A 57,671-nucleotide genomic window follows, 5' to 3' on the forward strand; every position below is an offset into this window, starting at 1 on the left:
GCGCGCGGCGCGCAAAGCCCAAAGCCGCGGCTGCCACGCTGGCACGAAACACATCCAAGACAGACATTGCGATTTTGAAGCCTTGCCCCGGATTCCCAATCATGCTGCTTGCGGGGACACGGCATTCCGTAAACCGCAAGGTCGCCAAAGGATGTGGCGCGATGGTATCAAGACGCTCTGCAACATCAAAACCCGGCAAGTCTGGCGTGACGATAAAGGCCGACATGCCCTTGGCACCCGGCGCTTCACCCGTGTTCGCAAAGACCGTGTAGACATCAGCAATCCCGCCATTCGAGATCCAGGTTTTCTCGCCGTTAAGGATGAAATGATCGCCATCGCGCGTCGCAGTCATGGTGTTGGCCGCAACATCTGAACCCGATCCGGGCTCGGTAAGGGCGAAGGCGGAAATCGCTTGCCCTGCGCGCGTCTTGGGAAGCCAGGCGGCTTTCTGTTCGGGCGTTCCAAACAGCGTGATCGCTCCAGTCCCCAGCCCCTGCATGGCAAAGGCGAAATCGGCCAACCCGTCATGGCGTGCCAGAATTTCACGCGACAGGCACAGCTTCCGGACGTCGAACACGCCGTCGTCATTGGACGTCGGCGCAAGAACGCCTGCCTTTCCAAGCTCCGCAACCAGCGCCCGGCAGGCCGCGTCCGTATCGCCGTGATCTATATTCAGCCCTTGCGCAAACCCTTCCACATAGGCCGCCCAGTCGCGGTGTTCGGCATCAAAGAAAGGCCAGTGGAGAAAGGTTTGATCCGCCATCAATCGCCCCCGAACACTGGTTTTTCTTTGGCAATAAAGGCTTCATAGGCACGCGTAAAATCCTGGCCCTGCATACAGATGGCCTGTGCCTGTGCCTCGGCCTCGATCGCCTGATCCAGGCTCATATTCCATTCCTGCGCAAGCATCGTCTTGGTCATGGCATTGGCAAAGGTCGGCCCGGTGGCAATCCGTTCGGCAAGGGCAATCGCCGCCGCCGCAAGCTCTTCAGCGGAGGTTACAGAGTTGAAAAACCCCCAGCGTTCGCCCTCTTCTGCGCGCATGGTGCGCCCGGTATAAAGCAATTCCGCAGCGCGCCCCTGCCCGATGATCCGAGGCAGCATCGCGCAAGCCCCCATATCGCAGCCTGCAAGCCCGACCTTGTTGAACAGAAACGCAACTTTTGTGTCCGGTCCGGAAATGCGCAGATCAGACGCCATGGCCATAATCGCGCCTGCACCCGCGCAGACCCCATCAACGGCCGCAATGATCGGCTTGCCGCAATGGATCATCGCCTTGACCAAATCTCCGGTCATGCGCGTGAAGGCCAGAAGCTCTTTCATGGTCATCCGGGTGAGCGGCCCGATGATGTCATGCACGTCTCCGCCCGAACTGAAATTGCCACCGTTTGGCAAGATCACAACCGCGTGGACCTCGTCCGAATAGGCAAGGGCACGGAACCAATCGCGCATTTCAGCATAGCTGTCGAATGTAAAAGGATTTTTTCGATCTGGTCGATCATGGGCAATACGGGCAATACCGTCGACAATTTTGCAGCGAAAGTGCTTTGGCTGGGGCAGGTTCATCACGTGTTCCGATCATCCAGGGCTTTGTTCAAAAGACGGGTCAGGGTTTTTGCGTCCTCACGCGTCAGGTTGCCCAACATATCGTCTATCCATTCTTCATGGTGCTCCGCCAAATCCGCGAATGCTTTGGTGCCTTTGGGTGTTAAGCGCGCGATCATGGCACGCCGGTCTCCGGGCACCGCAACACGAAGCGCAATGCCTTCTTCCGCCAGGCGGTCGATAATTCCAGTAATGTTACCGTTGGAGACTTTCAGATAGTCGGAAAGCTCGCTCATTTTTAACCCGTCAGGATAGCGCGATAGGGCTGCCATCACATCAAATCGCGGAAGCGTCGTATCATGATTATCTCGGAGCCTACGGCGCAGATCTGCCTGGACCGAAGACGAAAGCTTCAAAATCCTGAGCCAAAGGCGCAGCCGTTCCTTTGACAGCGGTTCCTGGTCGGGTTGCGGTTGTGGATTCATATCTCACCTCCCGACATTGACAATGCGTGACCGTTGATCGCGGCGGCTTGCTTAGACGCCAAAAACAACGCGGTTGCGGCCACTTCGCTCGGGTCAATGAGTCGTGCCTGGGGATTGCCCGACGCGACCATTGTCGTCGCCTCACCTCGGTTCATATCAAACCGTTTCATAAGCCCGGATATGGCCTCATCTGCGAGCGCAGTATCCGTAAAGCCGGGACAAATCGCGTTACACGTGATCCCCGACTTCGCAACATCCAAAGCGATGGATCGAACCAGCCCGACGACACCATGTTTGGCGGCAGAATAAGCGGGAACCGATGCATTCCCTTTCAAGGCAGCAGTCGACGCAATTGCAATCAGGCGCCCGCCAGCGCCCATCGTGTTCAAGGCCGCACGAAAGGTCAGAAATGTGCCTGTCAAATTGACCGACAGAGTCTTTTCCCAGGACGCAAGCGACGTCTTTGAAACCTTACCAGAGGAACCGCCCCCGGCATTTGCAATCACCACGTGGTAGGGCGCGTCAAAAAGCGCTTCGACCTCTGGTTCTTTTGTGACGTCAGCGGTCTGCCAAGTGATTGAACGCCCAGCGCTGGCGTCTTCAAGAATATCGCTTCTTCGGCCTGTAATCGTGACAGCATCGCCCGCGTCAGCAAAGGCATGGGCTATCGCACGCCCGATACCTGTACCTCCACCCGTGACTAAGACCCGTCTCATACTTTAAGCATCTCCGCTTCGCGATCTGCCAAACGCCACGCCTGATCCCGCCCTGCCAGATAGGGAAGTGGCCAATCAGGAGCCGCCCTGTCGCCGATGCGTGCGGCCTCGTGCAAGGTCCAGTATGGGTCCGCCAGATGTGGACGTCCGACCGCAACAAGATCAGCGCGCCCAGCCATGAGGATCGAATTCGCGTGATCAGCTTCATAGATGTTGCCGACTGCCATCGTGGGTATACCCGCGTCGTTGCGAATACGGTCACTAAATGGCGTCTGGAACATGCGGCCATAGACCGGCTGAGCTTCAATTGTGGTCTGCCCCGCCGACACGTCAATCAAATCCGCTCCCGCCGAATGGAAGGCTTTGGCGATCAACACGGCTTCCTCAGGTGTTACACCCGCGTCTCCAACCCAGTCATTCGCCGAGATTCGAACCGATATCGGCTTGGCCTCTGGCCAGGCTGCACGCATGGCGGCAAATACCTCCAACGGCCATCGCAGGCGGTTTTCGAGTGCGCCACCGTATTCATCTGTGCGGGCGTTCGATATGGGCGAGATAAAGGACGAAACAAGATACCCGTGCGCCGCGTGCAACTCGATCATGTCGAATTTGGCCCGATCTGCCATGCGTACGCTTTCAACAAACTGGTCCTTGATCTCGTTCATCTCCGCTCGGGTGATTTCGCGGGGTGTTGCGTTGTTTGGCGACCAAGGAAGGGCCGAAGCACTGACCAGGTCCCAATTCCCTTCCGCAAGCGGCGCGTCCATGACTTCCCAACCCAACTGGGTCGAACCCTTGCACCCTGAATGCCCGATCTGACAGCAAATCCTTGCGTCGGTGTGTTCGTGCACAAATCCAGTCAGCCGCCGCCAGGCGGCCTCGTGTTCCGGTGCGTAAAGTCCCGGACAGCCGGGTGTGATCCGACCCTCTGCGCTGACGCAAGTCATTTCAGTATAGACCAGCCCGGCCCCGCCTTTGGCCCGCTCTCCATAATGCGCCAAATGCCAATCCGTCGGCGCGCCGTCCACAGCCTTATACTGGGCCATGGGCGACACAACGATCCGGTTCTTGAGTGTCATCTCTCGCAGCTTAAACGGCGTGAACATCGGAGCGCGCAGGGGTGCGTCCTCTGGCATACCTGAACTCGTCATGAACCAACGCTCGGCGCTTTCCAGCCAATCCTTGTCGCGTTCGCGCAGGTTTTCGTGGCTGATCCGCTGGCTCCGGGTCAACATGGAATAGTTGAGCTGTACCGGCTCCAGATCGAAGTAGCGCTCCACAGTTTCAAACCACTCCAGCGAGTTGCGCGCCGCTGATTGCAAACGCAACACTTCAAGCCTGCGATCCTCTTGATAGCGCGCAAGGGCAACGCCTGTGTCCACCTCGCTATGCAGCAAGTCGGCCAGGGCGATCGCCGACTCCAACGCCAGCTTCGTGCCAGAGCCGATCGAAAAATGCGCCGAGGCTGCGGCATCGCCCATCAATACGATATTCTCATGATGCCATTGTTCGCAAAGCACACGCGGAAACCGTAGCCAGGCAGAACCACGGATATGATTGGCATTCGTCATCAAAGCATGCCCGCCCAGGTGATCTTTGAAGATGTGCTCACAAACGGCGATGCTCTCGTCTTGGCTCATCTCGCCAAAGCGATACGCGTCGAAAGTGGATTGCGAACATTCGACAATGAATGTCGCAGTCTCATCATCGAATTGATAGGCATGGGCCCAGACCCACCCTTTGTCGGTTTCCTCGAAAATGAAGGTAAAAGCGTCATCAAAACGCTGATGCGTGCCCAGCCAAACGAACTGACAAAGCCGTTCGTCGATCTCGGGTTTGAATACATCTGCATAATGCGCGCGCGTTTTTGAATTCAGCCCATCGCTGGCCACGACAAGATCGAACTCGGCAGCATAAGTTTCGACGCTTTCGATCTCGGTTTCAAAACGCAATTCGACGCCCAGTTCTCGCGCGCGGTCCTGAAGTAAAAGAAGCAGTGTCTTGCGTCCGATACCGCAGAACCCATGGCCCGAAGATACCAGTCGCTCACCTTTGAAGTGCAAAGCCACGTCATCCCAATAGGCAAAGTTTGCACGGATTGCCGCGGCGCTTATGCTGTCATTTGACGCGAGGTTGTCGAGCGTTTCATCAGAAAGCACGACGCCCCAACCAAAGGTGTCGTCCCTCTTGTTTCGCTCCACAACGACAACCTCATGGGTCGGGTCGCGCAGCTTCATCGAGATCGCGCAATAAAGCCCTGCCGGGCCGCCACCAAGACAGGCGATACGCATACAATCCCTCTCCTTGCCCCGATTCTTGAACTAAGTCTGCGGGCAACTCATTTCTATTTCAAGCTTGAAATTTTAAATAAGAACAGTTTGACTCCGAAAGAATGGCTCGGTTGCGAGGGAAAAGAGGACCCTCATTCCGCCGCGAGCGCAACAACTGGATTGTTGGGGTCAGAGGGTTGTTGGTTGGCTACCCGCCGATTTTTGAATTTACCACGATACACCAGCGCGAACACAGGCGGGGTGAAGTAGAACGACACTACGGTCGACAACAGAACACCACCGGCGATCGCCACCGCAAACGGAGGCCAAAAAGCCCCTCCTCCTAAGATAAGGGGCAGGAAACCACCGAAAGTCGTGATTGTTGTCGAGATGATGTGTCGGCTGGAACCAGTAACAACGCGCGCCATCGCCGCCCGATCACCCTGGCTGGCCTGATCGTCTTGTTGCAACCCGGTTAGAATTATGATCGCCGCGTTGATCGAAACCCCAATTGAACCGATGACTCCGATAATTGCAGTTATGCCAAACGGGAATTGCATGACGGCCAGTGACAGCATTGAAAGGCCCGCAGACAACACGCACACGACCAAGGTCACAAGAGTCAGCCGGAACGAGTTGAAGGTCAAAACAATGGTCGCGATGGAGAGCGTGACAATCAACCCGACAGAGGCAAGTAAATTGCCCACGGTGTTGGATCGGGCATCACTGTCGCCGCCCAAGGACATCGAATAGCCTTGCGGCAACTCAAACCCGGACTCATCAAGCGCTTCTAGAACGTCCTGCAAAGCCTCTTCGGGCAAAACACCGGGCACGATAAACGCCTGTATGGTGTTCTCGCGTACGCCATCCGTTCGGGTTATGACGCTCTCTGCAGGTTCGATAACCGGTCTGGCGAGTTCCGACAAAGGTACAGCCGGGAACACTCCGGTCGCGGATATGGCGGCAGCGTTCGGCAGCAGAATGGGCATACTGACAATAGCGCTTAGGTCTGATCGCACCTCGTCACCCAGACGAACACGCACCGGCAACTGTTCAGTCCCTTCGATCAGTGATCCACCGGTTATGCCAACAAGCGCCGTGTCCAGCTGACCCGCTATATCTGCCACGTCCAATCCCAGCAGACGGGCTTTGACCTCATCAATCTCGAACCGGATTTGAGGGTTGCCGCCGTTCACGCTGGCGCGTGCCTGCGTCACCAAATCGAGATTGGCCATTACTGACCTCACCTCGTCGCCCAGATTACGCAGAACCGTGATGTCCTGCCCCTGAATTTTAACCTCAACCGGTGCAGCGACCGGAGGTCCCTGCACAAGATTGCGAACGATGATCTGCGCGTCAGGAAAGTCGGTATCCAGACGACCCTGCAGAGCTCCGACAAGGCGGGCCGCATCATCGGCCGTGTCAGTTGTGATCATGGCTTGTGCAAATCCGGGCTCGCGTGAACGGTTGCCAACGATGTTGTAGTAGAATGCGGGGCCGGATTCTCCGACCGTCCAGTAGACACTTTTGACGCCTTCATCAGCCAGTAACATTTCATCGATCTGGCGCGCAGTTGCTTCGGTGGTGGCAATTGATGTTCCACCCGGCATGTCGACCTCGATATAGAATTGGTTGCGGTCGACGCCCGGGAAGAATTGCGCAGTCAGCGTTGGAAAGGCTGCAAAGCCAAGCACGGGCAAGACCAACGCCAACGCGATGGATCGCACTGGGTTGGCAACGGACAATCGGATTGAGGCCTCGAACATACGGGCAAGCGGCGGTATGCTGACACCGCGGCTCAACATTCCTGCATCCGGGCGATCGGACAGCAACCAGCCAGCAATCGCCGGAGTCACCGTCAAGGCCACGACCAGGGACCAGACAAGCATAAGCACCACAGCGATCGCGATGGCACCGACAAAGTCGCCTGCGGGCCCCGGCAGCAAGATCATCGGCGTGAAGGCGAGCGCCGTTGTGACAGTCGATGCCAGTAACGGCGCGGCCAACCGGCGAACAGCGTCTCGCACGGCTGCAAGTCGCTCCATCCCATCCTGCAGACGGCGTCGAATTTCATCGGTCATCACGATGGCTGCGTCAACAAGCAGACCGAGGGCAACAATCAGACCCGTCACGGACATCTGATGAATGGGCAATCCAATCATGTTCATCGTCGCCAAAGTGGCCAATGAGACGACAGGCAGAACCAAGGCCACAATCGCGGCAGCCCGAACCCCCAAGGTGATAAACAAAACAGCCACCACCAGCGCCACGCCAATGGCCATATTGATCCCAACCTCTGTCAAACGATCCGTCGTATACTGGCTTTGATCAAACAGCAGAATCTCCTGCATGCCCAGAGGCACCAGTTCGGCGCCTGCCGCAAGCTCATCCCGAAGAAAACCAGTCCAGCGGTCGATCTGCACGCCATCCTGCGCCAGAACCCCGACCAGAACCGAAGGTTTTCCGTTGGCAAACGCGATTGAGGGCTGCGGTTCGCGCCCACCCCGGTCTACGCTGGCAATATCTCCGAGCTGAACCACGGCACCGTCTGCGTTTTCACGCAGGACGATGCTTCGAATGCGGTCCAAAGTCTCAATCTCCCCGCTAATGCCGATGGTCAGGTCGACATCGGACTGCAACCGCCCAGACTGAACCTTACCATCTGCTTCGGCGATCCGCTGGGATATCTCGGCCGCGCTAAGCCCAAGCGCAGCAGCCTTGTCCATGTCGACGCTTACAAGCACCTCTTCATCCGGCTGACCGAAATAGTCCACTGCTCGTGTCGCAGGTATCGCGCGCAGTCTGTCACCCAATGCTTCGGCATGACGTGACAACAAAGTGAGCGGGAAGTCGGGGGCCTCGGCTGCAACTGCAATGACAGCGGAATAGGCAGCAATACCCTCGGCATCAAACTCTGGCGGCAAAACTCCTGCCGGGAAGTTCTGGCGCGCATCTTCAACGGCATCGCGCGCTTCGGCCCAAACCTGCTCAATGGTGGCTTCATCCAGCGTTTCCAACAACTCGACTGAAACCACCGATACGCCCGAGCGTGAGACAGAACTGATCTCATCTACTTCGGAGATTTTCCGCAGTTCTTCTTCGATTTCTGCGGTAACCAGCGCTTCGACCCGCTCCGGATCTGCGCCCGGGAACTGCGTGGTTACAGTTGCGAAGAGGTTGGTAATCGTAGGATCTTCCTGCCGGCCCAACGATAAGAACGAAGACAGGCCTGCAGACACAAGCACCAAAATGATAAGAGCAACCAGTCGGGGGTGGCGAAAAGTAAGGGTTTCCATCAAATCGCTCCGTTACTCGCCCGTGTTGAAGGCGACGCGCTGGCCAACGGTAACGCGCTGTGGCCCTTGGTCGATCAGAACAGTGCCTTCTGGAAACGCGCCACGTACGAAAACGCGGTCATCTTCAGCGTGCAGAACTTCGACCGTTGCCAGGCGCACAATCTTCTGCGCGTCAGCAACCAGAAGTGTCCATTGCCCACGTGTACCTTCCTTCAACGATGTCGTGGGCACCCAGGTCCCCGAACTCTGGACGGGATCCAGTACATGCACACGTGCGGTTTGTCCGAAAGCAATGTCGGGTCCGTTCTTCAGATCGAACAGCGCGGTGCGGGTTCGGGTCACCGGGTCAATGTCGGGCCGCAAAGTTGCAAGCTCGGCGCGATAGCTTTGACCTGCTATTTCGATCTCAACATCAGTCAGCAGCGCCGGATCAACATCGAGAGGGATACCGATCCGAACCTGCGGGGACACGACCTCGACCATACCCAGAACCAGCTCACCCGATCGCAGAGTTTCCCCGCCATCCACGTGTCGCGCGGTTATTTGACCGGCAAATGGGGCCTCGATACTGGATTTCTCGATCCGAACGGTCACATCACGCATGGCCGCATCCAGTTCGCCAATTCTCGACAACAATTCATCTTGCTGAGAAATGGCCTCGTCCAAACGGGCTTGGCTGGTGAATCCCTGTTCGATGAGTTTGGCGTTTCGCTCAACTGTTTTCTTGGCAAATGCGAGCTGGGCTGAGATGGCATCGCGTGATGCGGTCAGACGCTCACGTTCGACCTCCAACAGAGCAGTGTCCAGCGTCGCCAGAAGTTGACCCTTGGCAACCTCGTCGCCCTCATCCACCAGAATCTGATCAAGCGTCCCATTCAGTTCGAATGAAATATCTGCCGAACGCTGTGGTTCGACCTGACCGATGAACACACGGTCGACTGTATAGGCGCTCTCCGACGTGATTGGCGTTGCCGAGACCGGCGTTACTGCCGCAGCGTCCGGTGAAGGAACAGCATCTGCCCGGCGTGTGAGCTCGGACGCACCGAAGTAAACGGCGGCCGCTGCAACGGCTATAAAACTGACGGTCACTCCCAAACGCACAGTGCCGCGGAACACACGTGCAAATAGGCTCGGTTTGGTCGCTTCAGTAGATGAATTCGCAGGATTCGGCATTTGGGGACCTCATCAAGTTAGCATCTCTAACATATGTTAGAAGCTCTCACTTTGACAAGAGATACGTGATCTGGCACATGTTGGATCATGAGCAGCACAGAAAAAATTCACCCTTCAATCGACCTGGCGACCGGTCATGCTGTTAGCAAGAAAGCCTATCATCACGGCGATCTACGCGCTGCATTGATCGAGGCAACCCGACAGCTGGTTGAAGAAAAAGGTCCAGATAGATTTTCCGTTTCTGAGGCGTGCAGACGGGCGGGCGTTTCGACGGCGGCCCCTTACAAGCACTTCAAAGACAAGACAGAAATGCTCGTTGCGACTGTTCTTGAAGGCATGGAGCGTCACCGAAGTAAAATGCTTGCCGCACTGGAGGGCGTTCCTGAAGGATCGACCGAGCGCATCACCGCAATTGGGATGGAGTATGTTGCTTTCGCCCTCAACGAGCCGGGAATTTTCAGGCTGAAATTTGGTGGCTTTACGGATCGCATCGCAGATCCCCGACTTGAAGAAAGCGGTCAACAAAGCTTTGGGATTCTTTTGACTGAGGTTGCAAAATGTCTCGGAGAACCGGGAATCACTGACGAGGTACGTAGACGGGGGTTCTTATTGTGGAGTTTTGTGCACGGGCTATCCTTCATTCTGCATGACAAAGGGCTTGCTGAGAAAGGCGGAGATTTCGAGCTGTATGCCCTACTCGAAGATATCTCTGAAAGAATGCTGCGTTGATCTCTCAACATAGCTGTGACTTTTATAAGGGTTATCGGGATCGCAGGTTCTGTTGCAATCTTTGCCCCACCCGTTAGATCGAAAGCAGTTCTGGTAACGCGCACTAAACGTGACAAGAACAGGCCACGACGATCTCATTCAGAGGTGCCCATTTTCCAAAGAACGTGATCTTGCACGCGGTTTTCTTCTACCTACGCTACCGTGTTTCATAGCGGGATCGAGAAGAAATCATGGTGGAACGTCTTATTCCGTTGTGAGCCGATGCAGGATCCAAGTTGGCTAAGCCGAAACACTCTCGCGTGCGGCTTTTGCCGCCGCAAGGTGATCAAAAATACGCACTGGATACCGCTGCCCGATCACATGATTTGATGCCACAAATGTCCAAGGTTCAACGACGTGTATCGGTAAAGTTGGCCCAAGCTGAGCGGCTCGTGCAAGTCCCGTTTGAACCATACGACCTGCACTTGCCATGCCCTCGCGCACTGATTGTGCGATGAGGATGAATTTAGCCCACGCTACATACCTGGCCACATGAACAGGTTTTGTCTTCCTTAAAGCAGTCAGTCGTTGGGTTTGGGACGCACTCTGCTAGTGTTCAATTCAAAATCGCGATCGATAGGTTCAATGCCGTGGCGAAGGCTACCCAGGCCAGATACGGAAGAAAAGCCAACATTGCGATCCGGTCCGATCTGCGTACCTGTTGAATGAAGACGGCAATCACAATCAACAGCGACAGAATGATCACGAACGCGAACCAAGGCATATGCAACACAAAGAACACGGGCGACCACAAAAAGTTCAGACCCATTTGCGCCCACCAGAGCTTCATCCCAACAGAGCTTTTTTGCGCTTCGAACTGACGCCAGCCCACCCAGGCAATCAGCACATAGAGCACTGACCAGACCGGAGCAAAGATCCAGTTGGGTGGATTGAACACGGGTTTGGATAGGTTCGCGTACCACGCACCCGGTGCCGTCAGCATTCCTATCAGGATACCACCACCCAGCACGAGTGCCAAAAAGCCAATCCGTATCAACAGTTTTGTCATCTTTCGAACCTCATTCGTATGACTTAGTCACACGAAGGGCCATCAGCAATTGGGGATCGCCAACGAAGTTCGAGCGTCAGCAGAGAAAACTGCGGTGCTGCTTTTACCTTCTTTCGCAAATGTCACTGTGGCGCCGGCAATCTCGGCTCCGCTGACCGTGATTTCGCGCTGACCGATGGTATCATCGACGTCGATGGTAAAGGCAATATTGGACCCGGCCTTGAGGGACGCAATCTGAAGTTCAATGAAATCCTGCCCGTCCACAACCGAAGGCACATCCAGCAAAGCTTCTGCCCCATTTGTAAATTCAAGAGGCTGGAACACCTCCACCCCTGCTCCGGCCTCAGACACATCAAAAATCAGACGGCCAGAAGAAGGCGAAAGGTCTAGGCTCAAAGTCGAGGCGCTCAGATCGCAATGTCCTACATTGTTTACAATGAATTGATCTTTTGGCGCCCCTTCGACAAAACGCACCTCAAGGCCAGCGTGAAGCGGGCCGGTCGAAAGAAAGCCTATTGCTATTGCAAGTAAGTATGAACGAACCATCGTGACCTCTAAGTTGTCTTTGTACTTACATCTAGGGTCAGGATTCATAACCAGTATATGACGGTTGCCGCGAGTGCGATGGCTGATAGGAAGACCTTGGGGCACGGTCGTAGCGTGTTGCCACGCGCCTCCAATCCTTGAGCCTGCCAAACATGATCTCTATGCGGTTTCGCCGCTTGTATCGGCGTTTGTCGTATTTGACGGGCGTCTTGCGCTGCATTCGGCCGGGGACGCAGGCGCGTATCCCTTTGTCTTTCAACGCATCTCGGAACCAATCGGCGTCATAGCCACGATCACCGAGCAGCCAGTCCACGTTTGGTATGCTGCTGAGCAGAGCCCGAGCACCGATGTAGTCACTAACCTAGCCAGCGGTGACAAAGAGGTTCAATGGCCGCCCTTTGCTGTCACAGATTGCGTGCAACTTGGTATTCATACCGCCTTTGGTTCTGCCAATTAGGCGACCACGCCCCTCTTTTTGACGCCCAAACTGGACGCCGAGCGATGGGCTTTTAGATATGTGGCATCGATCATGACCGTCTTCTTTTCACCGTGCTCGGCGGACAGACCAGCCATCATTCGTGCGAAGATGCCTTTTTCGCTCCAACGCTTCCACCGGCTGTAAAGCGTATTGTGTGGCCCGTATTCCTTGGGGGCGTCCCGCCAGCGCAACCCATTGCGATTGATGAAGATAATCCCGCTAAACACCAGTTTATCATCAACCCGTGGCTTGCCATGCGACTTCGGGAAGAAAGGGGAAAGCTTGGCCATCTGCTCATCTGTAAGCCAATAAAGGTCGCTCATTTCATCGCTCCGTTTTCGGAGCTGTGAAACTCGCAGCGCAGCGAAAATCAATGCATCCTCACCCTAGGTCCAGCATGCATATTGTCCGTAGTTTCCACCTTACGTTTCTGAGTTTGCTTGCAGTGATATTGCCGATTGCACCCGGCGCGATCGCAGATGATGCCGACAAGGGGCAGATCGCGTTTCCCGGTGCCGTCGGATACGAAAAATACGCCAACGGATGGCGTGGCGGCAGCGTGTACTACGTAACCACTCTGGCCGATTCAGGGCGTGGCAGCCTGCGGGAATGTGTGCAGCATCCGGGTGTCGGGCGGGTCTGTGTGTTTGCCGTATCTGGTACCATCGTTGTGGACAAGCAGCTCCGTGTTTCGCCCAATACCTATATTGCCGGGCAAACCGCGCCGGGGCAGGGGATACAGCTGCGGGTCGGGAATGTGAAGTCATCACCGCTGATGGTCTACGATTCACATAATGCCCTGCTACGCTTCATGAAATTCCGCCCGGGTCCGAGTAAGAAACCTTCGCCGAGTGTTGATGGTCTGGGCATTGAAAGCAGCACGGATATCTATGTCGACCATGTCTCGGTTGCGTTTGGCGTTGATGAAAACCTTGGAATTGGCAGCGAACGCTACGCCAGCCATGACATCACCATAGCCAACACGATCCTTGCCTATGGTCTGGACAAATCATCTCATACAGAGAGGCGTCATTCCAAGGGTGCTTTGATTTGTTCCAAGGACGGGGCGGTCTCGGACTGCGGACGGATCACCCTGATGGGGAACCTGTTTGCCCATAACCGCGACCGCAATCCCGATGTCTCGTCAACCGCTCTGAGCCCCGTCGATATCGTGAATAACGTGTTTTATGATGCGTCCTCGCAATTTGGCGAGTTTCGGAACCTCTATGGCGACACATGGATCAACTATGTTGGCAACGTGATCCTGCCCGGGCCGCGTACACGAAATCGCCCGCGCCCCGCTGCGATCGAGGTGTTTCCGGTTGAGCCAAACAACAAGCTAGAGGTTTTTGCCGCGGACAACCTTTATCTGGACAATCGGTTGGACCTGCTTTGTGACAGATCGAAACAGGGGCGCGTTGTCGATGTTGCGGCCCGGCCCAATATTGTCTCACGCCCCGCGTTCCCGCTGTCGGTCACGCCCGAACCTGTCTCGGGTGTTTTGGAACACGTGTTGAGCACAGTAGGGGCGCGTTCGGGGCCGGACAAGGAATTGGACAGCCCTGACCGGTCGATCATTGAAAACGTGAGGGGCTGTGACGGGCACAGGATCAATCACCCGGATGAGGCCGGAGGCTGGCCAGACCTGCCCGAGATATCCACACTAAGTGACCGCGATCTGGACGGGTTGCCGGATGACTGGGAAGAGTCACGTGAAGGCTTGGATCCGGATGACCGCAGTGACGGCTGGAAAGACCGCGATGGTGATGGCTGGTCAAACCTTGAGGAATATCTGAGCGTTCTGGCAGGCGATCCGCTGCCTTGAAGCTCTTCCAGTGGGCGCTATGCCTCCGCGGGGTTCTAGATGGTGACTATGCACATTCCAGCTGAGATGCTTCACCTGAGAAGCTTCCATTTCCTACGTGAGACAATCGCTTATGCAATGTGGGCGTACCACCGTTTAGCACTCAGCACGGCTGACTTGAAGGACCTGCTTTCCGAGTGAGGCGCAATCGTCAGCCGGGAAACCGTATGCAAATGGGTGAACCGGTTTGGCCTGCCCCGCGTCGTCATCACTGACAAGCTACACAGCTATATCAAGCCAATCCGTCAGCTTGCACCGTAAGCCGAACACCGTACTCACAAAGGGTCTACAACCGGATCGGTGCTCTAATCGACCGACCCGGAAGCGAGAGAAGCTCATGGGGCGGTCAAATCACCGAGAAAAGCAAAGAGTTTCCTCGCTGCTCATGACCAGATCAACGCGATTCTTAGAACCCGCTGCTATCGCCTTTCCGCCATCTCATATCGTCACACCAGATCTGATGCCTTTGATCTTTGGCAGTGCTATGCATTCGAATTGAATGTGTGATCGAAGCCAGGCCGGGCTTCTCTACTCAGGGCGAAGTAAGTGGGCAATCTCCCCCTTCAGCTGTTTTCAACAGGCGGCAAGTGACTTCATTTAATCCGGTATCCGAGTGCCTGACGCCAGAAAGGCGCCACCCCATCATGGGGAAAGAAGCAACTTGTGGCGTCCTCAATGCTACGGCTGCTTTTCCCCGTCCGCTCGTGCAATGCACAGCCAATTGGGACCAGACGCGCCGTATTGAATGGATCAATTTGAGGGTGGCTCCACCCACCGTCAGATTCTGACAGAAGACGTTGCATTGCCGCAACCAGTCTTTCACCGGCGGCGCTGTCCCAGGGGCGAAGCCCCACATTTTCAAGCAGATTGAACAGGTTTATCCAGGATTGCAGATTGAACGTACAATAGTGCTGGGTTAATGTGCGTTCCATTTCATGCGGTTGCTCACCGGCGGGCGTGATGCTGCCAAGAATCCGCGCCTGTGCCCTCAGATTAATTTCTTGGAGGGCCCGAACGTCATTCAAAAATGCTGCAAGGGATGCCGTCTGCAGATCAAAGCAAGTACCGTGGTTATTTGCAGCACGGCATTCTTTGATGCCTTGTTCGCTGGTGTTCAGCCATCCAAGAAATTCCGAACACCAAGTTTTAAGCCTCTGAATCAGCAGGTCATTTTCCAGCATCCGGACGGCATCAAGAAAGAAGTAGAAGTCTTTGGTTTCGATAAGGCCAGTTGACCGCCCTTTGTCATCCTGATGACCCCGGCGTACCTGAGCATAGTTTAGGTTGGGGTTCATCCGTGTTTCCGAATCAATGAACCATGTTTGGATCAGGTTTTCGGCCTTTTCCGTGTATCTTTTGTCTCCGGTCACACGCGCAGCGAGCGCAAGCGTCGTTGTGTCGTCAAAAAGCCGCTGCAAGCGGGTTCTGTCATAACGGTCGCTGTTCGCTTCATACAACTGCGTTCCAGGCACCCGTTTCCCGTCCTGGCGAATGTAGGGAAGGCCGTTTTTCTTCCTTGGGTTTGGCCACCAATAGGGCGCAGGATGGAAATAATCATGCGGGTCACCGCTAGGCGCTTGCTCTGGCTTATGCGTTACCGAGTATGGCCCACGGGTCATTGCCTCGTCGGCGGCTGAGCAGAGCGCGACGCGATCAGGGTCGTCAACATTGTCCGATAGTGCATCCAGCCGAGCCACGTCGTAGAAGAAGGGGCCGCCGTTGCAGAGCTTTTCGGTTAACTGACTTGCTTCCAGCATATCCAGAGTGGTGCGGATCGCGTCATTTCTTGCCACCCCGCGATTTTTAATGCCTTTGTCATATTCTTTTTCTAACTCCGATACGCCGGAGAACAGCCGCGCCACCCAACCTGCCTGAGCAACACGGTGGCCTTCCGGGCTGATTTTGCGAGGTGGATGGTCAAAGAATTCCAGAAACCAATCCTGCCATGGACCCTGAACGCCCAGATGCACAAGAAGCTCGACCTTTGGCCTGCGACCGTAGGGGTGGTTCTTGTCAAACCGCAGGGGGGCGTCACAACGGAACGCCAATTGTGGCTCTTCTAGTGCATCGAATGTAGCGTCGTCTTTGAGAAGGTCCGCATTATCCTGCATACGGGCCATCGGAACTGTGAAGTAGCGTTTGTCCCTTTCAGCCACAACTTCACTGCGAAATGAGTCCCAAGCCTTTTCGGTAAAGTAACAATTTCCGTCAAACGGTAGCGCCCATTTGGCGTGACGCATGCACAGTTCAAGTGCTGCATTTCGTGCGCCGTTGTTGTTCATGACGTAGTTGTTCTTGGCTCTGTAGGCCTGAGCAATCATTCGGGCCTGAGTTTCCTCATCCAACAAAGCAAGCGTGCCATCAGTAAAAACCAAAGGATCTTTGAAAGTTCCAAAGTCATAGCCCGTTACCTGTAGCTCATCGGCATCGAAGGGGATTTTCTCATATATCTGTTGATGTTCGTCCAACAGCGAAATCAGCTTTGCTTCGTTTTCGGGGTCAAAAATTCGATTGAGAATCCACAGTTTCGTGCAATCTTCGAACTCAGGTTCGTGCTCTAGAATGAACTTCACATTGGCCAAAGACTGACCCGCGCGGTGTCTGGGTATCAGATCGTTTCCGATGATCCGGCAAAGAGCAAACGTATCGCGCAGAGAGTTGATCCGTTTTTCTTCTTCTTCGTCCCACGCGGCGGGCGCGACTGAACCAAGCGATCCTGCCAATTGCCCCATGCGGAGACCGGTGCGCGTTTGTATTGTGCCCGCAGAGAGCCTGTTTGTCCTTCGTTTGCGGTGCACGAAATAGACTGGCAACAGCACAGGAGATAAAAGAATCAGAACAGGCGACAAAAGGATGAGTACGCGATTGCGCCGCTTCTTGGATCGAATTCGTTCTTCTAGAGACTGGGCGGGTTTTCCAGTTTTTTCCCTCAACTTCATGATCATTGATACAACCTGTCTCTACATCTGGTGAAGCGACGCAAGGGCTTCGGAAATCACTGGCACTCAAATACTCGTTTTCATATTCATGAATGCCCAAGATGTGCAACCTTGGGCATTTTTGTAGGCGGATTTTGGGGAACTACTCACCTCAGGCCAGCTTTGCCCGTCAGAAACGCCGTGTTTTGGCTCTGAACGAATCTGAACAGGCGAGCTACACTGTCACCTGTCAGTTGCCTGTGATCTTCTTATAAAGCTCAGATTTATAGCCGAAGGGGATTCCAAAAACACCGATGAGCCATCCTGCGGTACGAACGACGTCAATCAGTCTCTTTTCCGGTTGGAATGGCAGCAAAACAATCAAACCCACCAACGCAACGATCCGAAGCGGCGCAGTGGCGATCCGAATCATCGCGCTGAGTGGCCTTTGTTCCAATTTTTTGCGCATATAGGTATTGGACTGATCCCGGCCCCGGGCCGCCTGATACCAGATCGACAACCGATCGGGAGGTATCTTTTCAAATACAAACGCATTGTTGACCCAACCGACTGGCAATCCCGCCGCAACTGTTTCTGCGTAAAACTTGGCGTCTGTACCGCCTGACATCCGCATTTTTTCGTCGAACCAGATGTCGTGGTCAGTGAAAAGCCGGGTTTCCCCCAGCCAGTTATTGGTCACGATCGTCACTCCGCTAGTATCATCCAGTGTGGCCCGGCTTGACGCAGCCTTTTCTTTTGTCAGGTATCGGTTGTTGATGTTGCTCAGCATAAGTCGCTGCATTGCGGTTTCGTTGCCCGAGGGTGGGGCTGCCCGCAGCGGAGCCCCTAAAAGAACGGCTGAACTAGCTCTGTATCCAGTTACTAGTTTTTCTAGCCAGTCCGGGGCGGCAGTTTCGTCGTCATCCATAAAACACAATAGATCAGATCCCTGCGTGATCGCGATGCGGGCGGCGCAATTTCGACCAAACGGGATGCCGGGTTCAGTCTCAAGCGCATAAAGAAGAGACATGCCATTTGGCAGAGTGTCGCCATACGCCCGAACCTTGGGTTCGCTGTGCGGAGCTGTGTCATTTTCGACCACAAGGCACTGGACCGAGCAGTTTTCAGGGACAATCAACTCTCCCCAGCTGTTCAGCAGTGCCGTCAGCATTTCCGGTCGCTGTCTGGTCAGCGCCGAGACAGTTATCTTCAAATGAGACGAACGACGTTTCATCGGGTGTCCATAAAGCTATCGTTTTAGAATTGGTAAACCGGACTTTAGGGCTTTGTGCCTCGACTTGACGTTGCGCAACTTCACTATACGGGCCGATTTCAGTGAGTTCGCAATACCGATCATGTTCAAAGCACGGAACTCACTCTATTATGTCTACAGCATCACGGCGGCTGTATTTAGCGCTTCGTCACCGGGATCGTCAATCCAATTCGACACCAGGCAGCAGCTCATTGCCCTCGGAATTGCCTTGCGGACCAACGCACCGAGGGCTGTAGGCCGAAATTAGAGTTGAATCCCCGGAGCGACCACTTAAGTAATCGCAAGTTTGGAAACGGGTGCATGATCATCAATTGAAGATAGCCAAATCCGGAACGGCAAGCCGCCGTCTGTTCTGCTGAGACAAAGTTATGGCAGGTGTCGGACCATTTACTTATGGTCATGACCAACTTGAAAGTAAGTATGATGTCACGCGGATCAGAGCACGACCAGGCAGGCAGGGTTGCAATGCGCCCCGAATTCGATCAGGAACGGCTGCAACTCGGACAGGTTGGAATTTTGCTTTGCAAAAAACGAAACTGAAATTTGCGGCGACGCTGAACGATTCTATCCTGTGGCGCCTGTTGAGGGAAAATCTGAGATCTCAGATGACCCCATACATCATCGCTATCATAGCTATGGTGTTCGTCGCAGCCACTACCGCCGGCATCGCCTTTATTATGAGGGATGTAGTGGACTCTTTGTTCGAGGCGGATAACGCATCGCAGGTCCTGAGTGTTTCCATCGCGGTGTTTGTGATTTTTTTGGTCAAAGGCGTGGCAACCTATGTACAGGTCGTGGCCTTGACCCGCGCCGGTAACCGGATTGTGTCACATCAGCAGATACGACTTTATGACAAATTGCTGCGTCAGGGCGTGTCCTTCTTTAATCTCACGGAAAGCTCTAACCTGCTGTTGAAGGTAACCCAATCGGCACAGGCAGCGCGCCAGGTCATCGAGATCATCGTTACCACGGCTGTTCGTGACACGCTGAGCTTGATCGGATTGCTGGCGGTTATGTTTTATCAGCAACCTCTGTTGTCGCTTTTTACTTTGGTCATTGGTCCTCTTGCAATTTGGGGCGTCAGGACGCTGTTGCGGAAAGTACGAGAGATTGCCGATATGGAAATGCAATCTCTTGGCGCGATCATGCAAGTGATCCAGGAAACGTCAGGGGGTATCCGCGTCATCAAGTCGTTTGGACTGGAAGAGCGGATGGCCAAGCGCATGAAGGAATCCGTCAAGAGTGTCGAGAAACGCCGCAATAAGCTCGCACGGCTACAAGCGGCGACCAGCCCTCTGATGGATATCCTTGCGGGCTTTGCAATTGCATCAGTCATCGGTTTGAGCGCGGCAAATCTGTTCGGGTCAGGGAAGTCGACGCCCGGTGAATTGATGTCATTCGTCACAGCACTGATGATGGCATATGAACCGGCCAAGAGACTGTCACGCGTTCGCGTAAAGCTCGAGATCAGTTTGCGTCGCGTAAGAATGCTGTTCAATCTGCTGGATCAACCTGAAACTCTGGCTGAGGGTGACGATCCGAAGAGCCTGCTTCCTGGTCCCAAAGAAGTAAAGTTCACAGATGTCAATTTTGGCTATCGCAGCAGTGAACCGATCCTCAAAGACTTCTCTCTGACTTTCGAGGCCGGGAAGACAACCGCACTGGTTGGGCTGTCCGGCGGTGGCAAGTCGACCATTCTTAACCTTGCGCTTCGCCTTTACGACCCGCAAACCGGCACGGTCACGATTGATAGTCAGGACGTCAAGGATGCTTCGTTCAAGAGTTTGAGGGCGAACATGTCGTTTGTGGGACAGGAAACCTTTCTGTTCTCAGCATCTATTGCAGACAATATTCGGCTCGGCCGGGAAGGTGCATCGCTGCCTGATGTGATCGAAGCCGCAAAGGCCGCAAATGCTTACGATTTCATCACGAACCTCGAAGACGGGTTCGACACCCTTGTAGGAGAAAATGGTGCCTTTCTGTCAGGTGGCCAAAAGCAGCGGCTGGCAATTGCACGCGCCCTGTTACGTGACAGTCCCATATTGTTGTTGGACGAGCCGACCAGTGCGCTTGATTCCAGATCCGAACACCTCGTGCAAGAGGCCTTACAGCGGCTTACCGCCGGGCGGACGACCATAATAGTGGCACACCGTCTTTCCACAATTCTTCACGCTGACCAGATCGTGGTTATCGAGGCTGGACAAGTTGTTGAAAAAGGAAGTGCCGACGAGCTTCTGAAAAAGAACGGCGCATTCAGAACACTGTACGATCATCAGTACGCAAATGTTGTTCAAGCTGACTGAGTGTGTGTAGATTAAGAAAATAGGGGAGGGCGAGCCGAGGATACCTCTCTGCGGAGATGCCACCCCATTGCAATATTCCTGCATCAAACGAAGTCCTGATATGGGCTCTGTGCCATTGGAACCAACATGCGTGCATCTGTAATCATTCCGACCTACCATAGCTGGGACAAGTTGCAGTCATGTCTGGATTGTCTCGCGTCTCAGACTGTTGAATCAGAAGTATTTGAAATCGTTGTAGTCAACAACGACCCCGCAGACTCAGCGCCTGAAGAATTCCGACTGCCAGTAAATGCCCACATAACCTCAGAATGCAAACCCGGCTCCTATGCCGCCAGAAACAAGGGGATCGCCACGGCGCAGGCTGAATTGTTATTCTTCACTGACTCGGATTGCATGCCGGCGCCGGCGTATATCGAAAACGGTTTGCGCCTCGCACAGGAAAACCCGGAAGTTGGCCGTTTCGGCGGAGATGTCGTGCTGGTTCCAAACGGGACCGACTGGACAGCCGTTGAGTTGTATGATTACCACTTGGGTCTTGAGCAAAAGAAATGGGTGGAACGTGGCCGCGCGGTCACGGCAAATCTCATAGTGCGCCGCGATATGTTTAGCCGGATCGGATTGTTCAATAGTGAAGTATTGTCGGGCGGTGATATGGAGTGGAATGACCGAGCAACAGCAGCTGGTGAACCAATTGTTTTCGCCGCCGATGCAATCGTCCGGCATCCCGCCCGCGCTACTTTGCGAGAGTTCGCCCAAAAAGTCCGCCGTATAGAAGGGGCGAGATTGCGCCGAAATGCCGGGCGCGGTGCCTTGAACTATATTCCCCCGATCCAGAAACTGATCCCTTCTTTCCGAACGTTCAAAAAACTGCGAAAAAAGCCAGATCTCAATTTGATGCAAGCCCTGGCAATTTGGAGGGTACAGTATTGTCTGCGGCTGGTTATGATCTCGGAAACAGTTCGCCTACTCTGGTTCCGGCAAGCGGATGTGCGAAAGTAGTAGGAATTTTGAAATCTTCGGCATGGCCTCAAGGTGCTATGGAATCGCATGGTGCCGTTGCATTGGTTGAGGAGTGTGAGCTACCTGCCCTAAAAACCTCGACGTTCGACATTTACAATATACGATTTCGCCTTCGCATGCGTCACCAGCTGCGGAGATAGCTCCTTCAAAACAGTTAACGCTTGAGGACGTGATCAGCCAGATGTACAGGCGCTCCAAAACTATGTCATTGAGTTGGCTATGAGAGGGGGTGTTGGCATAGGAAGGCAGATACACTCTGACCTGCTCCCCTTTGATTTCGCGTATTTCAGTTAGCTCTGTTCAGGGTTTGGTCCTCTCTTGACCTTTGGTGATCCTCCCGCGGGGTGAGCCCGACGAGGCTCGAATGAGGGCGGTGATAATTTTAGTCGTTTCGCCATGCCGCAATTAGGCGGCAGGCATGGCGGAGCGACGGGAACAGGTGTTCGTTAAGTCATTCCTCGCTCATCCTTCCGTTGAAGCTTTCGACCAATCTGTTCCGCATCGGATTGCCAGTTGCGATTTAGTGCCAGCCGACCTTACGGTCCTTTTGCCATTTCAGTATCGCGTTCGAAGTCAGTTCCGTGCCGCAACACATTCGGAATGACGCTGATGCAGAGGCTTTGATTGCCTGCGCAGCTCCCAAATTGTGCAGCAGGTGATCATCGCCGGTTCTCAGATCTTTACAGTGGTTTTGCGACAAACCACACCGAAAAGGAGACCGACTATGACCGGCACCACTATTGCACAGTCAGAAGCTGTTTTGGCGGAGATGGCCGAACCGACGCCATTCGGACGCTAGTTGCTTCATCCTCGCCCGCAGTTTCTTGTCGGCAGGGCGCTTGGATGTGCGCCGATAGACCCGTGGATCGATCCGGGCCAACGCAAAGGCGCGCCTCTGATTGTACCCCTTGGTGTTCATCGCCCGGTTCACAGCATTCCTCCTCGAACCGGGCCTTAGAAGTTTTTTCCCATCATCTCTTTCAGCGTAGCTATATCCATAAACTGCTCGGCCAGCATCTTCTTCAGCTAGGCGTTCTCAGATTCCAGCGTCTTCAAACGCCTAGCGTCGGACACTTCCATGCTTCCGTACTTCGACCGCCATTTGCGAAACGTCGCATCGCTGATCCTGTGTTTGCGGCAAAGCTCCTTCGCACCAAGCCCGGTTCAATACTCCTTCAAGATGCCAATGATTGTTCTTAGCCGAAACAGCTTCTCTTCATCTACACATATCGACTAATGGTTTCTACCAGTGCTTTGGCATTTTGTGCGGACTGATCTGCGGCTGGCACCCATTCGGCATATGCACTCATCCAAGTTTCATTGATTTCATATGGTTTCCAGAAACGGGAACTGAGCTCATTCGTAGTAACTTCAGGGATCAAACCGCTTTGAACAAAAGCGTAGTAGTCGCGTGTTACGAAATCGATTTCGAAACACTGATAAACAGGCGTGCCCAGGCTGACGAGTTCTAAAGCTACGGAAGAATTACCAACGATTGCCACATGATCATGTGCAGGGTGATCGTCAGTGATCTCCACCGATAGTCCCCTAAAATCGTTGGGAAACACCTGGTTGGCTCGAGGATGTCGCTTAATCTGCACGTTGTGGACCCCCGGGTTTTGCAAGAGTGCTTGAACAACTTTTTTCAAGCCGTTCATATCGACACGAGCAGTAGGGTAAATAACAACGTCACAAGGCCCTTGGCGGTCTAGTTCAAGAGGCGCTTTCGGAACGTCGGCAGTCTCTCGTCCTATCACAAATATCTTACCAGTCGTGGGGGCGATATCGCGATAGGTTCGCAGTGACCGCTCGTTGTACAAAACACTAAATTCATAATCCAAGGGGGGAAACGCTGAACTGACTTGGGCGTGCTGAAGGTAAAGACGGGGAACGCCTAGGCTTTTCATTACAGTAGAAACTGCTACGCGGGTAGGCCAATGATCATTGGCCTGCACAAGAAGTCTTGGTCGTACAGCGTTTGGTTGTAAAAAGGCCAGAAGTGTTGCCTTGAATTTTCCGCTATAAAGAACAAGCTGATGTACAAGCCCGACTTCAACTGTTTCTCGACTGTGAATGTATGAGGAAAAAACGTCGACAATATGCTGCGATATTGCATCTTCAAGTTTTTTCGAAGTTTTGATCATCTGCCTCGTTGGCGACATTGCATAATTACTTCGCTCTATCCGCAAATCGATCGGTGCGCAGAGTTCTTGAAGAAAACGAAATTCACGCAAATTGTTGGCTGTATTTCCGTCGAAAGCGATACCTTCTATGTTGGTACAAAGCGTTCGCCGGGTTTCAGTTTCAATTTCTTTTCGCGCCAGTTTAACGGCGCTCATGCGGCGAGCAACCAAATCCCGGTCGCGGGAAAATGCCGCTTTTTCCTCAGTGCTGAGGCTATCGGCAATGAACTTGTCGTAGTCGGGTGTATTATCTATCACGCACGCAACTCGGTGCAGGCCGTCTGCGTAATGGGCAAACATGCTTTTGTCAATTTTTGTGCGAGCATCCCAGAATCTCGACAAAAATAGCTTCACTTCGACTTACCTCTTAGCGCCCATAGGTGAATATTCGACATCAAGATTTCAGATATTGAAACAGGTCGCATATTAAAAGACCTGATTTGGTTTCTGGGCGAAGCGATCAAACGTTCGGTACATTGCTTCTAAAACACGATTGCTTCCCTGACCGTCGCAGATAGCTGCAGCACGGAGCGACATTGCCCCTCGCGTTTCTTTTCTCGAAAGGGTGCGCAGTGCCGACATAAGTTGGCAAGCGAAATCAGTTTCGTCCTCTAGATAGACAGTGATTGCTGCGCCAGCATCGTGTAATGCGCGCGCGATTTGCATCTGGTTTTGCGCAATTGCGACGACAATCGTTGGCAGACCAAGGCAACAACGCTCCCAACTGGTGCCGCCACCTGCACCAATCGCTACATCAGCGGCGGCCATCAACTCGGCCATAAGCGGTGTTTCAACATGCAATTGCGCTGGGATACTCAACCGCGACAATTGATCCCGCACTTGATCGATATGAGGAGCATTGCGGCCTAAAACCACGTCGAGTACTTCGACTTCTTGAGGTTGGTAACGATTGAGAGCCTCAACAATACTGCCGGTCTGATTGTTCTTGTCGACCCCGCCCATGGTAATCATTAGCCTACGTGCTGGCTGGGTGCTTCGCCGCTTGAGGCTTTGCGAACGCAATGCAGCAAATCGAGGCTGGAGTAACGCGTAATTCGGCCCTGTCAAACTTGGCGTGCCCTTTGGCAACAAACCCAGGTAGTCGTCTTCAATACGCCCAAGTGTTGGGTCTACCAGAAGATCGACCGCCATGGGTCTGTTCGCGAGGTCGTCCAGAGCCATTATGCGTTTTGAATAGTGCTGAAGCGCAGAGTGCCACTCGGCGTCAAGCGCGTAGTGATCGACAATGATCCAATCTGGGCGATCATCCGATATTTGGCGTAAAGCGCTTTCGGTTTCTTCCGCATCCTGAGTTTGCGAAACTTGCAACCAATCGGAAGCATCGCGACTTGACGGCATATGGGGTGTAGTCAACATTGTCACAGGATATCCACGATTCTGAATAACCGTCTCAAGATGACCATCAAGTCGGCGGCATAGAAAATGAACCTTACCGTTTGCCTTTGTGATCGCATCGGCCAATGTCAGGCACCGCATTACATGCCCAGACCCAATTGTCACGGATGCGTCTGTGCGAAATACGACGTTAAGAAACATCTCAACGATGGGCCGTTGCAATTTCGCTCATTGCGGCGCTTGTCGCCGCGTTAAAGCGGCTGACCGTCTTTTCAAATTCCAGGAAGTTCGTAAAATTTCGTGCGGCATCTTGCGCAAGAAGAGCCTCCATAATTTGCAAGGGGCCATCGATCAGTTTTTGTGCTGGTATCGCCTTCGCATGCGCGGTCGGAACCACGTTCATTCCGAACATCTTTTGTAACCTACTCGCAAGTTTTTTGTTCGAAAGCTTTGGCTTAAGTAAAGAGCTTGGCAATCTGTAACAGGGAATTGAGATTTTCCGGTCAAGCGATAAACCGTAGTCGGCGCCGCGCCCATCCTGCTCGAACAGATAGCTGGGAATACACCTTTGCAATGCGCTTACGTGCCCATGTACGCGGAAACCCACATGGAGATCGAACTCTTCATAGGCGTCTAGGCCACTATCTGGATCTTTATAGATCTCGCGCAGTGGCACATCCATTTTGGTGCAGGTATCTTCAATATCCGAATTTAAACCATGCAGCAGACATTCAACCCGTGCGTCAGGAAAACGCGCTCGCAATGTTCTCACCAACCCCTCGAAAACAGGGCGGTACAAATCGCCCGCATGAGGATCGCTAATCGCAACACTTCGGATTCGCGTCTTCTCTTCGAAAGTTCGATCAAAAAAGCGTGGATCCCAAAAGGCCACATCACCGGAAAGGCGGGCTTTGGACAGGCCGTTTTTCTCACAAAATAGTTGAGTGATTGCGCCGCGAGACGTGAAGACGACTGCTTTCTCGGAAAAACGTTGTAGAAGCTTTATATCTTCGTCCGAGAATCCTGACTGGAAATTATGTTCGGCAAGAGGGGAAAGGCTTGTCCCTACGGAGATCGCAGATACAGGGATGTCTAGATCGAGTATGTCTTTTAAGTATGGGTAGACGCTCGCCATATTCTTGCGGATCGCGAGACAGGCAAATACCACATGATCACACTGAGAGACTGTACTTGCAACGTTCTGCCAATCGTCAGCGCGCCAAATGCTGATGAATTCAGCATCAGGGTCTACGGCCTGGAGCGCCATAATTGTTGCACGTTCAATGAGCTTATCACCAATGTTCTGAGAACCTTCGCGCGGATATGTGCTGACAATGGCATATTTCATCGTTTCACCTGAAGCTCAAAGCATCCGGGGAACCTTCTGTTCCCTACTGGTTTCATCATACTCCGAGGCCCTCTGCCAATGTGGCAATGACAAAATCTTGCTCAGCTTCGCTCAACGTTGGGTAGAGCGGCAAGCTGATTGCGCGTGCATAGTAGTCTTCAGCCTCGGGAAAATCCCCTTCTACAAAGCCCATGCGTTGATAATACGGTTGCAAATGAACCGGAATGTAGTGAACATTGGCCCCAATGTCGGCCGCTCGCAGATGCTCAAATACCGGACGGCGCCGTTTTACATCATCCAAACGAACAACGTATAGATGGAAAGCAGATACGCAATCGTCAACACGTGTCGGTGTTCTCAGCGGCAAATCCGACAAAGCCTTGTCGTAGCGTTTTGCCAGTATGTGACGACGCTTTATGTAGTCATCTAGACGGTCCATCTGACTGAGACCCAGAGCAGCATGAATATCCGTCATGCGGTAGTTCCAACCGAGATCAATCTGCTGATAGTACCAAGGGCCGTCAGCCGCGTGAGTCATGAGGGTTTCGTCACGTGTGATCCCATGACTGCGCAACATTGCCATCTTTGCTGCAAGCTCTGCATTCCGCGTTAAAGCCATGCCGCCCTCGCCGGACGTAATGATTTTAACCGGGTGGAAGCTGAAAATGGTAATCGCAGTGTCGGGGTGAGCGCCCACGGGTTCACCCCTGTACTGCGCCCCAATGGCATGGCTTGCATCCTCGACGATAGCAAATCCATACTTTTGCGCAAGTCTCCCGATCTCATCCAAGTCGCCTGGTTGGCCACACATATGAACGGGAACAACAATCTTCGGGAGCTGGCCTTTCTTTTCCGCTTCAGCAAGCTTATCCGCCAAGCGCTTGGGGCACATTGTGAAGCGCTCTGGATCGATGTCCACAAAATCCACCTGAGCGCCGCAATAAAGCGCACAGTTTGCCGATGCCACAAATGTATTCGGTTGAGTCCACAACCAGTCGCCAGGTCCAAGTCCAAGCGCTGAGCATGCCACATGCAAAGCAGATGTAGCACTGTTCATTGCGACAGCGTGCGGGACTCCGGTTCTCTTTGACACAGAGGCCTCAAATGCAGGGACTGCGGGGCCCTGCGTGAGAAAGTTGGAAGTCAACACGTCACGGACTGCTGCAATGTCCTTTTCCGTAATGTCCTGGCGACCATATGGTATCATTAGATTTTGCCGATTTTTGCGTGATTAGCCTCTATCCAACGAGCCAGTTCCTGGGGTTCCATCCACGATGGGTTATTGTCACTAGAGTAGACGAAATCTTCGGCTACTTTTTTGCCACCTTTGATACATTTATCTCGAGTGGGGCCATCGCCACCGATTGCGGGCAATATCTTATAGTACTTGTCGTATTCATAGGTGAACATTGCGTCTTCAGAACCGATCATCTGCTCGTGTAGCTTTTCTCCGGGGCGGATACCAACGATTTCGTGATCCCTTCCCGGCGCCACCACTTTCGCAATATCCATGATGTTCATTGAAGGTATCTTGTGTACGTAGGTTTCTCCGCCTTCCATATCCTCAAGCGCGTGCCACACGAGATCTACACCTTGCTCAAGCGATATCATAAAGCGGGTCATGCGAGCGTCGGTGATTGGCAGCTTGTCTTTTTCATTCAACGACATAAAGAACGGAATGACAGACCCGCGTGAACCCATTACGTTGCCGTATCTTACGACGGAAAAGGTTGTGTACTGACCTCCGGAATAGCTGTTACCGGCAACAAACAACTTGTCGGAAGCCAGTTTGGATGCACCATAGAGGTTGATAGGGCTGGACGCCTTGTCCGTCGACAGCGCAACCGCACGCTTGACCTTCTTGTCTATGCAGGCGTCAATCAGGTTCATTGCGCCAATAACATTTGTCTTGATGCATTCGAACGGATTGTACTCTGCCGTCGGGACAATTTTCGTGGCCGCGGCATGGACGACATAATCGACACCGTCGAGCGCGCGGTAGAGACGTTCTCGATCCCGGACGTCACCCAGGAAAAATCTTACTCGTGGGTCATTCTTAAAGAGCTTCGCCATCTCCCACTGCTTCATCTCGTCTCTCGACAGAATGATGAGGCGTTTTGGGTTATATTTTTCCAAGGTGAGTGGCACAAAGGTGTGCCCAAAGGACCCTGTCCCACCAGTTACGAGTATGGTCGAGTTTGAAAGAATGGCCCCGCTCCTTGCTTCGCGAATGCTCTAAGGCTAAGTAAAACCTCAGCCGCTCGCTTCAAATAGTTGACTCTTAGGGTGCAGGGCAAGGCCAAAATCGTATTGCAGCATTAGGCACTATTGACTATTTTCGTCTTTTAACTGAGGGATAGGGCCTTTGACAACAATGACTAAAGGATATTGGTCGGCGGACTTTCCTCTGGTCTGGGATGAACTTGAACCCGGGTTTTTTAAAGAAGCTCCATTTACCGTTGTGGACGGTGGAGCCGCTGGAGAATTGTTCGAACCGTTCGATGCCGTTGCTGAGCATTGCCTAATCTACACGTTTGAACCTCGCGGTGAGGACAATATCGTTTACGAAAAAAGAAAGAACATTGATGCTGGGCTTTGGAGCGAGCGTAGCAGAAGAGACCTGCATTTGGCAGTAAGACCAGGGACGTCCTCGATTTACCCGCCAGACCTGAATTATCTGCGCCGTTTCCCTGATCGAGTTGGTGTCCCTGCCCGCACGACGGCGCGAAAAGTAGAAGTAGGTCTGACTTCTATTGATACAGAGACTGCAGCAGGAAACATGGAGCCTCCAAACTTTATTAAACTCGATATTCATTCTGCTGAAATGGAAGCCCTGCTTGGAAGCAAAAACAGCTTGGATGACTGTCTGGGATTGTTGGTGGAGACATGGCATACGCCGATCCATAAGGGGCAACATCTAAACGGAGAGATTGAGTCATTTCTCTCGGAGCAGGGTTTCCGCCTATATGATATGCATCGTGCTTCCGCTTGGCATCACGCAGTTGACGGAAATGTGGTAGAAAACGATAGGAAACAACTGGTCGGATCAGAATCTTTGTTCCTCAGAGAGGATGTGCCACCGCATCTGCGGTTGCGGTACCTTTGCTTGTTGGAGTTGTTTGGTTACTCAAACTTGGCGGTTCTGAGTTGCGATAGTTTTGCCCAAGACCGAAGCACAGAACCGCGAGATTGCGAGTCTATTTTTCTAATACGCGACAAGCTGATTGCGAACCAGAAGGCCCGACAACTTCAGAAGGACGAAAAAAAAGGCAGGGCAATAACTCGCCCGAAAGCGCTCGACAAATTATCATTGAGAGCGGCAGGATCCACGGTTCCTAAGTCGGAAAACAAACCTTTCTTGTCTCGCACCTGGCGCAAGATCAGAGGTCGATCAGACTCTGCATAGCCTCGGAAATCTCAGTGATTGTCTCTACCTATTTGTACCGCATCACTAGAACCCGCCGTTCTGCATCAGGTGTTTGTGGGATGCCGCGATGGAAGCCAGCTTGATCACTCAGGACAAATGACCCTCGCGGCGCCAAGACAGGTACAACCATTGCCATGTCCACAAAGGGCGCCTCAGTTTTTGCCTCGGCAAGTTCTGATATCTTTAGGTTAGCCTGGCGCCAAGGTCCGTCCTTGTGCGAGCGCCGGACATAGCAATACGGGCCGTCATCCAGCTCTTGCACATCACTCAGATAAACGAACCCCTTTAGTGAAGGGTTGTAGGAGTCGGCGTGGAAGCCGCGGGTCTTTCTAATTCCCCGATTGAGGTAAAGGTTCAAGTTTTTCGCCACTGCGTTTGCTTGCTCATTTGCGATCAACCGCAAAAGCCACTTCTGAGTGAAAGCACCTCGCAGGGTATGATGCTCGGAGGCAATAAATTTGTCGAAGTTGAAGACATCCACCATGCCCTCATCAGCGCCACTACGAACAGAAACAATGCTTTTTTCATGGCTCGCCATCGCGCTATAACCGCTCACTTTCTTTTTTGAGGACTGTACGATCAGAGATTTGTCCTCGTACACACCCTCGGCATCAACCCTTTGCATCGCATCCTTGACCTTGTCGGATGCAGTTTCTGCCAAAGCCAGCGCGTCACTACCTAGAAAGTCGCGTAAAATAACGATACCTTCTTGCTTCAGAATAACAGACGCCGCGTGATATTCGTCATCGGTTGATATTTTTGATACAGAAACTGCGTCAACGCGGCGTGCAATTTCGTCTTTTGGAATTGCCCTAATCTGAGCAAGTACGGAGTCATTCAACACATCCAGATCACCGAATCCGAACTTAGCGCTCTGGTTCATATCTGTTTCTGCGAGTGTGCTGTCTGCAGTTGGCGCAGACTTGGCTTTCACAGTTTCAGCATCCTGCTTCTTTCTTGGCCAAATTCGCATCTTCTTATCTCCGCATTTGCCCTAGGTGTTGACCGCCACATTAGTCGGTTTTCGTTGGGTTTAAAGGCGATAGTTTCACCCTATGAGCGAAGACATACCTATCAACATATTGTCTTTGATCTAGAATAATTCCAGCCATCGCGTATGGCTTTGACACGTTCAAGCAGCCTAGGCTCAGGACCCATTGATTTCTGAGGGTCGGCAAGGTTCACGGTTCGAAAACGAGCGGTGAACATGTCTGACTTTTTCTGGCTTACGAACGCGCAGATGTCGCGTCTCGAGCTCTTCTTTCCGAAGTCCCAGGGCAAATCTAGCGTTGATGATCGACGTGTGCTGAGCGGCGTTATCTTCATCAATCGCAATGGTTTACGGTGGCGGGATGCGCCTGCTCTCTATGGGCTGCAAAAAACGCTGTACAACCGTTGGAAACGGTGGAGCGATAAGGGCATTTCTGCGCGGATGATGGCCGGTCTGGCCGAGGAGCACTGCGAAAAGAAGACCATTATGATCGACGCGACGTTTCTGAAAGCCCACCGAACAGAGACCAGCATGGGCGTGAAAAAGGGGGGTGGGGACGCCTGATTGGTCGCATCAAGGGAGGCATGAACACCAAGCTGCACGCCATCTGCGCCAGCGTAGGCCGGCCCCTGAACCTGTTCGTCACGGCGGGTCAGGTCAGCGATTACATCGGCGCACGAGCAATGCTGAGCAGCCATCCGGAGGTCGATTGGCTGCTGGGAGATCGGGGCTATTTCGCGGACTGGTTTCGCAAGGCCCTGATAGACAAGGAAACAAAGCACTGCATCCCTGGCCGGGAGTCACGCGGCAAACCTCTCCGGTACGACAAACGTCGCTACAAACGGCGCAACAGGATCTAGATTATGTTCGGACGCCTCAAGGACTGGCGGCGTGTTGCTACCCGCTATGACAGATATTCCAAGGTTTTACTGTCGGCCATCGCTCTCGCGGAGACAGTCCTATTCTGGCTGTAAAACAATGAGGCCGGGGCCTCGGTAGGCGGCGGGCCCATTTGCTTCTTTCTTCAAGAGGGTGTGGAGTCTTTCCGGCGTTTCACTCGGCTAGGTCGCTAAGAAACAACCGTGATATTGTGTGAAATAGGTCTTCCTTATATAAGCTGCTTCGTTACCTCAGTTCATCGTATTGCTTTTTGGAAATCACTCGCCAGCCTCGTGAAGAACATACTGGACAGAACGTTGCTACATGCTTTCGACTGTGTCAGTTCTACGCTTGGTGTAAGCAGTGAGCTGATCTAGTTGCAATCTGGCAGCGCTAAGTCTTTGGAGATATTAATGAAGACCATTAAGATAAACGGACGCAGTATCGGCTCAAAGTATCCTCCTTATATTGTGGCTGAATTGTCGGGTAACCATAACAATGACCTGGGTCGCGCAATCTCTCTCATTGAAGCCGCCCACCATGCCGGCGCTGACGCGGTCAAACTGCAAACCTACACGGCCGATACGATTACAATCGACAGTGATCGCCCTGAGTTCATCCTTGAGGGAGGTCTGTGGAACGGACGACGACTCTACGACCTTTATGAAGAAGCACACACACCGTGGGAGTGGCACAAACCACTCTTCAAAAAAGCGCAAGAGCTGGGGATCACAGTGTTTTCCTCACCCTTTGATGCGACTGCCATAGATTTTCTGGAAGACTTAGAAGCGCCAGCTTTCAAGATTGCGTCGCCCGAGTTGGTCGATATCCCCCTCATTCGTCGTGTAGCCCAAACTGGTAAGCCAGTGATTATGTCGACCGGGATGGCGAATTTACAAGAAATTGATGACGCGGTTTCAACGGCCCGCTCTGCGGGTTGCGAAGATATTATCCTATTGCACTGCACGTCGGCCTACCCAACCTCTCCGGCAGAGGCAAACCTAGCAACAATTTCAGAACTTTGTTCTCGTTTTGATGTACTATGTGGGTTGTCCGATCACACAATGGGAACGGTCATACCGACTGCGGCAGTCGCACTGGGCGCGGTGTTTATCGAAAAGCACTTCACTATGGCGCGTGCGGACGGAGGTGTTGACAGCGCCTTCTCACTTGAACCCAATGAGCTGAAGGAACTTGTAGATCATTCGAAAGTAGCTTTTTCAGCGCTCGGCCAGCCTGCGTTGCAACCAACAGCCGCCGAAGGCACAATCCTAAAAAATCGCCGTTCGCTTTATGTCGTGTCCCCAATTGCTAAAGGCGAACGTTTCAGTGCGGACAACGTACGCTCAATCCGGCCCGCCAATGGTTTGCCTCCAAAATTATACGATGAGATCTTGGGGAAGACAGCGTCCCGCGACATTGGCTTTGGAGAGCCATTGGCCTCGGATATGATTTTGGGCGGCCTAAAATAACGCTGAGAACTGTTCGACTATGCAACCTACCATTTCTTGTATTGCGATCATCCCTGCACGCGGTGGGTCCAAGCGTATCCCTCGAAAGAATATCCGCAGCTTTCGAGGCAAGCCCATCATCGCTTGGTCCATCGAGGCCGCGCTACATAGTGGTCTGTTTGATGAGGTCATGGTTAGCACCGATGATGAGGAGATCGCCGAGATCGCGAAGCTTTACGGAGCATCTGTTCCTTTTCGGAGATCTCCTGAGACATCAGGTGATCATGCAACCACTGCGGATGCACTTCTTGAAGTGTTAGCGACATATCGTGCGACTGGGCGGAACTTCGATCAAGCGTGCTGCATTTATCCTACGGCTCCGTTTGTCACGGCAGCGGTTCTCAGCAAGGGATTGGAGTTGCTGAAAAACGCCGATTTTAGCGTTGTGATGCCGGTCGCTCGTTTCGGCTATCCGATTTGGCGTTCGCTTCAGCAGGAACAGAGCGGCCGGGTCACGCTTAACTTTCCGGAAAATCGGGATAAACGGTCACAAGATCTCCCCGATGCCTATCACGATGCTGGTCAGTGGTACTGGTTAGACATCGACGTTTTTTTGAAAACCAAAGCACTTTTTGGTAGCTGGACCGGTGCAATTGTACTGGCGGAAACGCATGTACAGGATATCGATACGGAAGAGGATTGGGCGATCGCAGAACTGAAGCACGAACGACTGTACTCCTGAATATCGACGTCATCTCGCTAGTGCCCGGCCTGAAATACTATTCCGCGTAGCTAGGTCCTCGTCAATTCGTAGATTTGCAATCCACCCTTTTCCCCACAAGGCTTGAACCCCACTGCTTGGAAGGTTTTTACGCTGGCGATATTGTCGGGCTTTATAAACGCAATGTATCTGGTGGGTTCTCTAGTTTTGTCGAAATATTCGATTGAGGACGATAAAACTGATTTGGAATACCCCTTCCCCCTGACTTCTGGGTTCAGAGTCACTGAAACTTCGACAGTACCATCAGAGAGCTGTGTGTCGAAACGGGTTGTTCCGATAAACTGCCTGCCTTGTGCATCATGCTGAACAAGCATCAATAGTAGTCTAAGTGGATCCTCAAGCGCGGCATCGAACCATTTTTTGTGTTCCGTGCGTGAGATTGGATTGGAGGTACGGGACATGCTTCGAGTTTGTTCGTCATTGCGCCAACTCAGTAGGATGCCGCAATCTGTTTGGTTTGCTTCCCTGACTTTTAGCATGTTTTGACTAAACCCCAATTTCCAACCGCCTCCGCGCATTGTTGTTCGAGTAACGTACACAATTTTGCTTGCCAAGAGTTGTTGCATTTAGCTGCGTCGAGGGAGCAAGCAACTGTATTTCCCTTAGGCTTTGAACAACCTTTTTTGGGCGGGCTTTGACAAGCGTGTAAGCGAGAGGCAGGAGTTTGTTGGCGACAGCTATGATGGCAGTTTCGTAAGGCATTGCCAAACTGATGAATTACTGCTGTTCAAACCCTTTTCCCAATGGAACAATTCGCTACTGCTGCGGTGGAATCTGGACAAAGACTGTAGGCATCGGATCGGGTTTTGTGGTGGAAAGTGGCGGAGAGCTTGTGGCGACATGGTCTGGTGATGGATTGTGGTCGAGTCTTTAGACCTACATGCGCTGTGTAGACGTGATCGAACCACCGGTTCTTGGCGGTGACCCAAGTGAGGAGAAAGTTCCGGAGATTGCATTTGTTACCGACAGGCTGGACCGTGTGCGTGGATGACCATGATTTGCTGAAGCTTGTCCGCCACTATGCTGAATGGCGTATCGTTGCGACAATGGTCTTCTTTGTGCCGCAAAAAGACTGACCAATGCCGTATGTGAATGTTGGAATGACCCGGTCAGACTACTCGGAGGACACCAGCCGGAGTGCCGAACAAAAAGCATAGTTCACTAAAAGGGCGATGGACCTTCTGCTCAAGGTCTCCAACTTCAATTCTCGGCTAATCAAGCCGAATCTCTACTCTCGCTAAAAAGCCGCCAGAGCCGGAGGTTTGTGCCCTCTATGCCAGACAATCGAAGCATGTGCCAGGCCAACGCCTGATTACTCGAAAGAACGGGTACTCCGGTTTTTTCTACCTGGAGAATTACGTTTGGGCATCTCAGGTTAGGCCATCCATTCCCGCTGCCAAAAATGGTACATCAGAACCACCCACAAATGCGGGCCCCAGTTGCGGCTGCCTGACAGATGCTCGGACCAGCGTTTTTTCAGCTGCGCCCGGTCCACCGCATCGAAAGTACCATTGTTTGACGCAAAGACATCATTGGCAACGGATTTCAACGGCCCCCGCAGCCAATCGTTAAGCGGGATGCCAAAGCCCTGTTTTGGCCGGTCATACAACGCTTTCGGCACACGTTTGTCCAACAGACGGCGCAGGGCGACTTTGCCTGATTTACCGTCATATCGGAGCGTATCCGGCGCGCGCCACGCGGCCTCTACTACGCGGTAGTCCAACAGGGGTGCACGGATCTCAAGCCCGACCGACATCGAGGCACGGTCGGCTTTGACCAGAATGCTTTCGGGCAAGTAGAGCTCGGAATCCAGCAGCATCATTGTATCCACCGGGCCGAGCCCATGCGGCAACGCATATGATCGGAACAGGCCCTGATCGGATGTAGATGGAGGCGTCCACAGGGTAAACAGTGCATCATACCGGCTGCGGAAGTCCCGATGGCGGGCAATCGCGGCGACTTTGGACAGGCGATCCGGCGTGATCTGATCCCGCATCGAGGCCGGGGCCAACGGTTTCAGAAGTGTCGCGGCTGCCTGCGTCACAGCCGCAGGTGAGGCCGCCAGAACCGAGGCTGCCGGACCGGGTAGTTTCGCACTGACCCGCTCCATCGCTATCATGCGGGCATAGCGTTCATAACCGCCGAACGACTCGTCTCCGCCGTCGCCTGACATTACCACTTTCAGCTTTTTGCTAGCCAGTTGCGACACCAGTAGCGTCGGGAAGGCAGACGGGTCGGCGAAGGGTTCGTCATAGACTTGTGGCAGGGTCTGCAGCAGATCAAACGCCATCTCGGGCGTCGCGGTGACCTCGTGATGGTCCGTGCCCAGATGCTTGGCAATGGCGGCAGCGTAATCGGCCTCGTTCGTCGCGTCATGATCGAAACGGACGGTGAAGCTGGTGACTTTGCGCTCGGACTGCTGCTGCATCATCGCGGTGATCAGGCTGGAATCGATGCCACCCGACAGGAAGGTGCCGACGGTGACATCGGCGACCATACGTTCACCCACTGCCGACATCAGCGCCTCTTCGATCCCGTCCAGCGCCTGTGCCTCATCTGTGTAACGATCAGCCCGAGAGCTCTCGACCCGATCTCGCAAGTCCCAGAACCTGTGCAGCCCTGTCACCAGATCCTCGGCCGAAGATGGGGGTGCATCCAGCTGAACCTCGACCAGCGTACCCGCTGGCAGTTTCATCACGTCGCGGTAGATCGTCAAAGGGGCCGGGATAAAGGCATAGCGCGCATATTGTTCTTGCGCGCGGCGGTCGACCTCGGGCGTGCCAAAAGCCGCATGGGCGCGCAGGGCTTTGAGTTCTGAGCCGAACAGCAGATGGCCGCCCTTCACGCCCAGATAGAGCGGCTTCTTACCCAGCCGATCCCGTGCAAAGACAACCCGGTTTTGTTGCCGGTCGAACACCGCAAAAGCGAACATGCCGTGGGCCAGTTCCAGAGTTCTACGTATGCCCCACTGATCCATCGAGGCCAGCAAAACTTCGGTGTCCGAGGTGCCCCGGAACGTAACGTCCAGATCAATCAGCTTCTGGCGCAGGTCGAGGAACCCATAGATTTCCCCATTGTATACAATGCAGTAGCGCCCGCTGGGCGAACTCATGGGTTGCGCGCCGGTCTCGGACAGGTCGACAATGGCCAGACGGCGATGCCCCAGGGCCACGCCCGTTTCAGGGTCTACGAACATGCCATCCGCGTCTGGGCCACGATGCGCGATGCTGTCACACATCTGCTTCAACGCAGCAGTGCCCGCGTCACGACCGATTGGTTTGAATGCAAGATATCCGGCAATGCCGCACATGGCCCTGTTTTCCTATCCGGTATGCGGGGCGGTCGACGTCCCGGCCTTTGGTGTGGTGCCAAACAAAACCGCATCATAAGACGCAGCGATCGCGGCGAGAGAGTATTGAGAGGCGATGCGATCCCGGGCCGCCACACTGCGCTGCGCGTAAGTGTCGGCGCTCCAGTTCGCGGCATCTGTCAGGGCCTGTCCAAGCCCTTCGGCATCACGGGCTGCTACGACATAGCCTATATCACCTGTGACCTTTGCCGCGTCTCCGACGTCAGTGGTCACAACCGGGCGACCATAGCTCATTGCTTCGGCTATGACATTCGGGAAACCTTCGGTGCGCGAGGACAGGACGAGAAGATCAATGCTGTTATAAAACGCGGTCATGTCGTGCAGATCGCCGCACAACGTTACGCTGTCTTCGGGTATACCCGCCTGGGCCATCAGCGCGCGTAGCGCTTCGTTCTCGCTGGTCACACCATCCCCGGCCAACCGCGCGGTCAGGTCTGGGATGGTTTGACGCGCGATGGCGAAAGCGCGGAAAAATGTCTCAAAATCCTTTTGTGGATGAAACCGGGCCGCCAGTCCAACCACGCGTGCGGGGCCAGGTCTGGGGGTCGGCGCGTCGGGCAAAAGAAAACCGTTCGGCACGACCGAGGCATTGCTTTGTGCAAATCCGTACTTGCCGTGTTGTTCCAACGCGCGGGTCGAGTTGTAGATGATCCCATCGCAATACCGTGACAGTTTTTGGGAAAGGCGCACGGCGATCCGGGTGCTGCGGGTAAAGGCCGCCGGGTCGTCCAAAGCCTGCCGAACGGTCCAGATCACCGGCACATGGCGCAGTGACAAAGCCTGCGCGATCAGGCCAACAACCATGGCGTGATACATCCAGCACAGCACCACATCGGGTTTGTTGGTCCGGATTAAACGCGCAATCTGCCAGATGGCGCGGGGAAAAGACAAAGGCGACCGGGCCCGCAGCGAGATATACTCGACCTTTTCATTACCTGCCATCGCGCGGCACCGATCTGACACTTCAGTCAGAGCCACCACAACTGCCCGTTCGCCGGAATTTGACAGTAACCGGGCGAGCATCGCTTGCGCTCCGCCCTGAGTCGAGAAATCAGTGACCACGTGCAGGATCATTTATCCCGCCTTTTGCCCTGCCAGGGCCTGATTGCCTACGTCAACGATGACCTGCGCAAGGCGCGCAATGTCTTTTTGCGACCAGCCGGGATCAACCAGAAACGCCAGACTAGTCTCGCCCAGCTCGCGCGCAACCGGCAGGCGTTCAGCGGGGCCGAGCCCCTGTTTGCGGAATGTGTCTTCGAGGTAGATTTCCGAACAACTGCCTGAGAAGGCGGGGAACCCCGCCTGCGAGATCTCGGCAATGATGCGGTCGCGCGACCAGCCCGCGGCCAGGGCCTGCGGGCGTACGAAGGCGTAGAACCGGTAATAGGCATGGGTCACGTTGTCCGGTGGGTTTGGCACCATGAACGCGGGGCAGGTGGCCAAAGCTTCGCCCAGTATCCGGGCATTGGCCGTGCGATGGGCGCGCCAATCGTTCAGACGTTGCAATTGAACGCGGCCCAAAGCCGCCGATGGACCAGTCATACGCAGGTTTGTGCCGGGCCCGGAATCGTGCAACCAGCGGAACCCCGGGGGATGATCGGTGTTAAACACCGTATCGTAACCCTTGCCATGATCCTTGTAGCTCCAGACCCGAGACCAGAGTTCGCGGTCATTCGTGGTCAACAAACCACCTTCACCGCCCGTGGTCATGATCTTGTCTTGGCAGAACGAGAACGATCCGAACGTGCCGATGGTGCCCACGTGGCGGTCGCCGATCATCGCACCATGGGCCTGCGCGCAATCTTCGATCACCCATAGTTCATGCGCTTGCGCCAGATCCATGATCGCATCCATATCGCAAGGCCAGCCGCCCAGATGTACCGGTATGATCCCGCGCGTGCGCGACGTGATCATCGGCGCGATGGTTTCGGCGGTGATGTTCTGGGTCACCGGATCGACATCCGCGAAGACCGGTACTCCACCCTCCAGCATCACGGAACTGGCCGAGGCGATAAAACTGCGCGGGGTGACAATCACTTCGTCCCCGGGTTCAAGATCCAGCACGTGCAGGGCCGCGTCCAGCGTGACCGTGCCGTTGGCCATCGCAATGGCATACGCAGAACCGGTATAGGCGCGGTATTCGTTTTCGAACGCGCGTACATCCGGTCCGGTCCAAGCGTTGACTTTGCCTGACGCCAGAACCCGGCTGACCGCATCTATCTGTTCCTGATCGTATATGGGCCAAGATGCCATTTCGAACTCTCCTGTCAGACCACGGTTCGGACCAAAACAAACCCTTCGGCCGCGTGCCGGTGGACGGTTGCACCGCGCAGGGTCGCCAACGCGCGCAGGCTGTCGACCGAGCGTTCGTGCGGGGCCTGCTTGGCCTGGCTTTCAAACATCGCAAAGGCCGTTAGCTTGCGTTCCAGCGTGTCCGAGATATCGACAAAGATATTCGGAACAAAGGGCGGCGTCAGATACGGCGCGTTCCAGTTGGTCTCGGACAATGTCTCATAGGCTGCGATAGTCGCCGGGTACTTGTCCTGATGCGGACGGCTCGCCACAAGGCTGGACAGAAATGTCAGCTGGTGATCCATGTGAATATCGCCCGGATGCGGCGCAAGGATCAGATCGGCTCCAAGATCACGCACCAGCTTGCCCAACGCGCCATTCAGATCCGAATGCGGTTGTTCCGATAACTCAGCCGCGGTGAAATCCATCCAGTGCGTCTGTGTCACGCCTAGATAGTCATGAGATTTACGCGCCTCGGCCCGGGTGACCTCGGTATCCTCATCCCGGAATTTCGGCGGCTTGGCACGCGTCACCACAACCACGTGCACGTCGCGGCCCGCATCGGCAAGCCGGGCGATCGTACCACCTGCGCCCAGCACCTCGTCATCGGGGTGAGGGGCGATGACCAGGGCAGGTCCGGCCCCGGCGCTGATGAGATCGGTGGTTATCATGATGTCTTTCCTAATTTCGAATGCATGGCCGGGGGGATATCCGCCCCGGACCATTCCAGAATATCAAGGCACCGCCCATCCCCGCAGGCGACGGTAAAGTTTTGGCCATCAATGTCCTGCACCTGACCGGGCAGGCCGATGTAATACCCGTCAGGTTCCGAGAATTTGGCTTGTGTGATCACGATCTGCCGACCGTCCGACCCATGCGTGAACGCCCCCGGATAGGGCGGGCCCGAGGCACGGATCAGGCATTCGATATCCTCGGCTGAACATGTCCAGTCGATCAGCCCGTCTTCGGGCCTGCGGCGTGCGCACATGCTGATCCCGGTGGTGGGTTGAGGTTCGCGGGGGATGTCCCCGACAGCGATCTGCTCCAGCAGCGGGGGCAACAGTCCCGAGATGGCACGCAACGAGCGATCATAAAGCTCGCGCGCGGTGACGCTGTTCGGATCAACCGCATAGCGCGCCTGGGCCGCAATCGGGCCATCATCAGCACCTTCGCCGAGCCAGAACAGAGACGATCCGACATTTCTTTCCCGCAACAGCACAGTCCAGGGTATTACGCCACGTCCGCGCAGCTTCGGCAAGGCCGAGGGGTGAAAGCCGATGCACCCCAGCTTGGGGATGGCGCGAAAGGCCGGGCCGCAGATCTGCGACCAACCGATAACCATAATCAGGTCGGGCTTCAGGGCCTCGATCTGCGCGATGGTCTCGGGTGCGTTGGTTTTCTCAATATACTCAACGGGTACGCCATAGCGATTGGCCACGACGCTGAGATCGACAAAGTCGGAATGCCGATGCGACAGGTGAGGCGGCAATGTCATGACCAAATCGGGTGCATGCCCGGCGGCACAAATTGAGACCAACGCGGCGTGGGAGGTTTCGACAGCCCCGACAAATACTGTTTTCATGCGGGCGACCCCTGAAACGAAGATTTTTGTGGCGGATGTTGCTGCAACCAATCCGCGGCGGTCTTAATCCGGTCTGTGCGACGATTCTCGCCGCGCAGCGCAACACCGACGGTTTCTGACATGATCTGCAAATCCAACGCCAATGACCGATGTGCCACATACCACAGATCAAGGCTGAGCTTTTCGGAATTGCTGAGATTTGTGTTTCCACTCACTTGCGCCCAACCGGTCAGCCCGGGCCGAACCGAACAGCGGTACTGCCCTTCGGGCCCAAAGCTCTCGATGGTTTCGGGCAGTAAGGGGCGCGGACCTACCAGAGCCATGTGACCGCGCAGGATCAGCAGCAATTGCGGGATTTCATCCAGACGCAAGCGACGGATCAGGGCCGTCGCGCGGGTCTGTCTTTGATCATCTGGCAACAACGCGCCATCCGGGCCACGTGCTTCTGACATCGAGCGGAGTTTGAACAGATTGAATTCGCGCCCACCCAGACCACAGCGGCGCTGTGAAAACATCAATGGCAACCCGACAGAGGTTGCAACAATCAGACACGCGACAAGAAAGAAGGGCAGAGAGATAAGACCCAACAGGATGCAGAGCAGAATTTCGGGTACTCTATTCACAGTTCAATCCAACTCAGAACACACGCGGCGCGCCGCAACACTTGAAATCAACAAACAAATCACACGCCAGAGGCAATGACTAAATCGCCTGGGCAGAGACCGCCTCAATCTGTTCGAATTGGATGTGTTTTGCAAGAAGTCTGCGGCGCTTTGATCGAATCGCGCCGGTTGTGGAGAATGTTGGGAATATAACGCCGACATCGCAGCTGGTTTCGTCAACGGTTTGACTGCTAGTGGAGCATTGTTTCGGATTTGGGGCGAGGAACAGGATTGCCGCAACGATGGGCCGTTTCTCTTGTCACGCAATACAGGAGTGCTTAGCTTGATTGGGTGGGCTTGTGCAGGTTTGAACCGGGCCCGAAGACTTTTTTGACGTACAGCGAATAAAGCTTGCGTTTCTTGTGTATCGAAGATCACAGAACCACCAGTTTGGTTTGTAGTACAGATCGTAGAGTTAGTGAGTTGGGAGACAGAGGTTTGAAAACCTGTTTCAAAGTAATGTTGGTGATGTTCACTCTGGCGGCAAGCGCCGTTTGGGCCGAGGGATATCGCCTGCTGCCGCAGGATCGGCTGTCTCTGAAGGCGATGCGCTGGGATGCGGAGTCCACAACTTACCTAAGCTGGACCGGTGTAACCGGCGAATACACCATAACCGGTGACGGTGATCTGATGATTCCGCTTGTCGGCCAGGTCGAGGCAGAGGGTCACACCCCGGCTGAGCTGGCAGCGGCGCTAGAGCTGAAATTCCGCCGCCAGATCGGCATGGTTGAACCGCCGCGCATTGCGCTTGAGGTGATTGGCCATCTGCCGGTCTATGTGCTCGGTGATGTGAATTCCCCAGGCGCCTACGATTTCCATGTGGGTATGACCGCGCAACAGATTCTGGCGCTGGCCGGAGGGCCAATCCGCCCGCCGATTCAACTGGCAACCGGTAATGACATTCAAGTGCTGCGCATGGGTGGTGAGATTCGCCTGTTGGCCACGCAGATTGATGAGCTGGAACAACAGCGCCAGCGGCTGATCGCGGATCTGACCGTTCTGGAAAGCGATGACAAAGGCGCTGATCTGGCAAACGCGCCCGAAGGGCTGGAAGGCGAAATCCTTGAGGCAACATTGGCCGCACGTGAAGGGCAGGGTGAACGGATCAGGGACCTGCAAGCCCTTCTTAAAGAACAAATCGAAAGCCTGACACAGCAGCTTGAATTGCGCGACACGCAGATCGCTAACGTCTCGAAAGAGCTGGAGAATCTCAACTCTCTTAGGGAAAAGGGGCTGACTGCGTCGAACCGAGTTACCGCGATGACCAATGCGCTGAACGACCTGGAGTCGAAGCGCCTGGATCAGGAGGTTGCGTTGCTGGTCGCGCGGCAGGATCTCAACCGTGCACAGCGAGATGAGTTGCAACTGGATGATACGGCGCGTTCAGATGCATTGGTGAAACTGAATGAGGTTGAAAGCCAACTGGCGTCGCTGAAGACCCGATTGCAAACCGCGTCGACCCTGCATGGTGAACTGGCTGCCGCCGGGTATCTGAGCGAGGATGACATCGCCAGCGAGACAACCATTGAGTTTATTGTTACCCGTCGGGGTAATACGCAAACGCAGCGTGTAAAGGGAACCGATCCGGTGCAACCGGGGGATACAATCGAGGTTGTCAGGAAAACAGTTATTACGTCGAATTGAGTATAGAAACTAAGTGGGCCTCGGCCCCAGGGAATTTAGTTAACGAGTTTCATCATGACATTGCCCGCTGACAGACCGGTCGATTTTCTGATCATAGGTGCTGCGAAATGTGCGACCACGTGGTTGCAGCATTCGCTGACACAAACCCCGGCTATCTATATGCCAGGGCCCGAGCTGCATTTCTTTTCAAGAGAATACGACAAAGGATTGGCTTGGTATCGGGATCAGTTCGATGGATGTGAACAGGCGCCGCTGATCGGCGAGAAGTCGAACTCTTATCTGACAGTGCCCGAGGCCGCGCAGCGCATTCGGGATTTCGCTCCGAATGCGCGGCTGATCCTGCAAATGCGTGATCCGGTACAGCGCGCATATTCGGATTATTGCATGCTGTTCCGTCGTGGAGAGGTTACGGACCGTATCGAAGACTATCTGAATCCCGCGTATGCGGCGGACCAACGATTCCTGTCCGATGGGCGTTATGCGCATCATTTGGCACGGTTCTATGATCTGTTCCCGGCCGAGCAAATCCTATTGCTGGCCTATGAGGATATTCGCCGCAATCCAATTGGGAACCTGGAAAAGGTACGCGCGCATCTTAATTTGACCGGCAAGCTGGAAGCGCCGGTTAAGAAAAAGGTAAAGGACAAGAATGCTGCTATGGTGCCTTTGCCGTTGCGCAAGATCCTTGGACCGGTTCGTTCTGTCATTGATCCTGTTCGTCACACCTGGCCGGTTCGGTCTTTGCGCAATGCGGTTGCCCGTCAGGTACAGTATCCGCCGCTGTCAGAAGATCTGTCGCGCCGCCTTGCTGAGTTCTATAGCGAGGACATGACCAAGATCGACGAGATTGAACCCGGAATCACTGAGGCCTGGGGCAGTGCCAAACCGCTTGAAATGGCTCGAATCAATTGAGCTTTGTTATGTGTCATAAGTCACACTACGTTTCCGGTCTGGAAACAAAGACGCCAATTCGTGGGGCGCGTCTTGTCCGATCAGATGTTTACAAAAAGTTCTCAAACAGACCGAATGCTGTGCGAACATTGGGAAATAGGGCATTTCTTTGGTCAAACGATGCCGGAAACGTGAAAAAAGCGTTTTGCTCTGGTGTTGGCTATGTTAGATTTTAATCATATTGAAACCTTAGTGGCCATGTTGGCTGCTGAATATTGTAGTTTGGTTCGTACGAGTGAGAAAGGGTTGTGGCAAAGGGTCTGATGATTTTCAAACCTGAGCCGGTCTAGGGGGACCTTACAAAAATAATCGAACTTGCCGGCAAGTGGTTTCTGCTGGCGTGTGAGTGCGGCTTTGACGGCTGATCGGCTGTTTTCGATCTGTCCTGCTGGGTCGGGTAGTAGTGGGCAATTTATACGCCGGAGTACTGAGTATGTATGAGCGTGAGTTGGTTAAGCTCAAGAATGGATCTGTTAAAGATACTGCGATCGAACCCGATCTGAAATTGGGCGATATCGGATCCACATTGAAGCAAAAACTTATTGAGCTGAGCGCAAACCGTCGCTTGGTGATTGGTGATGTTGTAGCCTCGGCCATTTCCGTTGTGATGGCTGTGGTGTTGGCCAACGGGGGCACGTTGCCTGCGGCAGCGTCTGCGGCACTGATTCCTTTGGTATTGATGTCCTGCCTGATCGCGTTGGCGATCCTGCCGATGTCAGGCATTTATAAGCGTCACACCCGGTCCACGTCGCTACGTGATGTGGCACTGATCGTGCGCGCGTCGTTCTTCTGTGTTGCAACGCTGGCCCTGTTTGGCATGGCGGCTGCAGTCACATCCCAAGTTCCGCTTGCAGTCTATGTCATTCAATTCTTCCTGATCGTGCCTGCACTGGGCAGCCTGCGCATCATTGCCCGCAGCACCGAGTTCAAGCGCAAGGTTCAGGGCTGCACCGCAAGTGACAATGGCAAAATCCCGGTGATCCTTGTTGGCACCGGTGCCAGCAGTGACCTGTTTGTTCGTTCGCTGCGCAACACGGAATCAAAATATGAACCCGTTGGCATCATTGATGACGCCCGCAACACGCAAGGCCTGTACTTTCACGACGTAAAGATCATCGGCTCGCTGCTGGATGCAGACGCCGTGATCGAGCGGCTGAAGTTTGATGACAACTTGCCTCAGCGTATTCTATTGACTGAGCCGGTTACCCATTTCGAAAGCGATGGTATCCGCAAACTGACCCGTTGGGCCGAAGCCAACAGCATTCCTGTGTCGCGCTTGACCGGTTTGGAAGAGTTGGGCACCGAAAGCAACGGTATCCGGACCGTGAACCCCGAAGACATCTTGGATCGCCCACAAAAGGCGGTCGAGCGTTCTATGCTGCGCGAGATGTTTAAGGATCGCCGTGTTCTGATCACCGGTGCTGGCGGATCGATCGGCAGTGAACTGACCCGTCAGATCGCGTCGTTCGAGCCGGCGGAAATCGTCATGATCGAAAACACGGAATACAATGCTTACTCGATCGACATGGACCTGAGCCAGAACTTTCCCGAAGTTTCGCGCCGCATCTATGTTGCCGATATTCGCAGCGCTGACCGCGTGAACAAGATCTTCGAACGTCACCGTCCCGAACTGGTCTTCAACGCGGCTGCGTTGAAGCACGTACCAATGGTCGAGCTGAACCCGTGCGAAGGTGTTCTGACCAACGTAATCGGGACGCGTAACGTCGCCGATGCTGCGCGCAACGTAGGTGCCATTGCGATGGTGCAGGTTTCGACCGACAAGGCCGTGAACAGCACCAGCGTCATGGGCGCGACCAAGCGTGTTGCGGAATTCTACGCTCAGGCGCAGGATCGTGTAACCAACGGCACTGATGAAGCCACGCGCTTCTTCTCGGTCCGGTTTGGTAACGTTCTGGGCTCGTCGGGTTCGCTGATCCCGCTGTTCCAGCGCCAGATTTCGGAAGGCGGCCCGCTGACGGTCACTGATCCGAAAATGGAACGCTATTTCATGACCATTCGTGAGGCCGTGCAGTTGACGCTGGTTGCGGCGGCCAAAGGATTGAATCTGGAAAACAGCCACGGCGAAATCTTTGTTCTGGACATGGGGCGCCCGGTGAAAATCGTTGATCTGGCCGAGCGTATGATCCGTCTGGCGGGGTTGGTTCCTTACAAGGACATCGACATCAAGTTCATCGGTATTCGCAAAGGCGAAAAGCTGTATGAGGAGCTGTTTGATGTGACCGAAGAGCATCGCGAAAGCGGCATCCCGGGTGTGGCTTCAGCGATCCCCGAAGGTGTCTCGGTTGCGCGTCTGCGTGCTATGATACTCAAGCTGGAACAGGCTGCACTGGATGGCGATGATCTGGGCGTTAAAAAGCTGCTGAAAGAGCTGGTGCCAGGTTATGGTGTCAACGGTCTGCGTCCGATCGAAACCAAGGATCTGATCAAACCTCGGACCAAGTCGAAGATCACCGCGATCCCAACCGAGAAGATGGTCGGTGCCTTTGCAAACTCCGATGCTTTGGAAACCGTCGGTGGCCGCTAAAGATATTGTTTGAATTTATTGTTGTGTCGGCTTTGACCCAAGCCGTGTGTGTTAAGAGTAACTAAGGGCTCTTACGAGCGTTTCATAAGATGTCAGAACTGAGTCAATCTGGCGTGATCACTCCCACCCAGCACGGGTGGGACCGGATCCTGCGATTTATCGGGGCCGGTGTGATCAACACGCTGTTTGGATATGCCGTATTTTCGATACTGGTTTGGTTTGGCGCTCACCCTCAGGTGGCGCTTGCCATCCAGTTCATAGTCGGGGTTCTTTGGAACTTTCAGGTCCATGGTCGTTTCGTGTTCTACGTACAGGGCTATGGGCGGCTGCCGCATTACGCGGTGTCCTATGTCATTGTCTACGCGTTTAACGCTGCGCTGCTGTGGGCTTTGCTACAGCTCGGCTTTGATGCTTATCTGGCGCAGGCCATTGCGCTGGGGCCGACTGTTGTTTTGTCATATGGTCTAATCTCACGTGCTTTGCGTCCTAACCCGCAGAAAGATGAGCAATGACCCATTCCGTTGACCCAGGCCTGAGCGTGGATTCGGACATTCATATAACCGTGCGCTCTGGTGGTAGCCTGTTGATGCGGGTTGTAACCATTGGCGTTTTGGTTGTCCTGTTTGCGGCACTCTACGGGCGTATAATGGGGTACGGCCTGCGTCGGGACGAACTGATGTTCGTGCCCCCAGCAGAACTTTTGGGCTATTGGAGCCTCTACAGCGATTTCTTCTATAACCATGTTCCCAATTCTGCTTGGTATTACAGGGGGTTCTACCTGCTGTTCGGGGGCGAAGGCCTTCTGGCCTCGGCCCGTTTTGGACAGTTCTGTGCCTGGTTGTTACTGGCCTCGGGCATCGGCTGGGCGACCTGGCGGATTTCCGGCTCACGCCTTCTGGCGGTATTCTTTATTGTGACGCTTGTGGTCAACGAAACGCTGCAGGCTCAGGCGGGGATGGCCGCAAGCAACAACTTGTTGCCCTTGCCCTTTGCCGCTTGGGGGCTGGGCCTGTTTTTTGTCCAGACACTCAGGGATCGCCCCGGCTTCCTTTGGCTGGTGCTGTCCGGTTTCTGCCTGTCGATTGCAGCGGGTATGAAGGTCAGCGCAGCGATGTTCATCCCTCCGGTTGCGATCGCCGCGTTCCTGCTGCCATGGCATCTGCCGTTAGCAACTCGTCTACGCGGGGTCGTTCTGCCGGTGCTGATCGGCGGTTTGATCGGGGCCATTCCCTTGTTCTGGTATCTGGCCTCTGACCCTTCGGATTTTCTGGCGCATATACTGAAATTTCACACCGGCCCGCACGTGGCCTATTGGCAAGCCAACGCCGCGTCCGAGCCTGGGCTGGCCATGGGGATCAGTGGCAAGGTCCTGTTGGCCTATGCAACCTGGTTCGGGGGTGCGGCGTTGGTGGGATTGATGGCCGTGTTCTTCGTTGCCGCACTGGCTGGCGCCAATGCTGTGCGTCTGGGGCATGGAACTGGTCAGATCATACTGGTTCTGGCCCTGCTGGGCATAACGGCGCTGTTCAGCTTTGTGCCGACTCCCGGTTTTCCTCAATATTACATCCAGCCGCTGATTGCTGTTCCCCTTTTGGGGGCTTTAGTCTATCGCCTTGTTCCCGCTGAAAAACGTACGGCTATTGCACCTCTCTGTGCGGCGGGTTTCGCATTGATGGTACTGCTGGGAGCACCGAGATTGGCACCGGGGCTGCTGAATCTTGCGAAGCCAGACAGCTTTACGGCCGCCCGCATCGCAAAAGGCGCTCAAGCCTTGCAGGACGTGGTCGCAGACAGTGAGATCCCGGACGGTCCGGTCGCGACGCTGATGCCGCTTTATCCACTGGAAGCCCACCTGCCGGTCTATGCTGAACTGGCCACTGGCCCCTTCGCTTATCGTATCGCGCCCTACACAGACCCCGAACTGGCGCAGCACTATGTCATGGCTGGAGCAGATGATCTGATCGCCCTGTTTGATTCCAATCCGCCCTCCGCTTTCCTTTTGGGATATGATTCCACACTTGAGGCACCATTGTTGCGATATGCGCAAACAAATGGCTACGCCGCGGTGCCAAAAGACGGGTTAAATAACCGTTACGGAAAAGGTGTGATATACTCCAAGCGCGCGGGAGTGGCAGATTGAACGCATGCACCACCCACCCCGCCCGAGCAACAATGGGCAATCCGCCTTAACCCCGACGTAACATTGAAGTTTAGTTAAAGGTATTTTGAGGGAGTAGCACAGATGAAAACAGTACTTCTGGCAGGAGGATTGGGATCGCGTTTGGCCGAAGAAACGGTTGCGATTCCAAAGCCAATGGTTGAGGTTGGAGGTCGCCCGATCATCGCGCGCGTCATGGATATCTACAGCCATTTCGGCCACCGTGATTTTGTTGTTGCCGCAGGGTACAAAGCCCTTCTGTTGAAGCAGTTTTTTGCCAATTATCACCTGATCGCAAACAACATTTCGGTTGCTCTGGACACAGGTGAGCTGAAGCTGGTGCCGTCGGCGCCGGGTGGTTGGAATGTGTCGGTTGTTGACACCGGCGCGCACACCATGACCAGCGGGCGTATTCGTCGCCTGAAGGAATGGCTGGACCCTGGTGAGACATTCATGTGCACTTATTCAGACGGTCTGGGTAACGTCGATATCAATGCCTTGATCGACTTCCACAAATCGCACGGGAAGCTGGCCACCGTCACTGCGGTGCAGCCGCCCGCGCGGTTTGGCAACATCGAACTTAAAGGTGACCGGGTGGATGCGTTTACAGAAAAAGTGCGCCGCCGCGAAACCTGGATCAATGGCGGGTATTTCGTGTTTGAACCGGGCGTTTTGGACTATATGGTTGACGATACCGAGCCACTGGAACAGTCGCCTCTGTCGCAAATGGCCCGGGATGGAGAGCTTATGGCCTATCGTCATGATGGGTTCTGGCATCCGATGGACACGATCCGTGACCGCAACGCGCTGAACGCGCTAAGCGAAGAGGAAACGCCACCCTGGATGCAGTTCGGCGATCAATCTTCAGCCGAATACCCGGTTGCAATCTGAGGGCAAAATGACTGCACATCAGCATCAGATGTTCGGCGGCCAGTTCAATGGCCGCCGTGTCCTTGTGACCGGCCATAGCGGGTTCAAAGGCGGCTGGATGTCGTTGTGGCTGCAGCGACTTGGTGCGCAGGTGACCGGATTGTCGCTGCCACCCGAGCCCGGCCCATGCTTCTATGACAGCTGCGATCTGGCTCAGGCCACCGACAGTCGATTTGCCGATATCCGCGAGCCTGACGCCCTGGCCAGCACGCTGGACGGGGTCGATGCTGAGGTTCTGTTCCACATGGCTGCGCAGCCGCTGGTGCGCAAATCCTATCGGGAACCGGCAGAGACTTTTGCCACCAATGTGCAGGGCACGGCCAATGTGCTGGAGCTTGCGCGCAAGATGCCGTCGCTGAAGGCGGTGATCGTGATCACCAGTGACAAATGCTATGACAATCGCGAGTGGGTCTGGGGCTATCGTGAAAACGACCCGCTTGGTGGCAAGGACCCCTATAGCGCATCCAAAGCCGCAACCGAGCTGGTGGCCCAGTCCTATGCGCATTCCTTCTTTTGCGATTCGAGCGGCCCGCAACTTGCGACCGTGCGTGCCGGAAACGTGTTTGGCGGCGGTGATTGGGGCGAGGATCGTCTGGTCCCCGATATCATTCGCGCTTGGGCCAAAGGCGAGCCGGTAGTCATTCGCAATCCCGCCAGCGTGCGGCCGTGGCAACATGTTCTTGAACCCGTCTCAGGCTATCTGAGCGTGGCCGAGAAGATGCTGACCGATGGTGCGCCTTATGCCGGGGCGTGGAATTTCGGCCCGGATGTGTCCAGTACCGTAGATGTGCGCCAGTTGGCTGACATGATCCAGCGCGCCTGGGGCGATGGAGCACCGATGTTCAGTTTCCCCGATCAGGCCCTCGACGCCCCGCATGAGGCCGGTATCCTGCGACTGGATAGCACCAAGGCTCAAACGCGCCTGAACTGGCGTCCTCAGTTGACGCTGCAAGGGGCCATCAACCTGACCGCAGATTGGTATAAAGCCCATGCTGCGGGGAAGAACATGGCACAGGTCACCGCGACACAGATCGAATACTTCGAAACCCTGACAACATCTGAAACACATGACGCGACCCCAGTCGCCGCACAATAAACTGCGTATTTTTAAGGAGTGCCTTTTATGAGAGTGAACTACGGGCAAACCGTCCACGGCCAGGAAGAGATCGACGCCGTTGTCGAGGTTCTGAAAACATCGACCCAAATGGGCCCTAAGGTGCGCGAGATGCAGGCCAAGGTTGCCAAGCTTTTTGCCAAGAACCACGGCATCATGACAAACTCAGGCTCGTCTGCAAATTATCTGGCGGTTGAGATTCTGGACCTGCCGGAAGGCAGTGAAGTCATTACGCCTGCCCTGACATTTGCGACGACCGTGGCGCCGTTAGTGCGCAAAGGTCTGATCCCGGCATTCGTGGATGCCGCAGTGGGTACCTACAACATCGATGTGGACCAGATCGAACGGATGATCACGCCGAACACGTCGGCCATGATGATCCCATCGCTGATTGGCAACCTACCGGACTGGCGCAAAATCCGCGAGTTGGCGGATGCGCATGGTCTGAAAGTGATCGAAGACAGCGCCGATACACTGGACGCGCAGATGGATGGCACCAGCACAGGCGTGTATTCCGATGTCTCGACCACCAGCTTCTATGGCAGCCACGTGATCAACGGGGCCGGCAATGGCGGAATGCTGTGTGTCAATGATGACGAACTGGCGCGCAAGGCGCTGCTGATGCGGTCTTGGGGGCGCAGTTCCTCCTTGTTTGTTGAATCTGAGGCGATTGAGAACCGGTTCAACGTGCAGCTGGACGGCATCGACTATGATGCCAAATTCCTGTTCGAAGCTCTGGGCTTCAACCTTGAGCCATCGGAAATCAGCGCCGCATTTGGCTTGGTGCAGTTGGGTAAATTGGGCAACAATATCCGTCTGCGGGAAGAGGCGTTTGCTGCACATCTGGAATTCTTCAAGCAATATGAAGAATGGTTCATCCTGCCCAATCAACTGCCGGGGTCGCGTACAGGCTGGCTGTCCTTCCCGGTTACGATCCGCGATGGCGCGCCCTTTACGCGTCGCGAGATGCAGATCTTCCTGGAAACCGCAGATATTCAGACCCGTCCGGTCTTTACCGGCAACATCCTTCGGCAACCGGCCATGAAGGGTGTTGAATACCGCACCGATCCTGCGGGTTACCCGGTCTCGGATGAGGTGATGCGCGGAGGTGTTCTGCTTGCCTGTCACCATGGTTTGACGCAAGCGCATATCGACTACATGCATGAAAAGCTGACAGAATTCCTGCGGCCTCATGTTGCCGGGCTCTCGCGGGAGGCGTCCTGATGCCACTGGCCCCGACTGAGGCGATCCGGGATCTGATCCGGGATGATTTCAAACAGGGCACCGGCCCTTGCGCTGTCAATGGCGCGGTGCCGGTCTTTGTGAACTATGAAACCTCGGTCATCGAGCCCCCCAAGCCCACGGATATCGAAGTGGAATCGCAGATTCACCGGCGCAGTTATCGCGGGCCGGTGAAGCTGTTGAAACGGCTGGCGTCACCTATCAAACAGGTGACATTGCGCAATGTGGATCGGTTTTTATCCGAGATTAAGGCGCTGAACCCAAACCCGCGCGTTTTGATCGTGGGGGGTGGCAGTGTCGGGCAGGGGATGGGGAAGCTCTACGAAGACCCCAGTGTTCAGATCTTTGCCTTCGACATCTACCAGTCGCCGAACATCCAGTTCGTTGCCGATGCCCATGACATCCCGATGCAGGATGACGTGTTTGATGGCGTGATCGTTCAGGCTGTTTTGGAACATGTGCTGGACCCCCGCCAAGTCGCGGCCGAGATTCATCGCGTGCTCAAACCCGGCGGGTTGATCTATGCGGAAACCCCGTTTCTGCAGCAGGTTCACGAAGGGGCCTATGACTTTACCCGCTTCACGGAAAGCGGCCACCGCTATCTGTTCCGCGCATTCGATCGGATCGACTCGGGTGCCAGCGCGGGGCCGGGGGTGCAGTTTATGTGGTCCGTCGATTATCTGTTCCGCGGCCTGTTCCGGTCACGTACGGCGGGCAAGATTGCCAAGCTTTGTGTCTTCTGGGCGCAATATCTGGATCGCTTGATCCCTGAACCCTATCGTGTTGACGGGGCCAGTGGCGTGTTTTTCCTTGGGCGTAAGTCCGATGCGGTCCTGCAACCGAAAGAGGCGGTCTCGCATTACCGGGGCGCGCAGTAGTTATGATGCGTGTGCTCATCACCGGCGCAAACGGCTTTATCGGTTCGCATCTGGTGCGGGCCTGCGTTGCTCGTGGGGATGAGGTGACCGCATTGGTCCGCCCGGGATCAGGCATTGATCGGTTGGCTGATGTGGCTGCGAATATTCATTTGGCTCGGGTAGCGTTGACCGACACTGCAGCAGTCGCGCGAGCGTTTCACGAGGCCCAGCCAGATCTGGTGTTTCACGCGGCTGCAAAAACCCGCATTCCGAATACTCCGGATCTGAGTGATGCGTCCGCTAGCCTGAGGGAAAATGTCGACAGCATTCTGTCAGTTTTGAGTGCTGCGGCGGAATGTGAATCACCCCCGGGTGCATTTGTACGTTTGGGCACGATTGCAGAATATGGGGACAACCCGGTTCCCTATCTCGAAACGCAGTGTGAAAAGCCGCGCGACAGCTATGGCACTTCGATGCTGACCGGCACAAAGTACCTTGAGATGTTGCAGCCTCGCCTGCCATTTCCTGCGGTGACGGCGCGCTTGTCGCTGACTTATGGCCCGGGTCAAACCGGGCAGCAGCTGGTGCCTTACCTGATTGAAAGCCTGCTAACCAACAAACCAGCCCAGATCGGTCGCCCCGAGGATGCGCGCGATTTGCTTTACATCGATGACGCCGTGCGCGGCCTGTTGATGCTGGGGTCTGACCCAAAGGCCGCGGGTCCGGTCGTCAATATCAGTACAGGTGTGGCGACAAAGGTACGGGATGTGGCCAAGATGGTGCAGGGCCTCTCGAACGCGCCTAAGGATTTGCTACAGTTTGGTTCTCCCACTGGTGCGCCAATCGATTTGATCAACCATCCCGGTCTGATGCAATCCAGCTATGACTGGGGGCCCGAATCCAATGTGCAGGATGGGCTGAAGCAGACGGTCGAATGGGCTATGCGCGCGCAGGCGACACTGACAGGATCGGTTTCATGACACTCGTTTCTATACTTATCCCGGCCTATAACGAAGAAGACAACGTGCGGACGGCTTATGACCGAGTCATTCAGGTGTTTGACGGGCTCGACGGGTATGAGCCTGAGATCATCTTTACCGACAACCATTCGGAAGATCGTACATTCGAGATCCTGTCCGAGATCGCCAAAGAGGACCCGCGCGTTCGTGTCATCCGATTTGCGCGAAACATGGGGTATCAGGCTTCGGTCCTGACGGCCTATCGTTCGGCCAACGGTGCCTGTGCGGTGCAGCTGGACTGTGACATGCAGGATCCGCCCGAGTTGATCCCGCAGATGCTAGATCTGTGGCGTCAGGGCAATCACGTGGTTTACGGCATTCGCCGCAGCCTGCCGGATGGCCCATTGGTGGCCTGGGCCCGGCGCGCCTTTTATGCGTTGATCGACATGATCAGCGATGATGATCTACCGCGCAATGCGGGTGAGTTTCGCCTGACCGACCGCCGCATTCTGGATGAGCTACGCCGGGTCGATGACCGCTCACCCTATGTTCGGGGCCTGATCAGCGGCATGGGTTTTAATCAGGTCGGATTTGAATATGACCGCGTGGCGCGTACCGCCGGGGAATCCAAATTTCCGTTCCGGGCGATGCTGTCTTTGGCCGTTGATGGGTTGATCAACCACTCGTTGTTGCCCCTGCGGCTGGCGTCGATGATCAGCCTGACGGTCGGTCTTTCGATGTTCCTGCTGATGGTGGGCTATCTGATTGCAAAGCTGGTTTTTGGTGCCGAATGGCCAGCTGGTTTTGCGACCACCACCATCTTGCTGCTGTTGTCGATGACGTTGAACGCCATGTTCCTGGGTATTTTGGGGGAGTATATCGGTCGTATCTTCCTGCAATCCAAAGACCTGAATCGCCCTATTGTCGAACATGAACTCAACAGACCCGGACCCAGCGATCAGCCTCTGACACAGCCTCTGCGCGAGACCGAAGAACCGCGCAAGAAGATGTCAGGATAGCACCGCGTGAAGATCCTAATCATTCAGGGTGGTTTCGGCGCTGGCGGAGCGGAGAAGATCGTATCGATTTTGGCCGCGCATCGTGCTGAGCGTGGGGATGAGGTTCACGTGGCTGGGCTGACTATGCCTCCTAGTGGTTCGTATTTCCCTTTTCCCGACGAGGTTACGCTTCACGTCGCACAAGCGGGTGGTGGACAATTGGATCGGTTGCGCCACATCCGATCAGTGATCCAGCAGGTTGCCCCAGATGTCATCATTAGCTTCCTGACCAAGATCAACGTGCTGACCTTGATTGCGACGCTGGATCGTGCGACCCCGGTGATCATATCCGAACGAAACAACCCGCGCGCGCAGACCGCCAATCCGGTCTGGCGTCATGCTCAGAACCTGCTGGCGCGGCGGGCCCGCGCGGTTGTGATGCAAACACAGCGCGCCAGCGAGGATTTGCCCCGCGCGATACAGCGCAAGGCGCGGATTATCGCAAACCCTTGCGCATTGCCCACCGGCGCGCGCGAACATCTGGGAACAGGATCGTCAAATCTTGTCGCGGTGGGGCGTCTGGATCACCAAAAAGGATTTGATCTGCTGCTTGATGCCATGCCGCAAATCCTGGCGGGCAATCCCGGTGCAAGACTGACCATCTATGGCGAAGGCCCCGCGCGCAAAGCGCTGGAGGCGCAGCGGGATAGGCTGCAGCTTGGAGATGTCGTCTCAATGCCAGGCTCAAGTGCTGCGCCGGGTGAATGGATGGACAATGCCGACATTCTGGTTTTCTCATCGCGTTATGAAGGGTTCCCCAATGTGCTGGCCGAAGCCACAGTCACGGGCTTGCCGCTAGTTTCGTTCGATTGCCCATATGGCCCGCGCGAGTTGATACGGCCCGAGGAAAACGGATTGCTGGTTCCGCCCGAGGATGTGGATGGTCTGGCGCAGGCCGTTCTGCGGCTGTCCTCATCGCCCGAGCTGTTGCAGAAGATGCGCGATGCGGATTTGGAAAGCAGGGTCTGGTTGGCCCCCGACAACATCCTTGCAGAGTGGGACGAAACAATTGACGATGTGGCCTAAGGCCAATTCTGCGCACTGACACAGCGAAGGTTTCTCCGGGGTGAGTTATTTCAGCACCAAATCAACCAAGACCAGCCTGATCGTCACATCGGCGGATCGGAGTGTGCCGTGTTGCAAACTGTGAATACAATGACAGCTGAACAAGACGCCCCGATGCGCAAGATCGCAGTTGTGGCCAATCTGACCTCGTCGCTGATCAATTTTCGCTATGATCTGCTGCGCGAGTTGTCGATGCGCGCCGAAGTGATCGCCTGCGGCCCGGAACGTCACGCGCCCAGTGAAGAAGCGTTGCGCGAGATCGGAGTGAAATTCGTACATTTCCCGTTGGCGCGCACCGGAATGAACCCGATCGCGGATCTGCAAACACTGCGCAGCTTGCGCCAGATCTTTGCCGATTTCGCGCCAGATACCGTTTTTGCCTATACGATGAAGCCGATCATCTATGGCTGTCTGGCTGCGCGTCTGGCTGGGGTTCCGCAGAAATACGCGATGTGCACAGGCCTGGGCTATGTGTTCAATGCGCAGAACACTAGCCTGAAACGTCGTGCCGTCCGTGCCTTGTCTGCCAATATGTACCGACTGTCCTTACGGGGTGTGGATGAGCTGTTGGTCTATAACACCGTTGACGAGCAGGAGTTCAAAGATCGTCGCATGGTCGGGCAGGGCACGCGGCTGAGCGTTGTGCCAGGGTCGGGCGTCAATCTTGATAAATACGCGCCATTTGATCCACCAGATGGCCCGCCAGTCTTTCTAATGATTTCGCGCCTGCTGAAGGAAAAGGGCGTTTTTGACTACGTCGAAGCTGCCCGGCTTTTGAAACGCGACTATCCGCAGGCGCGGTTCCAGTTGCTGGGCCCTATGGATGCCAATCCGGATTCTGTTGGGCAGAAAGAAATCGATCAATGGGAACGGGAAGGCGTGATCGAATATCTGGGCGAAACAGATGACGTCAGACCTTACCTGCGCAATTGTTCGGTCTTTGTGCTGCCGTCGGCCTATCGCGAAGGAATACCACGCACGATCCTCGAAGCGATGTCGACAGGGCGTGCGGTTGTAACGACAAACGCACCTGGATGCGCCGACCCGGTGATCGAAGCTGAGACCGGTTTTGTGGTTCCGATGCGTGATCCGCAATCGCTGAGCCAAGCGATGGCCCGTTTCTTGAGAAGCCCCGAGTTGATTCCGCAGATGGGGCAGGCCT

At 54.7% G+C, this 57,671-nt stretch carries 44 protein-coding genes and 4 pseudogenes (2 of these 48 cut by a window edge); 22 read left to right on the plus strand and 26 right to left on the minus strand.

Annotation, left to right across the window (positions count from 1 at the left end; all coding sequences use genetic code 11):
• The 7 genes from ACR0JE_RS14645 to ACR0JE_RS14675 all read right to left on the minus strand — a co-directional run.
• Nucleotides 1-763, minus strand: partial view of an acyl-CoA dehydrogenase family protein gene (locus tag ACR0JE_RS14645; protein ID WP_480827007.1) — the 5' portion only. It extends 389 nt beyond the left edge of the window; 763 of the gene's 1,152 nt are visible here — the first part of the coding sequence; the start codon lies at nt 761-763; its stop codon lies beyond the left edge, outside the window.
• Complete coding sequence (locus tag ACR0JE_RS14650) at nt 763-1,566, minus strand: enoyl-CoA hydratase family protein (protein ID WP_480864691.1); 804 nt, start codon at nt 1,564-1,566, stop codon at nt 763-765. Before ACR0JE_RS14650 ends, ACR0JE_RS14645 begins: the two co-directional genes overlap by 1 nt.
• Nucleotides 1,566-2,030 (minus strand): MarR family winged helix-turn-helix transcriptional regulator, encoded by a 465-nt coding sequence (locus ACR0JE_RS14655; protein ID WP_480864692.1) that lies wholly within the window; start codon nt 2,028-2,030, stop codon nt 1,566-1,568. Before ACR0JE_RS14655 ends, ACR0JE_RS14650 begins: the two co-directional genes overlap by 1 nt.
• On the minus strand, nt 2,027-2,746 hold the full coding sequence (locus ACR0JE_RS14660; protein WP_480543813.1) for an SDR family NAD(P)-dependent oxidoreductase: 720 nt from the start codon (nt 2,744-2,746) through the stop codon (nt 2,027-2,029). Before ACR0JE_RS14660 ends, ACR0JE_RS14655 begins: the two co-directional genes overlap by 4 nt.
• Nucleotides 2,743-5,037 carry a bifunctional salicylyl-CoA 5-hydroxylase/oxidoreductase gene (locus ACR0JE_RS14665; RefSeq protein WP_480864693.1) on the minus strand — a complete coding sequence of 765 codons (2,295 nt, stop codon included), beginning with the start codon at nt 5,035-5,037 and terminating at the stop codon, nt 2,743-2,745. The genes ACR0JE_RS14660 and ACR0JE_RS14665 overlap by 4 nt, the downstream gene beginning before the upstream one ends.
• A 131-nt stretch (nt 5,038-5,168) precedes the next feature.
• Nucleotides 5,169-8,312 (minus strand): efflux RND transporter permease subunit, encoded by a 3,144-nt coding sequence (locus tag ACR0JE_RS14670; protein WP_480864694.1) that lies wholly within the window; start codon nt 8,310-8,312, stop codon nt 5,169-5,171.
• Between the two features lie 12 nt (nt 8,313-8,324).
• On the minus strand, nt 8,325-9,485 hold the full coding sequence (locus tag ACR0JE_RS14675; RefSeq protein ID WP_480864695.1) for an efflux RND transporter periplasmic adaptor subunit: 1,161 nt from the start codon (nt 9,483-9,485) through the stop codon (nt 8,325-8,327).
• A gap of 87 nt (nt 9,486-9,572) precedes the next feature.
• Between ACR0JE_RS14675 and ACR0JE_RS14680 the strand changes: the two genes are divergently transcribed.
• Entirely contained in the window at nt 9,573-10,214 is a 642-nt protein-coding gene (locus ACR0JE_RS14680; protein WP_480864696.1) for a TetR/AcrR family transcriptional regulator, read from the plus strand.
• A gap of 595 nt (nt 10,215-10,809) precedes the next feature.
• On the opposite strand, the gene ACR0JE_RS14685 is transcribed toward ACR0JE_RS14680, so the two are convergent.
• From ACR0JE_RS14685 to ACR0JE_RS14695, 3 genes and pseudogenes are all read right to left on the minus strand, one after another.
• Nucleotides 10,810-11,262, minus strand: a complete 453-nt coding sequence (locus ACR0JE_RS14685; protein WP_480864697.1) for a TspO/MBR family protein — start codon at nt 11,260-11,262, stop codon at nt 10,810-10,812.
• A 42-nt stretch (nt 11,263-11,304) separates the two neighbouring features.
• Complete coding sequence (locus tag ACR0JE_RS14690; RefSeq protein ID WP_480864698.1) at nt 11,305-11,856, minus strand: aggregation factor core; 552 nt, start codon at nt 11,854-11,856, stop codon at nt 11,305-11,307.
• A pseudogene (locus ACR0JE_RS14695) lies at nt 11,853-12,609 on the minus strand (IS5 family transposase). The gene ACR0JE_RS14690 and the pseudogene ACR0JE_RS14695 overlap by 4 nt, the downstream one beginning before the upstream one ends.
• A gap of 122 nt (nt 12,610-12,731) precedes the next feature.
• On the opposite strand from ACR0JE_RS14695, the gene ACR0JE_RS14700 reads away from it, so the two are divergent.
• Together ACR0JE_RS14700 and ACR0JE_RS14705 are read left to right on the plus strand one after the other, a co-directional pair.
• A complete protein-coding gene (locus ACR0JE_RS14700; protein ID WP_480864699.1) occupies nt 12,732-14,111 on the plus strand; it encodes a pectate lyase family protein in 1,380 nt (459 codons plus the stop codon).
• A gap of 48 nt (nt 14,112-14,159) precedes the next feature.
• Nucleotides 14,160-14,657: pseudogene (locus tag ACR0JE_RS14705) on the plus strand (hypothetical protein).
• Between the two features lie 86 nt (nt 14,658-14,743).
• On the opposite strand, the gene ACR0JE_RS14710 reads toward ACR0JE_RS14705, so the two are convergent.
• Nucleotides 14,744-17,095, minus strand: a complete 2,352-nt coding sequence (locus tag ACR0JE_RS14710; protein ID WP_480864700.1) for an alginate lyase family protein — start codon at nt 17,093-17,095, stop codon at nt 14,744-14,746.
• Between the two features lie 223 nt (nt 17,096-17,318).
• Nucleotides 17,319-18,302, minus strand: a complete 984-nt coding sequence (locus ACR0JE_RS14715) for a glycosyltransferase (protein WP_480864701.1) — start codon at nt 18,300-18,302, stop codon at nt 17,319-17,321.
• 644 nt (nt 18,303-18,946) lie between these two features.
• Between ACR0JE_RS14715 and ACR0JE_RS14720 the strand changes: the two genes are divergently transcribed.
• On the plus strand, nt 18,947-20,644 hold the full coding sequence (locus tag ACR0JE_RS14720; protein ID WP_480864702.1) for an ABC transporter ATP-binding protein: 1,698 nt from the start codon (nt 18,947-18,949) through the stop codon (nt 20,642-20,644).
• 126 nt (nt 20,645-20,770) lie between these two features.
• Complete coding sequence (locus ACR0JE_RS14725; RefSeq protein ID WP_480864703.1) at nt 20,771-21,643, plus strand: glycosyltransferase family 2 protein; 873 nt, start codon at nt 20,771-20,773, stop codon at nt 21,641-21,643.
• A 307-nt stretch (nt 21,644-21,950) separates the two neighbouring features.
• Here ACR0JE_RS14725 and ACR0JE_RS14730 read toward each other — a convergent pair.
• From ACR0JE_RS14730 to pseB, 6 genes and pseudogenes are all read right to left on the minus strand, one after another.
• A pseudogene (locus ACR0JE_RS14730) lies at nt 21,951-22,873 on the minus strand (integrase core domain-containing protein).
• 11 nt (nt 22,874-22,884) lie between these two features.
• The gene (locus ACR0JE_RS14735; RefSeq protein WP_480864704.1) at nt 22,885-24,201 is read right to left on the minus strand and encodes a hypothetical protein; all 1,317 of its coding nucleotides are present in this window, start codon (nt 24,199-24,201) and stop codon (nt 22,885-22,887) included.
• Between the two features lie 72 nt (nt 24,202-24,273).
• A complete protein-coding gene (pseG, locus tag ACR0JE_RS14740; RefSeq protein WP_480864745.1) occupies nt 24,274-25,404 on the minus strand; it encodes a UDP-2,4-diacetamido-2,4,6-trideoxy-beta-L-altropyranose hydrolase in 1,131 nt (376 codons plus the stop codon).
• Nucleotide 25,405: 1 nt separating this feature from the next.
• Nucleotides 25,406-26,551, minus strand: a complete 1,146-nt coding sequence (locus ACR0JE_RS14745) for a polysaccharide pyruvyl transferase family protein (protein WP_480864705.1) — start codon at nt 26,549-26,551, stop codon at nt 25,406-25,408.
• 55 nt (nt 26,552-26,606) lie between these two features.
• Entirely contained in the window at nt 26,607-27,758 is a 1,152-nt protein-coding gene (gene pseC, locus ACR0JE_RS14750; RefSeq protein ID WP_480864706.1) for a UDP-4-amino-4,6-dideoxy-N-acetyl-beta-L-altrosamine transaminase, read from the minus strand.
• A complete protein-coding gene (gene pseB / locus ACR0JE_RS14755; protein WP_480864746.1) occupies nt 27,758-28,783 on the minus strand; it encodes a UDP-N-acetylglucosamine 4,6-dehydratase (inverting) in 1,026 nt (341 codons plus the stop codon). Before pseB ends, pseC begins: the two co-directional genes overlap by 1 nt.
• 142 nt (nt 28,784-28,925) lie before the next feature.
• Between pseB and ACR0JE_RS14760 the strand changes: the two genes are divergently transcribed.
• Nucleotides 28,926-29,957: an FkbM family methyltransferase gene (locus ACR0JE_RS14760; protein ID WP_480864747.1), complete on the plus strand. Its 1,032-nt coding sequence runs from the start codon at nt 28,926-28,928 to the stop codon at nt 29,955-29,957.
• Nucleotides 29,958-29,985: 28 nt separating this feature from the next.
• Here ACR0JE_RS14760 and ACR0JE_RS14765 read toward each other — a convergent pair whose 3' ends face one another.
• Nucleotides 29,986-30,951, minus strand: a complete 966-nt coding sequence (locus ACR0JE_RS14765) for a phytanoyl-CoA dioxygenase family protein (protein ID WP_480864707.1) — start codon at nt 30,949-30,951, stop codon at nt 29,986-29,988.
• A gap of 234 nt (nt 30,952-31,185) precedes the next feature.
• Here ACR0JE_RS14765 and ACR0JE_RS14770 point away from each other — a divergent pair.
• From ACR0JE_RS14770 to pseF, 3 genes and pseudogenes are all read left to right on the plus strand, one after another.
• Nucleotides 31,186-31,943 (plus strand): annotated as a pseudogene (locus ACR0JE_RS14770) (IS5 family transposase).
• 318 nt (nt 31,944-32,261) lie between these two features.
• On the plus strand, nt 32,262-33,320 hold the full coding sequence (gene pseI, locus ACR0JE_RS14775) for a pseudaminic acid synthase (RefSeq protein ID WP_480864708.1): 1,059 nt from the start codon (nt 32,262-32,264) through the stop codon (nt 33,318-33,320).
• A gap of 19 nt (nt 33,321-33,339) precedes the next feature.
• The gene (pseF, locus tag ACR0JE_RS14780; protein ID WP_480864709.1) at nt 33,340-34,041 is read left to right on the plus strand and encodes a pseudaminic acid cytidylyltransferase; all 702 of its coding nucleotides are present in this window, start codon (nt 33,340-33,342) and stop codon (nt 34,039-34,041) included.
• Between the two features lie 50 nt (nt 34,042-34,091).
• On the opposite strand, the gene ACR0JE_RS14785 is transcribed toward pseF, so the two are convergent.
• From ACR0JE_RS14785 to ACR0JE_RS14815, 7 genes are all read right to left on the minus strand, one after another.
• Nucleotides 34,092-34,646 carry a GNAT family N-acetyltransferase gene (locus tag ACR0JE_RS14785; RefSeq protein ID WP_480864710.1) on the minus strand — a complete coding sequence of 185 codons (555 nt, stop codon included), beginning with the start codon at nt 34,644-34,646 and terminating at the stop codon, nt 34,092-34,094.
• Between the two features lie 809 nt (nt 34,647-35,455).
• The gene (gene asnB, locus ACR0JE_RS14790) at nt 35,456-37,390 is read right to left on the minus strand and encodes an asparagine synthase (glutamine-hydrolyzing) (RefSeq protein ID WP_480864711.1); all 1,935 of its coding nucleotides are present in this window, start codon (nt 37,388-37,390) and stop codon (nt 35,456-35,458) included.
• A 12-nt stretch (nt 37,391-37,402) separates the two neighbouring features.
• The gene (locus ACR0JE_RS14795; protein ID WP_480547983.1) at nt 37,403-38,524 is read right to left on the minus strand and encodes a glycosyltransferase; all 1,122 of its coding nucleotides are present in this window, start codon (nt 38,522-38,524) and stop codon (nt 37,403-37,405) included.
• Nucleotides 38,525-39,703: a DegT/DnrJ/EryC1/StrS family aminotransferase gene (locus ACR0JE_RS14800; RefSeq protein ID WP_480864712.1), complete on the minus strand. Its 1,179-nt coding sequence runs from the start codon at nt 39,701-39,703 to the stop codon at nt 38,525-38,527.
• Nucleotides 39,704-39,717: 14 nt separating this feature from the next.
• On the minus strand, nt 39,718-40,413 hold the full coding sequence (locus ACR0JE_RS14805; protein WP_480864713.1) for a PIG-L deacetylase family protein: 696 nt from the start codon (nt 40,411-40,413) through the stop codon (nt 39,718-39,720).
• A complete protein-coding gene (locus ACR0JE_RS14810; protein ID WP_480864714.1) occupies nt 40,410-41,324 on the minus strand; it encodes a methionyl-tRNA formyltransferase in 915 nt (304 codons plus the stop codon). The genes ACR0JE_RS14805 and ACR0JE_RS14810 overlap by 4 nt, the downstream gene beginning before the upstream one ends.
• Nucleotides 41,321-41,947 (minus strand): sugar transferase, encoded by a 627-nt coding sequence (locus ACR0JE_RS14815; RefSeq protein ID WP_480544049.1) that lies wholly within the window; start codon nt 41,945-41,947, stop codon nt 41,321-41,323. Before ACR0JE_RS14815 ends, ACR0JE_RS14810 begins: the two co-directional genes overlap by 4 nt.
• 477 nt (nt 41,948-42,424) lie before the next feature.
• Here ACR0JE_RS14815 and ACR0JE_RS14820 point away from each other — a divergent pair, with 477 nt between their 5' ends.
• From ACR0JE_RS14820 to ACR0JE_RS14880, 13 genes are all read left to right on the plus strand, one after another.
• A complete protein-coding gene (locus tag ACR0JE_RS14820) occupies nt 42,425-43,630 on the plus strand; it encodes a polysaccharide biosynthesis/export family protein (RefSeq protein WP_480864715.1) in 1,206 nt (401 codons plus the stop codon).
• A gap of 54 nt (nt 43,631-43,684) precedes the next feature.
• Nucleotides 43,685-44,542 (plus strand): sulfotransferase family protein, encoded by an 858-nt coding sequence (locus tag ACR0JE_RS14825; protein ID WP_480547980.1) that lies wholly within the window; start codon nt 43,685-43,687, stop codon nt 44,540-44,542.
• 472 nt (nt 44,543-45,014) lie between these two features.
• Nucleotides 45,015-47,126, plus strand: coding sequence for a polysaccharide biosynthesis protein (locus ACR0JE_RS14830; protein ID WP_480547979.1), 2,112 nt, complete (start codon nt 45,015-45,017; stop codon nt 47,124-47,126).
• Nucleotides 47,127-47,215: 89 nt separating this feature from the next.
• The gene (locus ACR0JE_RS14835) at nt 47,216-47,638 is read left to right on the plus strand and encodes a GtrA family protein (protein ID WP_480864716.1); all 423 of its coding nucleotides are present in this window, start codon (nt 47,216-47,218) and stop codon (nt 47,636-47,638) included.
• A complete protein-coding gene (locus tag ACR0JE_RS14840; protein WP_480864717.1) occupies nt 47,635-49,266 on the plus strand; it encodes a hypothetical protein in 1,632 nt (543 codons plus the stop codon). Before ACR0JE_RS14835 ends, ACR0JE_RS14840 begins: the two co-directional genes overlap by 4 nt.
• 102 nt (nt 49,267-49,368) lie before the next feature.
• On the plus strand, nt 49,369-50,175 hold the full coding sequence (rfbF, locus tag ACR0JE_RS14845; protein ID WP_480864718.1) for a glucose-1-phosphate cytidylyltransferase: 807 nt from the start codon (nt 49,369-49,371) through the stop codon (nt 50,173-50,175).
• Between the two features lie 7 nt (nt 50,176-50,182).
• Entirely contained in the window at nt 50,183-51,310 is a 1,128-nt protein-coding gene (gene rfbG / locus ACR0JE_RS14850; protein ID WP_480864719.1) for a CDP-glucose 4,6-dehydratase, read from the plus strand.
• A gap of 27 nt (nt 51,311-51,337) precedes the next feature.
• Nucleotides 51,338-52,552 (plus strand): DegT/DnrJ/EryC1/StrS family aminotransferase, encoded by a 1,215-nt coding sequence (locus tag ACR0JE_RS14855; protein WP_480864720.1) that lies wholly within the window; start codon nt 51,338-51,340, stop codon nt 52,550-52,552.
• The gene (locus ACR0JE_RS14860; protein WP_480864721.1) at nt 52,552-53,448 is read left to right on the plus strand and encodes a class I SAM-dependent methyltransferase; all 897 of its coding nucleotides are present in this window, start codon (nt 52,552-52,554) and stop codon (nt 53,446-53,448) included. Before ACR0JE_RS14855 ends, ACR0JE_RS14860 begins: the two co-directional genes overlap by 1 nt.
• A gap of 5 nt (nt 53,449-53,453) precedes the next feature.
• Complete coding sequence (locus ACR0JE_RS14865; protein WP_480864722.1) at nt 53,454-54,407, plus strand: NAD-dependent epimerase/dehydratase family protein; 954 nt, start codon at nt 53,454-53,456, stop codon at nt 54,405-54,407.
• Entirely contained in the window at nt 54,404-55,405 is a 1,002-nt protein-coding gene (locus ACR0JE_RS14870) for a glycosyltransferase family 2 protein (protein ID WP_480544060.1), read from the plus strand. The genes ACR0JE_RS14865 and ACR0JE_RS14870 overlap by 4 nt, the downstream gene beginning before the upstream one ends.
• A 6-nt stretch (nt 55,406-55,411) precedes the next feature.
• Nucleotides 55,412-56,470, plus strand: a complete 1,059-nt coding sequence (locus ACR0JE_RS14875; protein ID WP_480864723.1) for a glycosyltransferase family 4 protein — start codon at nt 55,412-55,414, stop codon at nt 56,468-56,470.
• 129 nt (nt 56,471-56,599) lie between these two features.
• On the plus strand, nt 56,600-57,671 hold the 5' portion of the coding sequence (locus ACR0JE_RS14880; protein WP_480864724.1) for a glycosyltransferase family 4 protein. It continues 110 nt past the right edge of the window; 1,072 of the gene's 1,182 nt are visible here — the first part of the coding sequence; the start codon lies at nt 56,600-56,602; its stop codon lies off the right edge, out of view.

It is taken from the genome of Ruegeria sp. H3 (assembly GCF_056533095.1).

Excerpts from the sequence above, each read along its gene's own strand:
- ACR0JE_RS14650 (WP_480864691.1), bottom strand. The coding sequence starts at position 1,566 with ATGAACCTGCCCCAGCCAAAGCACTTTCGCTGCAAAATTGTCGACGGT.
- ACR0JE_RS14655 (WP_480864692.1), bottom strand. The coding sequence starts at position 2,030 with ATGAATCCACAACCGCAACCCGACCAGGAACCGCTGTCAAAGGAACGG.
- ACR0JE_RS14660 (WP_480543813.1), bottom strand. The coding sequence starts at position 2,746 with ATGAGACGGGTCTTAGTCACGGGTGGAGGTACAGGTATCGGGCGTGCG.
- ACR0JE_RS14665 (WP_480864693.1), bottom strand. The coding sequence starts at position 5,037 with ATGCGTATCGCCTGTCTTGGTGGCGGCCCGGCAGGGCTTTATTGCGCG.
- ACR0JE_RS14670 (WP_480864694.1), bottom strand. The coding sequence starts at position 8,312 with ATGGAAACCCTTACTTTTCGCCACCCCCGACTGGTTGCTCTTATCATT.
- ACR0JE_RS14675 (WP_480864695.1), bottom strand. The coding sequence starts at position 9,485 with ATGCCGAATCCTGCGAATTCATCTACTGAAGCGACCAAACCGAGCCTA.
- ACR0JE_RS14680 (WP_480864696.1), top strand. The coding sequence starts at position 9,573 with ATGAGCAGCACAGAAAAAATTCACCCTTCAATCGACCTGGCGACCGGT.
- ACR0JE_RS14685 (WP_480864697.1), bottom strand. The coding sequence starts at position 11,262 with ATGACAAAACTGTTGATACGGATTGGCTTTTTGGCACTCGTGCTGGGT.
- ACR0JE_RS14690 (WP_480864698.1), bottom strand. The coding sequence starts at position 11,856 with ATGAATCCTGACCCTAGATGTAAGTACAAAGACAACTTAGAGGTCACG.
- ACR0JE_RS14710 (WP_480864700.1), bottom strand. The coding sequence starts at position 17,095 with ATGATCATGAAGTTGAGGGAAAAAACTGGAAAACCCGCCCAGTCTCTA.
- ACR0JE_RS14715 (WP_480864701.1), bottom strand. The coding sequence starts at position 18,302 with ATGAAACGTCGTTCGTCTCATTTGAAGATAACTGTCTCGGCGCTGACC.
- ACR0JE_RS14720 (WP_480864702.1), top strand. The coding sequence starts at position 18,947 with ATGACCCCATACATCATCGCTATCATAGCTATGGTGTTCGTCGCAGCC.
- ACR0JE_RS14725 (WP_480864703.1), top strand. The coding sequence starts at position 20,771 with ATGCGTGCATCTGTAATCATTCCGACCTACCATAGCTGGGACAAGTTG.
- pseG (WP_480864745.1), bottom strand. The coding sequence starts at position 25,404 with ATGTTTCTTAACGTCGTATTTCGCACAGACGCATCCGTGACAATTGGG.
- ACR0JE_RS14745 (WP_480864705.1), bottom strand. The coding sequence starts at position 26,551 with ATGAAATATGCCATTGTCAGCACATATCCGCGCGAAGGTTCTCAGAAC.
- pseC (WP_480864706.1), bottom strand. The coding sequence starts at position 27,758 with ATGATACCATATGGTCGCCAGGACATTACGGAAAAGGACATTGCAGCA.
- ACR0JE_RS14760 (WP_480864747.1), top strand. The coding sequence starts at position 28,926 with ATGACTAAAGGATATTGGTCGGCGGACTTTCCTCTGGTCTGGGATGAA.
- ACR0JE_RS14765 (WP_480864707.1), bottom strand. The coding sequence starts at position 30,951 with ATGCGAATTTGGCCAAGAAAGAAGCAGGATGCTGAAACTGTGAAAGCC.
- pseI (WP_480864708.1), top strand. The coding sequence starts at position 32,262 with ATGAAGACCATTAAGATAAACGGACGCAGTATCGGCTCAAAGTATCCT.
- pseF (WP_480864709.1), top strand. The coding sequence starts at position 33,340 with ATGCAACCTACCATTTCTTGTATTGCGATCATCCCTGCACGCGGTGGG.
- ACR0JE_RS14785 (WP_480864710.1), bottom strand. The coding sequence starts at position 34,646 with ATGCAACAACTCTTGGCAAGCAAAATTGTGTACGTTACTCGAACAACA.
- asnB (WP_480864711.1), bottom strand. The coding sequence starts at position 37,390 with ATGTGCGGCATTGCCGGATATCTTGCATTCAAACCAATCGGTCGTGAC.
- ACR0JE_RS14795 (WP_480547983.1), bottom strand. The coding sequence starts at position 38,524 with ATGATCCTGCACGTGGTCACTGATTTCTCGACTCAGGGCGGAGCGCAA.
- ACR0JE_RS14800 (WP_480864712.1), bottom strand. The coding sequence starts at position 39,703 with ATGGCATCTTGGCCCATATACGATCAGGAACAGATAGATGCGGTCAGC.
- ACR0JE_RS14805 (WP_480864713.1), bottom strand. The coding sequence starts at position 40,413 with ATGATAACCACCGATCTCATCAGCGCCGGGGCCGGACCTGCCCTGGTC.
- ACR0JE_RS14810 (WP_480864714.1), bottom strand. The coding sequence starts at position 41,324 with ATGAAAACAGTATTTGTCGGGGCTGTCGAAACCTCCCACGCCGCGTTG.
- ACR0JE_RS14825 (WP_480547980.1), top strand. The coding sequence starts at position 43,685 with ATGACATTGCCCGCTGACAGACCGGTCGATTTTCTGATCATAGGTGCT.
- ACR0JE_RS14830 (WP_480547979.1), top strand. The coding sequence starts at position 45,015 with ATGTATGAGCGTGAGTTGGTTAAGCTCAAGAATGGATCTGTTAAAGAT.
- ACR0JE_RS14835 (WP_480864716.1), top strand. The coding sequence starts at position 47,216 with ATGTCAGAACTGAGTCAATCTGGCGTGATCACTCCCACCCAGCACGGG.
- ACR0JE_RS14840 (WP_480864717.1), top strand. The coding sequence starts at position 47,635 with ATGACCCATTCCGTTGACCCAGGCCTGAGCGTGGATTCGGACATTCAT.
- rfbF (WP_480864718.1), top strand. The coding sequence starts at position 49,369 with ATGAAAACAGTACTTCTGGCAGGAGGATTGGGATCGCGTTTGGCCGAA.
- rfbG (WP_480864719.1), top strand. The coding sequence starts at position 50,183 with ATGACTGCACATCAGCATCAGATGTTCGGCGGCCAGTTCAATGGCCGC.
- ACR0JE_RS14855 (WP_480864720.1), top strand. The coding sequence starts at position 51,338 with ATGAGAGTGAACTACGGGCAAACCGTCCACGGCCAGGAAGAGATCGAC.
- ACR0JE_RS14860 (WP_480864721.1), top strand. The coding sequence starts at position 52,552 with ATGCCACTGGCCCCGACTGAGGCGATCCGGGATCTGATCCGGGATGAT.
- ACR0JE_RS14865 (WP_480864722.1), top strand. The coding sequence starts at position 53,454 with ATGCGTGTGCTCATCACCGGCGCAAACGGCTTTATCGGTTCGCATCTG.
- ACR0JE_RS14870 (WP_480544060.1), top strand. The coding sequence starts at position 54,404 with ATGACACTCGTTTCTATACTTATCCCGGCCTATAACGAAGAAGACAAC.